This is a genomic window from Shinella sp. AETb1-6, from assembly GCF_009826875.1.
GTDB lineage: Bacteria > Pseudomonadota > Alphaproteobacteria > Rhizobiales > Rhizobiaceae > Shinella > Shinella sumterensis.
Map to the genome: position 1 here is coordinate 112,054 of NZ_WUMM01000010.1, position 55,616 is coordinate 167,669.

Genomic DNA, 55,616 nt, shown 5'->3' on the forward strand with positions numbered 1-55,616 from the left:
CCATCCAGGAGCTGCTCGGCCATGCCAGCCTCTCCACCACGCAGGTCTATACCGGTGTCGATTCCGCGCGGCTGCTCGAAATCTACGACCGCGCCCATCCGCGCGCCTGATCCGTTAAGAGATTCGTGAGAACCCCGGGACTAGGGTCGCCGCACAATGCAGGGAGTTCGACCATGACAGTCCTTCTTCACAAAAACCGCGTGGCGCTTGCCGACCGGGCGGCGGATGCCGGCCTGTGGCTGCTCGCCGCCGTCAACGTGCTGATCGCGCTCGCATTCCTGGTCGTGCTCGCATCCCTGTCGCCGGCGAACGCGCAGGACCTTCCAGCCTGCGGCGGCAACAACCTGCTGGCCAAGGTCGAAAAGAACGATCCTGCCGCCTTCGCCAAACTGCGCGCGGAGGCCGATGCCGTGCCGAACGGCAAGGCCATCTTCTGGAAGATCGAGAAGGACGGCAAGCCGGCCTCCTGGCTGCTCGGCACCATGCATGTGACCGATCCGCGCGTCGTCGCCATGCCGGACGGCGCACGCAAGGCCTTCGACGAGGCCGCGACGGTCGTCGTCGAATCCGACGAGATCGCCGACGAGAAGAAGGCCGGCGTCACCATTCTGGCGCGGCCGGACCTGACCATGTTCACCGACGGCAAGTCGATCACCGACTTCCTCGACAAGGACGATGCCGCGACGCTGGCCGAGGGGCTGAAAGGCCGTGGCCTGTCGCTGGCCGCCGTCGCGCGCATGAAACCGTGGATGATCGCAAGCTTCGTCGCGCTGCCCGCCTGCGAGATCACCCGAAAGACGGCCGGCGCCGCCTTCCTGGACCAGAAACTCGCCACGGATGCGCTGGCCGAAGGCAAGACCCTCAAGGGTCTCGAAACCCTGATCGAACAGATTTCCGCCCTCGATTCGCTGCCCATCGAACCGCAGATCCAAGGCCTTGTGCAGACCGTCGCGCTCGGCGACACGCTGCAGGACGTGATCGAGACGATGAGCCAGCTTTACCTCGCCGGCGATGTCGGCATGATCATGCCGATGATGCGCGCCGCAGCACCCCTGGAAGAGGGCGAGGTCGACAGCTATGCCGATTTCGAACAGCGCATCATCATCGACCGCAACCACACCATGGCGACCCGGGCTGCCCCGATCCTGGCGGACGGCAACGTCTTCATGGCCGTGGGCGCGCTGCATCTTCCCGGCGCGGAAGGCGTCGTGGAACTGCTGCGCAAGGAAGGCTTTACGGTTACGGCGGTGAACTGATCACGCGCGCACCGATCCCCGACAGCATGGTGCGGACGATCAGCTTGTGGAACGGCAGGACGGCGGCAAGGTAGAGCCGCCCGAGCAGGTTGTTGCGATGGACGAGGGTCATGATGGAGAGCGTCTGGCCGCAGGGCCGGTCGGACCGCACGTCGATGACGATGCGGAAGTCCAGGTGCCGGTCGTCGAAGCCCAGCACCACCCGGTCGTCGGTGACGCTCACCACGGGAAAGCCGCCGATCTCCCTGTCAGATGTCCGCACCTCGCCGGCCGCACCTTTCAGCCCGAACGGCGCGACCAGCGCGTTACGCAGCACCATCAGCCTGCGAACCCAGCGCGGCGGATGCTCCAGCGCCAGCCGCGCGGCCTCGCGCGCCGTGAGATGATCGACAGGCAGGCCGAGCGTGAACCGGTCCGCCCAGTCGGCAGCGGGAAGAACGGGATGGGGGAGCGAGACGGGTCTCGACACGGGCGACATGGCAGCCTCCTTCAAGACCGCCATGCTGCGCTTTAACGCCCGGAGATGACAGGCGGCCGGTTGTCGCAGCCGCCGTATCGGATCACATGTGGATGGGCTTGAAGAAGGTTGCGAGCGCGGCTTCCTTCACGGCTTCCGACATGGTCGGATGCGCGTGGCAGGTGCGGCCGAGATCTTCCGAAGAGCCGCCGAACTCCATCAGCACGGCCGCCTCGTGGATCATCTCGCCGGCACCGAAGCCGACGATATGCACGCCAAGCACGCGGTCCGTGTCCTTGTCGGCCAGAACCTTCACGAAACCGTCCGTCGCCAGCATGGCGCGGGCGCGGCCGTTGGCCGTGAACGGGAACTTGCCGACCTTGTAGGCGATGCCCGCAGCCTTCAACTCTTCCTCGGTCTTGCCGACGGAGGCGACTTCCGGCTGCGTGTAGACGACACCGGGGATGACGTCATAGTTCACATGACCCGCCTGTCCGGCGAGGATTTCGGCAACGGCGACACCCTCGTCTTCCGCCTTGTGGGCGAGCATCGGGCCGCGCACGACGTCGCCGAGTGCATAGATGCCGGGAACGTTCGTCTGGAAATGCTTGTCGATCTCGACGCGGCCGCGGCTGTCGAGCGCCACGCCGGCTTCCGCAAGGCCGAGGCCTTCGGTGTAGGGCTTGCGGCCGGTGGCGATCAGCACGACATCGGCGTCGATGGTGGTGGCCTCACCGCCCTTGACCGGCTCGAAGGTCACCTTGGCGCCTGCGCCCGTCTTCTCCACGCCCGTCACCTTGGCGCCGAGCTTGAAGTCGATGCCCTGCTTGGCCAGCATGCGCTGGAACTGCTTGGAGACCTCGCCGTCCATGCCGCCGAGGATCGTATCGAGATATTCCACGACCGTGACCTTGGCGCCGAGGCGCGCCCAGACCGAACCCAGCTCCAGCCCGATGACGCCGCCGCCGACGACGACCAGATGGCCGGGCACCTTGTCGAGCGCAATGCCGCCCGTCGAGGAGACGATGACCTTTTCATCGATCTCGACCGGGACGCCCGGAATGCCGGCGACGTCGGAACCCGTGGCGATCACGATGTTCTTCGTTTCGAGGACCTGCTCCTCGCCCTTGTCATTGGTGACGGAGACCTTGCCGGCGCCCAGCACCTTGCCGGTGCCCTGGATGCCGTCGATCTTGTTCTTCTTGAAGAGGAAGGCGACGCCGTCGACATTCGACTTCACCGTCGCATCCTTGTGCGCCATCATCTTCGGCAGATTGAGGGTCGGCTTCACGCCGTCGATGCCGAGCGCTTCCATGCCGTGGGCGGCATGGCTGTAGGTCTCCGACGCATGCAGCAGCGCCTTGGACGGGATGCAGCCGACATTGAGGCAGGTGCCGCCATAGGTGGCGCGCTTTTCGACGACCGCGACCTTCAGCCCGAGCTGGGCCGCCTTGATGGCGCAGACATAGCCGCCGGGGCCGGAACCGATAACGATGAGATCATATGCCATGACAAGTCCTTCCTGCGCAGGGCCTAGCGGCCGCCGCTGACGTTGAGGGCGGCACCCGTTACATAGGATGCCGCATCGGAGAGAAGATAGAGAATGGATTGGGCCACTTCATCGGCCGTGCCCGGCCGCTGCATCGGGATGAGCGACGCCATGTCGCGCGCCCGGTCCGGCAAGCCGCCGGAAGCGTGGATTTCGGTATCGATGATGCCGGGGCGCACGAGGTTCACGCGAACGCCTTCAGCTGCGACCTCACGGGCGAGGCCAATGGTGAAGCTCTCGATCGCGCCCTTGCTGGCGGCATAGTCGACATACTGCCCGGCAGCACCGAGCAGGGCCGCAACGGAGGAGAGGTTGACGATCGCCCCGCCCGCGCCGCCGTGACGGGTCGACATGCGACGTACGGCTTCCTGCGCGCAGCGGATGGAGCCCATGACGTTGACGGCGAACATGCGCTCCAGCCGCTCGGACGACATCTCGTCGACGCGCTGCGGCGTCGCCACGATGCCGGCATTGTTGACGAGGCCGTCGAGCCGGCCGAACGTGCCGTCGATGGTCGAGAAGATCGAGGCAAGGCCAAGCTCGGTGCCCACATCGCCCTGAACGGGGATCGCCGAACCGCCGGCCGCGCGGATATCCGCCACCACGGCTTCGGCAGCCTGGAGATTGGTGACATAGTTCACGGCAACCTGCCAGCCGGCCGCACCCGCCAGCCGGCAGACGCTGGCGCCGATGCCACGGCTGCCGCCGGTCACGAGAAGAACGGGAGCCTCGCTCACGCCGCGCACCCCTTGAGCTTGAGAAGATCCCACGGCACCACCTTTGCCTTGCCCTCGTCCCACAGCGTCGAATAGCGCAGCGACGGGCCGAAACCGGAGAGCAGCACGCCTGCCGCTGCCGTAGCACTCTCCTCAGGCAGGTCGGCCGCACCGCCCGCGCCGTCGAGCGCGTAGATCACGCCCTCCCAGACCGTGCAGGCGGCGATCTCCTCGCCGGTCACATCGCCCTCCGGGCACTTGTACATGACCACGCCGTTCGAGCGGGCGGGATCGCCCGGCATGACGATACCGTCCAGCACGGTGCCGCTTGAAAGGACCTTCAGCTTGAAATGGTGGCTCGTCGCGGCAGCGTCGGAGCCGATGGGTTCGAAGGTCAGTTCATAGCCGCCGTCGCGGTCTGCGTAGATCGCGCGGTCCTGCCGGCACTCCGCCGCGAAGGCGGAGGTTGCGGCAAGCAGACCGGCGAGAGCGAGGACGACGCGCATGGCTAGTGCGCCTTTTCCGTCGCGAGCTTGATGCCCAGCGCGATGAAGACGAGGCCGCTCGTGCGGTCGATCCACTGGCTGGCCCGTGAGAACGCCGCACGCATGCGCGGCGTCGTCATGAAGAGCGAGACGCCGACGAACCAGGCGATCAGGCAGGTTGCCATGACGAGGCCGTAGCCGAACTTCACGGCGATCGGCGTGTGCGCGCTGACGACGGTGGAGAAGATCGACAGGAAGAAGAACACCGCCTTGGGATTGAGCGCATTGGCAAGGAAGCCGAGCCCAAAGGCGCGCAGCGCCGACTGGTCGCTCTTTGCACCCTCGCGCCCCTCCACCGCCTCGAGCGAGAGATCGGCCTTGCCGGCGCGCAGCGCCTTGATGCCGATATAGATGAGATAGGCCACGCCGCACCACTTCACGATGTTGAAGAGATAGATCGACTGGGAAATGATCAGCCCGAGGCCGAGGATCGTGTAGGTGACGTGGAACATCAGCGACGCGCCGACGCCAAAGGACGTGACGATCGCCGCCCGGCGCCCGTGCACGAGCGACTGGCGCATGACCATGGCGAGATCGGCCCCCGGCGAAACGATGGCGAAGGAGAAGATGGCCATCAGCGAGGCGAGTTCGAGAAGATAGCTGCTCATCGCGCTCGTCCTCCTAGACGATGATGGCGCCCGCCATCACCGCCAGGCCCGCCAGCGAGGCAAGCCAGACCAGCGAGCGGATATAGGGAATGCCCGTCAGATAGAGCGGGATATAGACGAGGCGGGCAATGAACCACAGCCATGCGCCGATGAGACCCCAGCCCGAGGGGTCGCCGGCAATCGCAAGCGCCAGGGCAAGCGCGACGAAACCGGCATAGGTCTCGCGGAAGTTGGCGGACGCGCGCGCGGCGCGTCCGGCGAGGATGCCTTGCGGTTCGCGCGCGCCGTCACGCGGACCGGCATTCCACTGCGAACCGAGCTCGCGCGTGGCGAGCATGCCCTGCAGGAGGATATGGAAGACGAGCAGCGCCACACTCAGGACGATGAGCACGAGCATGGGGTAAGCCAACGCTGCCGTCTCCATGAAAGCCTCCTTAGAGATCCAGAACCAGACGCTCCGGATCTTCCAGGCTGTCCTTGACGCGAACGAGGAAGGTCACCGCTTCCTTGCCGTCGACGATACGGTGGTCATAGGACAGCGCGAGATACATCATCGGGCGGATGACGATCTGGCCACCGACGACGACCGGGCGCTCCTGGATCTTGTGCATGCCGAGGATGCCCGACTGCGGGGCGTTCAGGATCGGCGAGGACATCAGCGAGCCGTAGACGCCGCCGTTCGAGATGGTAAACGTGCCGCCCTGCATGTCGGCCATGGACAGCGCGCCGTCACGCGCGGCCTTGCCGAGACGGCCGATTTCCTTCTCGATGGCGGCAATGCCCATCTGGTCGGCATCGCGCACGACCGGAACCACCAGACCCTTGTCCGTGCCGACGGCGACGCCGACATGGCAGTAGTTCTTGTAGATGATGTCGGTGCCGTCGATTTCGGCATTGACGGCCGGCAGTTCCTTCAGCGCATGCGTCACGGCCTTGGTGAAGAAGCCCATGAAGCCGAGCTTCACGCCGTGCTTCTTCTCGAAGAGGTCCTTGTAGCGGTTGCGCAGGTCCATCACGGCCGACATGTCCACCTCGTTGTAGGTGGTCAGCATCGCTGCGGTGTTCTGCGCGTCCTTGAGGCGCTTGGCGATGGTCTGGCGCAGGCGCGTCATCTTCACGCGTTCTTCGCGCGGCGCATCGGCCTCGGAGGAGGCCGGACGGGCGGCAACCTTGGCAGGCTCGGCCGATGCAGCCGTCGATGCCGTGATGCCCTTGGCGACGGCAGCCAGCACGTCGCCCTTCAGCACCTGGCCGCGCTTGCCCGAACCATCGACCTGATCGGCCGAGAGGTTGTTTTCGGCAAGAAGCTTTGCGGCGGCAGGAGCCGCCGGCATGGTGGACGCGCCGCCGGCGGCGGGCTTGGCTTCGGCGACCGGAGCGGCGGCAGGGGCCTTCTCGACCTTTTCGGCAGCGGCGGGAGCGGCAGCGGCAGCACCGGCGGACGCGCCTTCGGTGATCTGGCCGAGCAGGCCGCCCGGCTCGACGGTCTCGCCGGCATTGGCGGTGATTTCGCCCAGCACGCCCGAGGCGGGCGCCGGCACTTCGATCGTCACCTTGTCGGTTTCGAGCTCACAGAGCGGCTCGTCGGCCTTGACGACGTCGCCCACCTTCTTGAACCAGGTGCCGACGGTCGCTTCGCTGACGGATTCGCCCAGGGTCGGGACGCGGATTTCGGTAGCCATGATTGTGTTCCGTTCGTTCGTGTCTTGTTGTCAGGGATACCGGGCGGATCAACCGCCCAGCGCGTCCTCGAGGAAGGCGGCGAGCTGCGCGAGGTGCTTCGACATCAGGCCCGTTGCCGGCGATGCGGCAGCCGGACGGCCGGTGTAGCGCACGCGCTGGTACTTGGCGTCGATATGGGCGAGCACCCATTCGAGATAGGGATCGATGAACGCCCAGGCGCCCATGTTCTTGGGCTCTTCCTGGCACCAGACCATCTCGGCGTTGCGGAAGCGCGAAAGCTCGTTGATCAGCGCCTTGGCCGGGAACGGATAGAGCTGTTCCAGGCGCAGCAGGTAGACATCGTCGATGCCGCGCTTTTCGCGCTCTTCCAGCAGGTCGTAGTAGACCTTGCCCGAGCACATCACGACACGGCGGATCTTGGCGTCCTTCTGGAGCTTGATCGGCCCGTCCTTGATCACCTCGGCGTCGTCCCACAGCAGGCGGTGGAACGAGGTTTCTCCCGCCATTTCCGACAGCGACGAGACGGCCCGCTTGTGGCGCAGCAGCGACTTCGGCGTCATCATGATGAGCGGCTTGCGGAAATCGCGCTTCACCTGGCGACGCAGGATGTGGAAATAGTTCGCCGGCGTCGTGACGTTGGCGACCTGCATGTTGTCTTCCGCGCAGAGCTGCAGGAAGCGCTCAAGACGGGCGGAGGAATGCTCCGGCCCCTGGCCCTCATAGCCATGCGGCAGAAGGCAGACGAGGCCCGACATGCGCAACCACTTGCGTTCGCCCGACGAGATGAACTGGTCGAAGATGACCTGTGCACCATTGGCGAAGTCGCCGAACTGGGCCTCCCAAAGGGTGAGCGCGTTCGGACGGGCCAGCGAATAGCCGTATTCGAAGCCGAGCACGGCTTCTTCCGAGAGCATCGAGTTGATGACCTCGTAGCGCGCCTGCGTGGGCGACAGGTTGGCGAGCGGAATGTAGCGGTCTTCGGTTTCCTGATCGTAGAGAACCGAGTGACGCTGCGAGAACGTGCCGCGCTCGCAATCCTGGCCGGACAGGCGGATCTTGGTGCCTTCCACGCACAGCGTGCCGAAAGCCAGAGCCTCGCCCATCGCCCAGTCGATGCCCTCGCCCGTCTCGATCATCTGCATGCGGTTATCCATGAACCGCTGGATGGTCTTGTGAGCCTTGAAGCCTTCCGGGATCGTCGCGATCTTGCGGCCGATTTCCTTGAGCTGCTTCATCGGCACCGAGGTTTTGCCGCGGCGCTGTTCGTCCTGGTTGTCGGCCGAGCGCAGGCCCGACCATGCACCGTCGAGCCAGTCGGCCTTGTTCGGCTTGTAGGATTGGCCGGCCTCGAACTCCTGTTCGAGATTGGCGCGCCAGTCGGCCTTCATCTTCTCGAATTCGCCTTCGGAGATGACGCCTTCGGCAATGAGCCGCGCGCCATAAAGGCTGACCACGGTCTTGTGGGCGCGGATCGCCTTGTACATCTTCGGCTGCGTGAACGCCGGCTCGTCGCCTTCGTTGTGGCCGAAGCGGCGGTAGCAGAAGATATCCAGCACGACCGGCTTGTGGAACTTCATGCGGAATTCGGTCGCGACCTTGGCGGCATAGGTCACCGCCTCCGGATCATCGCCGTTCACATGGAAGATCGGCGCCTCGATCATCTTGGCCACGTCAGACGGATAGGGCGAAGAGCGCGAGAAGGCCGGGTTCGTGGTGAAGCCGATCTGGTTGTTGATGATGACGTGGACCGTGCCGGCGACGCGATGGCCGCGCAGGCCGGACAGGCCGAGGATTTCGGCCACGACGCCCTGGCCTGCAAAGGCCGCATCGCCGTGCAGCAGGAGCGGCATCACCTTCGCGCGTTCGCGCAGCGGAATGATATCGCCTTCGAACACCGTCGCCATCTGGTCCTGCTTGGCGCGGGCCTTGCCCATCACGACAGGGTTGACGATCTCGAGATGCGAGGGGTTGGCCGTCAGCGACAGGTGCACCTTGTTGCCGTCGAACTCGCGGTCCGAGGAGGCGCCGAGATGGTACTTCACGTCGCCGGAACCTTCGACGTCGTCAGGCGCGTAGGAGCCGCCCTTGAACTCGTGGAACACGGCGCGGTGGGGCTTGGCCATCACGTTGGTGAGAACGTTCAGGCGGCCGCGGTGGGCCATGCCGAGCACGATTTCCTTGAGGCCCAGCTGGCCGCCGCGCTTGATGATCTGCTCCAGCGCCGGGATCAGCGCTTCGCCGCCATCCAGGCCGAAACGCTTGGTGCCCTTGTACTTGACGTCGATGAACTGCTCGAAACCCTCGGCCTCGATCAGCTTCTGGAGGATCGCCTTCTTGCCCTCGGGCGTGAAGTCGACGCCCTTGTCCGGGCCTTCGATGCGCTCCTGGATCCAGCCCTTTTCCTCCGGGTTGGAGATGTGCATGAATTCGACGCCGATCGTCGAGCAGTAGGTGCGCTCGAGGATTTCGACCATTTCGCGCACGGTGGCATATTCGAGGCCGAGCACGTTATCGATGAAGATCTTGCGGTCGAGGTCCTTCTCCTCGAACCCGTAATTCGAAGGCGAAAGCTCGTGATAGTCCTCGACGGGTGCCGCGATGGCGAGCGGGTCGAGCTTGGCGTGCAGGTGGCCGCGGGCGCGGTACGCGCGGATCATCATGATGGCGCGCACGCTGTCGCGCGTCGCCTGGTTGACGTCGGCCTGGTTGACGGGCGTGCCGGTCTGCGCGGCGGCGGCTTCAGCCTTCGCCTGCACCTTCTTTTCCAGGACCTTTTCGACCACGCCCCAATTGCCGTCGAGCGCGGAGACGAGTTCGCCATTGGCGGCGATCGGCCAGTTCGCGCGCTTCCACGAAGCACCCTTGGCGGCCTTCACGACATCGGAAGGCTGGTCTTCGAGTGCCTTGAAGAAGGCCTGCCATTCCTCGCCGACGGAGGCGGGGTTCGCCTCGTACTGGGCATAGAGCTGCTCGATATACGCCGCGTTCGCTCCGTCGAGGAAGGAAGTGGCCAGGAATTGTTCGTTGGCGTCTTGCCGTGCCATGGTCTTTCGCGGGCGCCGCGCCCGCCTCCCGAACGATCGTGTTGACCGGGCCTGCCCGGTTTTCCGCCCGCCCGGCTTTTAGCCGGCGACCGGTGAGATGGGCTGGCCGGCTTCGTCAGCCGGCCAGCCCGTTTCGTTGTCAGCCCTTCAGGACTTCCACCAGCGTCTTGCCGAGGCGCGCCGGAGAGGGCGAAACCGTGATGCCCGCCGCTTCCATGGCGGCGATCTTGGATTCCGCGTCGCCCTTGCCGCCCGAGACGACAGCGCCGGCATGGCCCATGGTGCGGCCCTTCGGCGCCGTGCGGCCCGCGATGAAGCCGGCCATCGGCTTCTTGCGGCCCTTCTTGGCTTCGTCGATGAGGAACTGCGCCGCATCTTCTTCAGCCGAACCGCCGATTTCGCCGATCATGATGATGGACGTCGTGGCGTCGTCGGCCAGGAACATCTCCAGCACGTCGATGAACTCGGTGCCCTTGACCGGGTCGCCGCCGATGCCGACGGCCGTGGTCTGGCCGAGGCCTTCGTTGGAGGTCTGGAACACCGCTTCATAGGTAAGCGTGCCGGAGCGCGAAACAATACCGACGGAGCCCTTGCGGAAGATCGAGCCCGGCATGATGCCGATCTTGCATTCTTCCGGCGTCAGGATGCCGGGGCAGTTCGGGCCGAGCAGGCGCGAGGAGGAGCGGTCGAGGCGCGCCTTGACGCGCACCATGTCCGCGACCGGGATGCCCTCGGTGATGCAGGTGATGAACGGGATTTCCGCATCGATCGCCTCGATGATCGCATCCGCGGCACCGGCCGGCGGAACGTAGATCACGGACGCATCCGCGCCGGTCTTTTCCTTGCCTTCGGCGACGGAGGCGAAGATCGGCAGGCTTTCGCCCTTGGAGCCGGTCCAGGTTTCGCCGCCCTTCTTCGGGTGGATGCCGCCGACCATCTGCGTGCCGTAGTAAGCGAGCGCCTGTTCGGTGTGGAAGGTCCCGGTCTTGCCGGTCAGGCCCTGAACGAGGACCTTGGTGTTCTTGTTGACGAGAATCGACATGAGGTCTGGTCCTTCCGTTAGCCGTTGATCGCGGCGACGATCTTCTTGGCAGCGTCGTCCAGATCGTCGGCGGCGGTGATCGCCAGGCCGGATTCGTTCAGGATCTTCTTGCCAAGCTCGACATTCGTGCCTTCGAGGCGAACGACCAGCGGAACCTTGAGGCCGACTTCCTGCACGGCAGCGACCACGCCTTCGGCGATGACGTCACACTTCATGATGCCGCCGAAGATGTTGACGAGGATGCCCTCGACCTTCGGGTCGGCGGTGATGATCTTGAAGGCAGCCGCCACCTTCTCCTTGCCGGCGCCGCCGCCGACGTCGCAGAAGTTCGCCGGCTCCTTGCCGTAGAGCTTGATGATGTCCATCGTCGCCATGGCGAGACCGGCGCCGTTGACCATGCAGCCGATGTTGCCGTCGAGCGCCACATAGGCGAGATCCCACTTGGAGGCCTCGATTTCCTTGGCGTCTTCCTCGGTCTCGTCGCGCAGCGCCTTGATGTCGTCGTGGCGGAACAGCGCGTTGCCGTCGAAGGAGACCTTGGCGTCGAGAACGCGCACGCGGCCGTTCTTCATGACGATCAGCGGGTTGATCTCGAGCAGGCTCATGTCCTTCTCGACGAAGGCCTTGTAGAGGATCGGGAACAGCTTCTCGCCGTCGGCCTTGGCTTCGCCTTCGAGCTTGAGGGCCGAGGTCAGCTTCGCCAGATCGTCGGCGGTGACGCCTTTCTCCGGGTTGATCGCGACGGTGACGATCTTCTCCGGCGTGTCATGCGCGACGGCCTCGATGTCCATGCCGCCTTCGGTGGAGACGACGAAGGCCACCTCGCCGACGGAACGGTCGACCAGCAGGGAGAGATAGAGTTCGCGGTCGATATCGGCGCCGTCCTCGATATAGAGGCGGTTCACCTGCTTGCCGGCAGGGCCGGTCTGGGCGGTGACGAGCGTATTGCCGAGCATTTCCTTGGCATGGGCCTTGGCTTCGTCGATAGAGAAGGCAAGGCGCACGCCGCCCTTCGCATCGGGACCGAGCTCCTTGAACTTGCCCTTGCCGCGGCCGCCGGCATGAATCTGGCTCTTGACCACGTAAAGCGGGCCGGGCAGCGACTTGGCAGCCGCCTCAGCCTCGTCGGCGGAGAAGATCGCCACGCCTTCGGCGACCGGCGCGCCATAGCTCTTCAGAAGAGCCTTGGCCTGATATTCATGAATGTTCATGGTGAAATCCTGTCTGGAGCATGTCCAGCAAAATGCCTTTGCCGGACATGCGTGAACAAAAGAACCGGAATTACTTCAGCACGGGTGCAATGTTGATGCAGGCTTCGCAAAGGCCTGCGACGGCCGCGACCGACTTCTCGAAGGCTTCCTGCTCGGCCTTGTTGAACTCGACCTCGATGATGCGCTCGACGCCACCCTCGCCGATGACGGTGGGAACGCCGACATACATGTCCTTCACACCGTACTGGCCCGACAGGTAAGCCGCGCAGGGCAGAACCCGCTTCTTGTCCTTCAGGTAGGACTCGGCCATTTCGATCGCGGACGCGGCCGGCGCATAGTAGGCCGAGCCCGTCTTGAGCAGGCCGACGATCTCCGCGCCGCCGTCACGGGTACGCTGGATGATTTCTTCCAGGCGCTCCTTGGTGACCCAGCCCATCTTGACGAGGTCGGTCAGCGGAATGCCGGCGACGGTGGAGTAACGGGCGAGCGGCACCATCGTGTCGCCGTGGCCGCCGAGAACGAAGGCGGTGACGTCCTGGACGGACACCTTGAATTCCTCGGAGAGGAAGAGGCGGAAGCGGGCCGAGTCCAGCACGCCGGCCATGCCGACGACCTTGTTCTTCGGCAGGCCGGAGAACTTCTGCAGCGCCCAGACCATCGCGTCGAGCGGGTTGGTGATGCAGATGACGAAGGCGTCGGGGGCGTATTTCTTGATGCCGGCGCCGACCTGTTCCATGACCTTGAGGTTGATGCCGAGCAGGTCGTCGCGGCTCATGCCGGGCTTGCGGGCAACGCCGGCGGTGACGATGCAGACATCGGCACCCTCGATCGCGGCATAGTCGCTGGCGCCCGTCAGCGAAGCATTGAAGCCTTCGACCGGCGAGGATTGGGCGATATCGAGGCCCTTGCCCTGCGGGATACCGTCGGCAATGTCGAAGAGGACGATGTCGCCCAGCTCCTTCAGGCCGGCGAGATGCGCCAGCGTACCACCGATCATGCCAGAACCAATAAGTGCGATCTTCTTGCGGGCCATGAAAGCTTCCTTTGCTTCGATCAACGGGCCCGGCAATGTCGCAACCGCAGGACCCTTCGGCGCAAGGGCTTACGCTTGTCAGGTTAAAAATTCAATACATACTTTTGGATCGAAGTATTTCAATCGGTTAGATGCAAATTTTCTTACGTAAACGTAAGAATTTCCGTCATGCTTTCGTCACGCCCGTGCTGTATCTGGCGTTGTGGTCCGCCAGATACTCGGTGCTGCGGATCTCGATGAGGCGCGAGACGGTGCGATCGAATTCGAAGCCTTCCGTGCCCTTGCGGGTGACCAGAAGATCTTCCGGCGCGGCGGCGGCGGACGCGAAAAGCCGCGCGCGGTGATCGTAGATCGTGTCCACGAGATTGATGAAGCGCTTGGTCTCGTTGCGCTTTTCCGCACCGAGCAGCGGGATGTGATCCACAAACAGCGTATCGTAATGCGCAAGGATCTCGAGATAATCGGCAGCACCCAGCGGCCTGGCGCACAGGTCGGCAAAGGAAAAGCGGGCAACGCGCCCGGCCGCCTGCGGCACGGCGATGGCTCGCCCGCGAAACGACAGCGTCGCCGGCGCGACCGTCGCGCCCGCCGTCTCGCGGCGCCAGGCGGCATCCATCGCCGCATCCGCCTCGCTGTCCAGCGGATGGCGGAAAACGGGCAGGCCGCTGTCCTTTTCCATGCGGTAGTCCGTCACGGAATCGAGCGGCACGATCTCGACATACTGTTTGAGAAGATCGACGAAGGGCAGGAAGAGGTCGCGGTTGAGCCCCTCGCGATAAAGATTGTCCGGCTCGACATTCGACGTCGCGACGAGGATGCAGCCACGCTGGAAAAGCTCGCCGAAGAGCCGCGACAGGATCATCGCATCCGCGATGTCGGTCACGGAGAATTCGTCAAAGCAGAGCAGGCGTGCTTCCTCGACGAGGCTGGCGGCCACCGGCGGCACGGGGTCGGCCTGCTTGGTCTCGCCCGCCTTCAGCTTCTGCCGGTGTTTGTGGATGCGGTCGTGCACATCCGCCATGAATTCGTGGAAATGCGCCCGCCGCTTGCGCTTCAGCGGCGCAAGCTCGAAGAACATGTCCATCAACATGGTCTTGCCCCGGCCGACGCCGCCATGGATGTAGAGCCCCTTCGGGGCCGCGACGCTTTCGGGCTTGCGGGAGGCGAAGAGCCAGCCGAGCGCGCTCGACTTGCGCGCCGGCCGCTGGACGTGGAGTTCACTCAGCAGCCTGTCGAAGCGCAGCGCCATCGCCTGCTGCGCCGCATCCGGCTTCAGCGTTCCGCTTGCCACGAGGGCCTTCAGCCTGCCTGAAACGCCATGTTCCGGATGTGTCGAAACACTGTCCCAGTGCTTGCCCATGGGCGATGCTTATCCGCGTCGGAAGAGAAAGGGATCAGCGCGACAGGCTAACCGGCTGGCCCGAATTGGTCGATCCGTCGAAGCGGGTATCGGCGGTCTTGTAGAGACGCGCGATGGGATTGCCCTCGCGGTCCTTCAGCACGACCTGCTTGCCGGCGACTTCCCAGGAGCCCATCGCCGTCAGCTCGCCCGCGCAACCGCGCGTGCCGCCGCGCGACCCGCCGCCGAGATTGGTGAGAGTCAGGAACATGTCGCAGGAAGACGGACCGTTCGCCACCCGCCAGTTGCCGACCATGGATTCCTTCTTGACGTCGAGCGCGCTCGCCGCGGCGGCGGCGTTGCCCGTGCCGGTCGCCATGGCCGTGTCGGTCGTCGGCTGGGCGGGGAACTGCGCGGTATCCGTGGTCGGATCGGGCAGTTGGCTGGACGAGACGCTGCCGACGGGCTGGCCCTGGAGCGGCGTGATGTTCGGCTGCGTATTCACGCTGTCCATCGGCGCGGTCCGCTGGCACCCCGCAAGAGCAAGCGCCATCATCAGTCCGCCTGCCACATGATGAATCCGCATGTCGATACTCCCGATATCTGCCCGATACTGCTGCCGTGCAGCAATTCTCGCCGAATTAACGTGAATCGCCCGCATGAATCAAGACGGAACGGCCCGAATGATCAGGCCGCCTCGTCACGTTTCGTGAACGCTGCTTATGTAGGTCAGAGACGGCGCTCGACCAGCATCTTCTTGATCTCGCCGATTGCCTTGGCCGGATTGAGGCCTTTCGGGCAAGCCTGGGCGCAATTCATGATCGTGTGGCAGCGATAGAGGCGGAAGGGATCTTCCAGATTGTCGAGGCGCTCGCCGGTCGCTTCGTCGCGGCTGTCGATCAGCCAGCGATAGGCCTGGAGCAGGACGGCCGGGCCGAGATAACGGTCGCCGTTCCACCAGTAGCTGGGACAGGAGGTCGAGCAGCAGGCGCAGAGAATGCACTCGTAGAGCCCGTCCAGCTTGAGACGGTCGTCATGGCTCTGCTTCCACTCCTTGGCCGGCGTCGGCGACACGGTCTTCAGCCAGGGCTCGATCGAGCGGTGCTGGGCGTAGAAGTTGGTGAGGTCAGGGATGAGATCCTTCACCACGGGCATATGCGGCAGCGGATAGACTTTCACCGCGCCCTTCACCTCGTCCATGCCCTTGGTGCAGGCGAGCGTGTTGGTGCCGTCGATGTTCATGGCGCAGGAGCCGCAGATGCCTTCGCGGCAGGAGCGGCGCAGCGTCAGCGTCGGATCGATCTTGTTCTTGATGTAGAGCAGCGCATCGAGAACCATCGGCCCGCAATCGTCGACATCGATGTAATAGGTGTCGATCGACGGGTTCTTGCCGTCGTCGGGGTTCCAGCGGTAAACGCGTAGCTCGCGCGTGTTGGTGGCGCCGGCCGGCTTCGGCCAGACCTTGCCTTCGCTGATCTGCGAGTTTTTCGGGAGAGCGAGTTCAACCATGTCCTGTTCTCCTCGATATCAGTAGACGCGCGCCTTGGGCGCGATCTTCTGGGGATCGATGCCGTCGGCGATGAGGTCGGTGTGCACGGGGCGATAGTCGAGCTTCACGTCGCCCGCCTCGTTGACCCATGCGAGCGTGTGCTTGCGCCAGTTGACGTCGTCGCGGCCGCCGAACGGACCGTCGACATAGTCCTCGCGGGCATGCGAGCCGCGGCTTTCCTTGCGCGCTTCGGCACCGTAGACCGTGGTGATGGCGTTGGCCATCAGGTTTTCCAGCTCCAGCGTCTCGACGAGGTCGGAATTCCAGATCATCGAGCGGTCGGTGACCTTGATGTCGGGCAGTTCCTTCCAGATTTCCGTGATGCGCTTGCAGCCGTTTTCCAGCGATTCCTGCGTACGGAACACGGCGGCGTCTTCCTGCATGGTGCGCTGCATCTTGTCGCGCAGCACGGCTGTCGGCGTGCTGCCATTGGCGTAGCGCAGGCGGTCGAAGCGATCCATGATCCTGTCGCAGGCGGCGATGTCGAGCGCCGGGACAGGCTCGTTGCGATCGATGACCTCGCCGGCGCGGATGGCCGCGGCACGGCCGAACACCACCAGGTCGATCAGCGAGTTGGAGCCGAGGCGGTTTGCGCCGTGCACCGAAGCGCAGCCGGCTTCGCCCACGGCCATGAGGCCGGGCGCGATGCGCTCCGGGTTCTGGCCGTCGGCATTGAGCACCTCGCCCCAGTAGTTCGTGGGAATGCCGCCCATATTGTAGTGCACGGTCGGCAGGACCGGGATCGGCTCACGCGTCACGTCCACGCCCGCGAAGATCTTCGCGCTCTCGGAAATGCCCGGCAGGCGCTCGTGCAGAACGGCCGGATCGAGATGGTCGAGATGCAGGAAGATGTGGTCCTTGTTCTTGCCGACGCCGCGGCCTTCGCGGATTTCCATCGTCATGCAGCGCGAGACGACGTCGCGCGAGGCGAGGTCCTTGGCGGACGGCGCATAACGCTCCATGAAGCGCTCGCCTTCGGAGTTGACGAGATAGCCGCCTTCGCCGCGCGCGCCCTCGGTGATGAGGCAGCCCGCGCCGTAGATGCCGGTCGGGTGGAACTGTACGAATTCCATGTCCTGCAAAGGCAGGCCGGCGCGCGCGATCATGCCGCCGCCGTCACCCGTGCAGGTATGGGCCGAGGTGGCCGAGAAGTAGGCACGGCCGTAGCCGCCGGTCGCCAGAACCACCATCTTGGCGGCGAAGCGATGGATCGTGCCGTCGTCGAGGTTCCAGGCCACGACGCCGGTGCAGCGGCCGTCGGCCGACATGATCAGGTCGAGCGCGAAATACTCGATGAAGAATTCCGCATTGTTGCGCAGCGACTGGCCATAGAGCGTGTGCAGGATGGCGTGGCCGGTACGGTCGGCGGCGGCACAGGTGCGCTGCACCGGCGGGCCCTCGCCATAGTTCTGCATGTGACCGCCGAACGGGCGCTGGTAGATCTTGCCTTCGGCATTGCGTGAGAAGGGCACGCCGTAATGCTCGAGCTCATAGACCGCCTTCGGCGCTTCCATGGCGAGATACTGCATGGCGTCGACGTCGCCGAGCCAGTCGGAGCCCTTGACGGTATCGTACAGGTGCCACTGCCAGCAGTCGGGCGTCATGTTGACGAGCGAGGCGGCGATGCCGCCCTGGGCGGCGACGGTGTGCGAACGCGTCGGGAAGACCTTGGTGATGCAGGCCGTCTTGAGACCCTGCTCGGCCATGCCGAGCGTGGCGCGCAGGCCCGCACCGCCGGCCCCGACGACGATCACGTCGAAGGAGTGGTCCACATAGGTATAGGCCTTGCCGTTGGCCGCCGGGGAGGAGTTCGCTGCCATGATGGATTATCCTGCGAAGGCGATCTTGAGGACGGCGAAAAGACAGAGAGCGCCGACCAGAAACGCGAAGAAGGTATTGAGCATGAGAAGGACGATCTTGATGCCTTCCGCATGCACGTAGTCCTCGATGATGACCTGCATGCCGAGCTTCATGTGCACGAGGCCGGAGATCACGACGAGGCCCATGATAACGGCCACGAACGGGTTCGATAGCGCTGCCGTCACCTCCGCATAGGAGGCGCCGTTGTAGCAGATGAGGAAGCCGACGAAGAACAGAATGAGCGGAACGTTCGACATGGCCGTCAGGCGCTGGCGCCAGAAATGCTCCGTGCCGTCCTTTGCCGAGCCGAGACCACGAACCTTGCCGAGGGGAGTGCGCATATCCATGACGGTGTCCTCAGCGGGCCAGATAGCCGGCGACCCAGATCAACACGGTGAGCGTGATCGAGACGACCGGAGTAAGAATGGCGATCCTGGTGGCGAAGTGCTTCTCGTAGCCGTGGCCCATGTCCCACATGAAGTGGCGGAGCCCGCCGAGCATGTGATGCATCAGCGCCCAGGTATAGCCGAAGAGCACGAGGCGGCCGATCAGCGTGCCGAAGAACCAGCTGACCCAGCTGAAATAGGCTTCGCCCGAAGCGGCGGCGATCAGCCACCAGGCGACCAGCACCGTGCCGAAGTAGAGCGCCGCACCGGTGATGCGGTGCACGATGGACATGACCATCGTCGGGATCGGCTTGTAGACTTGGAGATGCGGCGAGAGCGGCCGGCTTCGAGTGACATTCGCCATCTGAACCTCACGGAACCCCGGAGAGCCATAAACTGGACAAATTTTCTCCGGAATTGCAGTATGTTGTGCACAATGCAGTGATTGCGACGTTTAATCACCGGAAAGCGGAACCACAAGCCTCATTGCAGTGCAAAATGAATTTAATCGATTAGAGATCGCGCCTGCGGCCGCCCCGTTTTGAGACATCGCCGCGCCGTTAACGATATCTGCAAATTCTTCAAGCGTGTCAGTGACTTTCCGCGGCCAGGGGGCCATTCTGCCCGTTAACGATTTGTTAACCACCCACGGAAGGCAGGACAGAATGACTCTGTTATCGGCACTCCGCGCGACGAAAGTCCTCGTGCTTGCGGCCGCGCTCGTGACAGGCGGCATGACGGCCGCCCATGCCGGCGACGGCCTGCGCCATCGCCATCACCACAATCATGGCGGCCATGGCGGCCTGAAGACGATTTCGCGTCTCGATACCGATGCCAGCCGCGGCGGCTTCAGCACCCGGCTGCGCTATCACGGCGACGGCGGCAGGCGCGCCGATCCGGATTTCTACGCCGGCGGCATCGTCGCCTATCGTGACGGCGGCAGCGGTCTTTATTTCTATGTCGAGGACGACGGCGGCTATCGCTGGTCCGCCCGGCCGGCGGAGCGCCGTGCAAGCGGGCCGAAGATCATAACGCTCAGCCCGGGTCACAACGACTGTGCATGGGAAGCGGGCGTCTGCGTCATCCGGCCGGGCCGGTGAAACGCCAGACCGTGGTCTTCTTGACCTCGCTGTCCTCCAGCGCCCGCGTCACCGGCACGGTATAGGTGGCGAGCGCTTCCATGCGCTCGCGCGGGCAATAGGCGCGGCCGGGATCGCCGACCAGCACCGTGGCGCCGCGCGCGGCAAGCGCGGCAAACCAGGGAATGAGCGCTTCGGCGAAGGCGCGGTCGTAAAATACGTCGCCGGCAAGAACGACGTCCCAGCCTTCGTCGCGTCCAAGCATATCCTCGCTCGTGCTGTCGAGCGACACGTCGTTCAACGCCGCGTTCAGGCAAATCGCCGTTCCGCTCCAGGGATCGATATCCGCCGCCAGCACCGAGGCAGCGCCTGAAAGCAGCGCCGCGATGCCGACGAGGCCGGAGCCGCTGGCGAAATCGAGCACCGATTTGCCGGCTACCAGCGCCGGGTGATCCAGCACATGGCGCGCAAGCCCCTGGCCGCCCGCCCAGGCAAAAGCCCAGAAGGGCGGCGGCAGGCCGATCTCCTCCAGCTCCGCCTCGGTCTTCAGCCACAGGTCATGCGCCTCGGAGGCGAGCCTGAGCTGCACCTCCGGCACATGCGGCGGCGCCAGCACGTCCGTATTTTCGATGATGAAGACCTGCGGGGCCGTCCTCACGAGCAGGTCAGCGCGGCGGGTTGTCGAGACCGCCCATGCGGCAGACCTCGATCCACTCCTCCTCCGTGACCGGCTGCACCGAAAGGCGCATGGAGGTGACGAGCGCCATCTTGGCAAGCTTCGGGTTGGCCTTCACGTCCTTGAGCGAGACGGGCTTCGGCATGTCGCACACCGCGCGGATATCGACGCAGTCCCAGCGCGGATCGTCGCCCGCGGTCGAATCGGGGTGCGACAGGGCGCAGACCTCGGTGATGCCGACGACCTCCAGCCCCTCGTTGGAGTGGTAGAAGAAGCCCTTGTCGCCGATCTTCATGGCCCGCATGTTGTTGCGCGCCAGGTAGTTGCGCACGCCGTCCCATTCCTCGCCGGCCTCGCCTTTCGACTTCAGCTTGTCCCAGGAGAACTTGAAGGGTTCGGATTTGTAGAGCCAGTACGCCATCGACTCAGGCCTCCGGGTTGTTGAAGACCCAGTTCCAGGCCTTCACCTCGACGGACGCGAACAGGCCGGCCTTGGCATAGGGATCGTTGGCGGCGATTTCGCGCGCGGCCTCGATCGTCTCGGCCTTGACCACGACGAGGCTGCCCGTCGGCTTGCCGTCCTCGCCGAGGAAGGGGCCGGCAAAGGCAAGCGTGCCTTCCGTGTTGAGCGCGTTCAGATAGGCGACGTGTTCGGGACGGGTGTCGAGGCGCACCTGCAGCGCGCCGGGCTTGTCCTGGCAGACGAATGCGAAAAGCATGGACGATCCTTCTCTGGCTTCTGGCCGTTCTGTCATTCCTGGGTGATGGGGCGCGTCATCAGCTGCCCGATGGCCGTCTTCACGTCGAGCGTGCCGTCGATGATGCGTGCCACCGCATCGGTGATCGGCATGTCGATGCCCATTTTGGCCGCGACGCCGGAGGCGACGGAGGCGGCGAACGCCCCCTCGACGAGGTCGCCCGACCAGCCGGCCGCGTTGCCCTCGCGCCCCAGCGCGATGCCGAAGCGCAGGTTGCGCGACTGGTGGCTGGTGCCGGTCAGCACGAGATCGCCGAGCCCGGACAGGCCCATGACGGTCACACCCTCGCCGCCGTGGCCTTCGACGAAGCGCGACAGCTCCGCAAGCCCGCGCGAAATCAGCGCCGCCCGGGCCGAATCGCCGAGCTGCGCGCCCTCGATGATGCCGCAGGCGATCGCCAGCACGTTCTTGAGCGCCCCGCCGAGCTGCACGCCGATCCGGTCCGTCGACGGATAGAGCCGGAAGGTCGGCCCGGAAAGCGCCTTTGCCAGCACCGCGCCGATCTCGATCGTGCGCGCGGCGATCACCATGGCCGTTGGCAGGCCCTTGGCGATATCGGCCGCGAAGCCCGGACCGGACAGCACCGCGATCTCGCGGCCCGGAAGCTCCTCTTCCAGCACGTCCGTCAGCAGGCGGCCCGTGTCCTTTTCCATGCCCTTGGCGCAGACCACGACGGCCGTGCCGGGCGCGAGCAGCGGCGCGAGCGTGCGCGCGGCTTCACGTTGCGCCTGCGATGGCATGGCGAAAAGCACGATGCCGGCCCCTCGCACCGCCTCGATATCGGCACTGTAGGTCAGCGCATGCGGCAGGTCGATGCCCGGCAGCGCCTTCTCGTGACGGCGTGAAAGCCGCATCGTCTCGACAATGTCGGCAGAGCGGCCGATGAGAACGACGTCCCCGCCGCTTGCCGCCGCAACGCTTGCAAGCGCGGTCCCGAAGGCACCCGCGCCGACCACGGCGATCCTGCCCGAGATGCTCATGCCTTGGCTCCCCGTTTGCCGGATCCCAGAAGCGTCGCGGCCGCCTTGTCGAGCGGCCAGCGCGAGCGCGGCGCGACGGAGAGGTCATCCGCCGAAAGCCCCGCGGCCATGCGCTCCAGCCCCGCCCAGGCGATCATCGCCGCATTGTCCGTGCAGAGCGCCAGCGGCGGCGCGATGAACCGGAACCGGTTCTTGTCGCACAGCGCCTGAAGGGTCGCGCGCAGTTCGGCATTCGCCGCAACGCCGCCGGCCACCACCAGCGCCGGTGTCGCGACATCGGGATAGAGCGTACGGAACCGCTCCAGCCCGCGGCCGATGCGATCCTTCAGCGTGCGCGAGACGGCGCGCTGGAAGGAGGCGCAGATGTCAGCGATATCCTGCTCGGTGACGGGCTCGATCGATTGCGCGGCTTGCCGCACGGCCGTCTTGAGCCCCGAAAAGGAGAAATCGAGCCGCGCTTCGCCGACGAGCGGGCGGGGAAAGGTGAAACGTTCGGCATTGCCGCGCTTCGCCATGCGCTCGACGGCCGGGCCGCCGGGATAGGGCAGGCCGAGCAGCTTGGCCGTCTTGTCGAAGGCCTCGCCGAGCGCGTCGTCGATGGTCGTGCCCCAGCGCTCGTAATCATCGACGCCGCGCACCAGCACGAGCTGGGTATGGCCGCCGGACACCAGCAGCATCAGATAGGGAAAGGCGATGCCATCGGTCAGCCGGGCCGTCAGCGCATGTCCTTCGAGATGGTTGACGGCGTAGAGCGGCTTGCCGGTCGCCCGCGCAATGGCCTTGCCCGTCATCAGCCCGACGATCAGGCCGCCGATCAGCCCCGGACCGCTGGTCGCGGCAATGGCATCGACATCCGCGAGCGTGCGTCCGGACCGCAGGAGCGCTTCGGAAATCAGGCTGTCCAGCGCCTCCACATGGGCGCGCGCCGCGATCTCCGGCACCACGCCGCCATAGGCGCTGTGCTCCTCGAGCTGGCTCAGCACCACCTCGCCCAGGATCTCGCCATGCCCGTCCGCCGCGCGTGTGACGACGGCCGCGGCGGTCTCGTCGCAGCTCGTTTCGATGCCGAGAATGGTCAGTTGGGACGACATGAAGCACTTGGGATTGATTGCGATGGGCGGTAAACCCGTTTACGAGACATCCCGGTAACAATGGATCAAGGCGGATGCAAACAAAACCTTTCCGGATCGGCACGCGCGGCAGCCCGCTGGCGCTCGCCCAGGCCCACGAGACCCGTTCGCGCCTGATGGCGGCCCATGGCCTGGCCGAAGACATGTTCGAGATCGTCGTGCTCTCCACGAAGGGCGACCGCATCACCGACCGTTCGCTGGCGCTGATCGGCGGCAAGGGCCTGTTCACCGAGGAGATCGAGGCACAGCTGGTCTCCGGCGAGCTCGATTTCGCCGTGCATTCCTCCAAGGACATGCCGACGAAACTGCCGGAAGGGCTGCATCTCTCCGCCTTCCTGCCGCGCGAGGATATCCGCGACGCCTTCATCGGCCGCGCCGCAAAGCGCCTGCTCGACCTGCCGCAGGGCGCAACGGTCGGCTCGGCCTCGCTGCGCCGGCAGGCGCTCATCCGGCGCCTGCGGCCGGACCTCAACGTCATCGTCTTCCGTGGCCAGGTCGATACCCGTCTCGGCAAGCTCGCTGCCGGCGAGGCCGATGCCACGCTGCTCGCCTATGCCGGGCTGAAGCGCCTCGGCAAGACAGATGTGCCAACCGAACTGCTCGACCCCGTTTCCTTCCCGCCGGCGCCGGCGCAGGGCGCTATCTGCATCGAAAGCCGCATCGGCGACGATCGCATCAGCGGCCTGCTTTGCGCCATCGACGACCGCACGACCCACGCCGCCGTCGCCTGCGAGCGCGCATTTCTCGCCACGCTCGACGGCTCCTGTCGCACGCCCATCGCCGGTTACGCGAGCGTCGAGGGCGACCACATCCGGTTTCGCGGCATGATCCTGACGCCGGACGGCAGCCAGTTCCACGAAATCGAGACGAGCGGCCCGGTAAGCGATGCCGCAAGCCTCGGCGCCGATGCCGGCGAGGCGATCCGCGCGAAGGCGGGAGCTGGTTTCTTCGACAGCTGGGCCTGAGCCGTGCGCGTGCTCGTGCTTCGCCCCGAGCCGGCCGCGGCCCGCACCGCCCGAACACTCTCGGCGCGAGGCCATGACGCGGTGCTGCTGCCGCTCTCGAAAGCCAAACACGATATCGAGGCCGTCAGGAAAGCGCTCGCAACGCCGCACGCGGCCATCGCCGTGACCAGCGCGGAAATCGCACGGCTGTTTTCGACGATCGGCACCAATCTTGCCCCGCATCTTTCGACACGCGTCTTCGCCGTGGGACAGGCCTCCGCCGACGCGATGAAGGCGGTCGGTTTCCATGACGTCCACGCGGCCGGCGGCGACGGCGCGGCGCTGGCCGAAAGCATCATCGCGCATGTTCGCGTTTCCGGTGCGCCGGAGAGCCCCATCCTCTATCTCGCCGGCAAGCCGCGTGCATCCGGCTTCGAGAACAGGCTGCGAGCGGGAGGCATCCCGTTCCGGACGGTCGAAAGCTACCGCATGGTGGCGCTCACCTACCCCCCGGCCGCCGTCGCATCTGCACTGCTGGAACCGGTGCCCGACGCGGTGCTTCTTTATTCACCGGAAAGTGCGCGTGCCTTCTTCGGCCTCGCGCCGCTCCTGGAAATGCCGGATCGGTTTGCGGCGCTGCGTCTTCTCTGCATGAGCCCGAATGTCGCGGCGATCGTGCCGGAACGCTTTGCCGCACAGGCCGAAACCGCCACGACGCCCGATGAGGCGAGCCTGCTCGCGCTGCTCTGACCGCAGGGCCGCGGCGGATGAATTTGCCGGCGGGGTCTTTCCCTCCCCGCCATCCCTGTCTACCTTTAGTGCAGTGCACATGAATGCAAGGAGGTCGCCATGGAACCGGAAAACCCGTCCCGTCGCAAGAAGAGCGGCGACGAACCCGTGACGATCGATCTCGAAGCCGTCCCGGCCAGCGGCGAGGAGACGCGGCAGGCTGCTGAAGAACCTGTGGCGGAAGAGACGACGCCGGCAGCAGAAACGGCCTCCGAGACGACCCCCGAGCAGGAAGACCTGAAGGACGAACCGGTCGAGCCTGCCCGCCCCACCTATGAGGAGCCCGTGCGCGCAGAGACGCCGCCGCCTTCGCAGCGCGGCAATGCCGGCACGCTGGCGGCCGGCATTCTCGGCGGCCTTATCGCGCTCGTCGGCGCCGGCAGCCTGCAATATGGCGGCTATCTGCCCGCCCCCGGCCCCGAACGCGCCGGTGACGATGCCGCCCTTTCGAGCCTGGCGAACGAGGTCGAGGCGCTGAAGGCCCGGTTGGCGGAAGCCCCGTCGGCTGCCCCGGTCGATCTCCAGCCGCTCGAAACCCGCCTTGCGGCCCTGGAAAAATCCACCGCTGACGGTGGTGGCGCATCCGGCGCGAACCCGGAAAGCGTGACGAAGCTCGAAGGCGACGTGACGCGGCTGAACAGCGAGCTTGCCGGCCTGCGTGACCAGATCGCCCGTACCAGCGAGGCGGTGGGCACCACTGAAAGCCAGCTGACCGAACGCATCGCCGCCGCCGAACAGAAACTCGACGCGCCGCGCAGCGATATCGAAATGGCCAAGGCCGTGGCCGCGAGTGCGCTCAAGACCGCCATCGATCGCGGCGGCCCGTATCTCGCGGAGCTGGAAGCCTTTGCCAGCGTCGCACCGGACGATCCGTCCATCGCGGGCCTGCGCGCCCATGCCGCCGTGGGCGTCGCGTCGCGCGCCGACCTCGCCGCCGATTTCCAGAAGACGGCCGACGCCATTCTCGACGCGGTGCACCAGCCGGACGGCGAGCAGGGCATCATGAGCCGCCTGATGGCGAGCGCCGCTTCGGCCATCCGCGTTCGCCCGGTCGGCAGCATCGAGGGCGACAGCCCCGAGGCCGTCGTCGCCCGCATCGAGAACAAGCTGCAGAACGGCGATTTCAAGGGCGCGCAGATCGAATGGCAGACCCTGCCCGAAAAAGGCCAGGCTGCCGGCGCGGATTACAAGCGCAAGCTCGACGAGCGCGTCGCGGTGGAGGAGCTGATCGGCAACGTCGTGTCCGGCGCGCTCAACGCCACGGCGAAACAGGGCTGACGGGAGAAGCTTCATGATCCGCATACTCGTTTTCGCTCTCTTCGTCCTCGCCCTTGCTGCCGGCTTTGCCTGGCTCGCCGATCGTCCGGGCGAACTCTCCATCATCTGGCAGGGCCAGCGCGCCGATATGAGCCTGATGGTGGCGGCGACGCTCGTCGTCTCATTGATCGCGGCCGTGATGTTCTGCTGGTGGCTGGTGCGGGTCGTCTGGACCTCGCCGCACTCCATCCAGCGCTATTTCCGCGCCCGCAAGCGCGACCGCGGCTATCAGGCGCTGTCGACCGGCCTGATCGCCGCCGGCGCCGGCGATGCCGCCGGTGCCCGCAAGATGCTGTCGCGCACCAGGGGCCTGCTCAGCGCCGACCAGGAACCGCTCATCCACCTGCTCGAAGCGCAGGCCGCGATGATCGAGGGCCGCTACGACGACGCGCGCAAGAAGTTCGAACTCATGGCCGATGACCCGGAAACGCGCGAACTCGGCCTGCGCGGCCTCTATCTCGAAGCCCGGCGGCTCGGCGCCAACGAGGCGGCGCGGCAATATGCCGAGCGTGCCGCCGAAAAGGCGCCCCAGCTTCCCTGGGCGACGGAAGCCGCGCTGGAATATCGCTCGGAAGCAGGCGATTGGGACGAGGCGCTGAAACTGCTCGGCGATGGCCGCTCCGGCTCGCCGGAGGACAAGAAGACCTTCGCCCGCCGCAAGGCCGTGCTGCTCACCGCTCGCGCCGCCGACAAGCTGGATGCCGACCCGAAGGGTGCGCGCGAGGATGCCCACCAGGCGCTGAAGCTGGACGAGACCTTCGTTCCCGCCGGCCTGATCGAGGCCAAGGCCTATCTGCGCGAAGATAACCTGCGCAAGGCGGCCGGCATCCTCGAAAAGCTCTGGAAGGCGACGGCGCATGCCGACGTGGCCAAGCTCTATGTCCGCGCCCGCAGCGGCGATTCGGCCACCGATCGCCTCAAGCGCGCGGAAAAGCTGGAGGCGCTGCGGCCCAACAACGCCGAGGCGCTCTATGTCGTGGCCGAGGCCGCGCTGGAAACGCGCAACTTCCCGCTTGCCCGCGCCAAGGCCGAAGCGTCCGCACGGCTTTCGCCGCGCGAAAGCGTCTTCCTTCTCCTGGCCGATATCGAGGATGCCGAGACCGGCGATCAGGGCCGTATCCGCCACTGGATGAACCAGGCGCTGAAGGCGCCGCGCGATCCGGCCTGGACTGCCGATGGCATCACATCGCCGGAATGGCGCGCCGTCTCGCCCGTCACGGGCCGCCTGGATGCCTTCGAATGGAAGACACCGGTCAGCGAATTGCAGGCGCCCGTCGAAGACGGCGCCGCAAATTCCGTCGAGGAGGCGATCCGCACCCTTCCTCCGCTCGCAATCGAGACGAAACCCGTCGCGGTCGTCGAGAACGTCGTGACCGTCGCCAAGGCCGAGCCCGAGAAACCCGTCGTTGTCGCTGAAACGGCGGTCGAGCCTGTCACGGTGAAGAGCACCAGAACGGAGACCGCCCCTGAAAAGGCTAAGCCGGCACCGGTCGAGCAGGAAGAACGTCCCTTCTATGGCCTGCCGGATGATCCGGGCGTCAAGGAAGGTCCACTCAAGCGTGACGGCACGAGCGGGTTCAGGCTGTTCTAGAAGGCGAAGTCTGCCGCGTCGAGGGGCGGCCGACGGACATGACAACAGATGGGCGCCTGCCGCAAGAAGCCGGCAGTGCCTTGCGACAATGGGGCTGATAGCAGATGTTCGAACGCCTGCAGCACTTTCTGGCGAGCCTTTCCGGCGGAGACGACAGACGGGCCTTTGCCGTCGATGACCCGCGCGTGGCGGTCATGGCACTCTGCATCCAGGTGATGGAAGCCGACGGCAAGGTGCTGGATGTCGAGAAGGCCGCACTGCGCGCCCGCTTCAAGGACTATTACGACATCGATGAAAAGGAACTGGATGCGCTTGTCGCCGCCGGCGCCGACGCCGAAAGCGAGGCCATCGATTTCTTCCACTTCACCTCGGAATTGAAGCGCCAGCTTTCGGAAGAACAGCGCATCGGGTTGATCGGCCTGCTGTGGGAAATCGTCTATGCGGATGGCGAGCGCAGCGAGATGGAGGATCACGCCATCTGGCGCATCGCCGACCTGCTCGGTGTCTCCGGCCGCGAACGCATCATGAAGCGGCAGGAAGCGGCCCAGCGCGCCGGCGCACAAGCGGCGCACGAGGAGACCGGCGAAACCTGAACCATGCCTGATCTGTCCAATTTCCCACCGCGCAAGCGCCCGGTTCTCGTGGTGCTGCACCAGGAGAGATCGAGCCCCGGCCGTGTCGGGCAGATCCTGGAAAGCATGGGCCACGCGCTGGATATCCGCCGCCCGGTGCTCGGCGATCCGCTGCCGGCAACGCTTGCCCATCATGCCGGCGCCGTCGTCTTCGGCGGGCCGATGAGCGCCAATGACGACGAGCCCTATATCCGTGACGAGGTCGACTGGCTCGCCGTTCCGCTGCGCGAGAACCGTCCCTTCCTCGGCATCTGCCTTGGCGCGCAGATGCTCGTGCGCCAGCTCGGCGGCAGGGTTTTCGGCCATAGCGAGGGCTGGACGGAAATCGGCTGGTATCCGCTGAATGCCACGCAGGCCGGCACCGCCCTGATGCCCTGGCCCGACATGGTCTACCAGTTTCACCGCGAGGGCTTCGATCTGCCGTCCGGCGCCACCCTGCTTGCCACGGGCCATCACTACGAGAACCAGGCCTTCCGTTACGCCGACAATGCCTGGGGCATCCAGTTCCACGGCGAGCTGACGCTGGCCATGATGCACCGCTGGGTCGTGCACGGCGCGCATCGTTTCGAGCTGCCAGGCGCGCAGGTGGGCAGCCTCCATCTCCATGGCCGCCTGCTGCACGACGCCGCCCTGCGGCTCTGGATGACCGCCTTCCTGGAGAGGGTCTTCCACGAGGATTGAGCGTCCGCGTTAAACATGTTGCCGCGGCGTCCGGCGCCGGCCTTGCTGGCTGCGCCCGCAATGGCTACATGTCAGCACGAAAACCATTTGGAGACATCAATGATAGCGGTCATCAACACCCTATTGTTCATCATCAATATCGCCTGGTTCCTGGTGATCGCCTCGGCGATCTTCTCCTGGCTCTATGCGTTCAACGTGATCAACACGAACAATCAGGTCATCGCCACCATCGGCCGCTCGCTCTACCAGCTGACCGAACCGATCTACCGGCCCATCCGCCGCGTGCTGCCCAATTTCGGCGGCGTGGATCTGTCGCCGCTCGTCGTGCTCGTCATCCTGTTCTTCCTGGAGCAGGTGATCCGCACGGTCCTGGCCCCGGCTCTCCTCTCCTGACCCCGTGACGACCGCGCCGGACGCCGCGATCCGGCGCCGTGACGACCATGTGCGCCTGTCGGTGCGGCTGACGCCGAACGGCGGGCGCGATGCCGTCGACGGCTGGGAAACCGGCGCCGACGGCGAAAGCCACCTCAAGGCCCGGGTCAGCGACCCGCCCGACAAGGGCAGGGCCAACAAGGCTTTGATCGCTCTTGTCGCCAAGGCCGCGGGCGTGGCGAAATCCGCCGTCAGCCTGGTGAGCGGCGATACCCAGAGAAAGAAAATCCTCCGGATCGAGGGCGACCCGGAGGATATCGTCTTGAGGCTGGACGCCGCCGTGCGGCGCTGAGCTTACTTCTGCGCGTTGTAGCGCTCGACGGCTTCGAGGATCAGCTTCTTGGCCACGGTCACGTCCTGCCAGCCGCCGATCTTCACCCACTTGCCGGGCTCCAGATCCTTGTAGTGCTCGAAGAAGTGCTCGATCTGCTTCAGCGTGATTTCCGGCAGGTCGGTATAGTTCTCGACCTTGTCGTAGCGGCGCGTCAGCTTCGGCACCGGAACGGCGATGATCTTCTCGTCCTGGCCGCCATCGTCTTCCATGACCATGACGCCGATCGGGCGCACGTTGATGACGCAGCCGGGGATGAGCGGACGCGTGTTGCAGATGAGAACGTCGATCGGGTCGCCGTCTTCGGACAGCGTGTGCGGTACGAAGCCGTAATTGCCCGGATAGGTCATCGGCGTATAAAGGAAGCGGTCGACGACAAGCGCGCCGGCGTCCTTGTCCATTTCGTACTTGATCGGATGACCGCCGACCGGCACCTCGACAATCACGTTCACGTCATCAGGCGGGTTCTTGCCAACGGAAATCGCATCGATACGCATGGGGGCTCCCTCGATTGGAAAAGCAATGATTTGCGGGCTTCCTAATGCGAATCCCGCTGCGGCGCAACATGACTTTCGCCCAAGCCGAATAGACCGGGTCCAAGCCCCGTCTTCCCCATGACCGGAGGATCCCCATGCGCCTGACGCCCCTTCTCCTTTCCGCCGCTTTCGTCTTCGGCCATGCCGCTGGCGCGAGCGCCAACGAAAGCACCTATACGGACCGCAATCTCGACGCCTGCAAGACGATTGCGCAGGAGGATGAAGGGCCGAGCGTCACGCTGCAATGCGCCGGCTACAAGGACCTCTCCGTCTATTTCAAGGAGGGGGACCTGCGCCAGAGCCAGGCCTATGGACCGGTCGGAAAGCCCTATCTCGACCAGGCCTTCGAGACTTTCGGACCGTTCAACCATACCGGTGCCAAGATCGAGTGGCGGCTTGGCGCCGACGGCACGCCGATCGCCGCCATCGCGCGCTGGTTCGTGGCCGACCCGGAGCAGACCGACAGCACCGATACCCGCTACGGCCAGATCCTCGTCGTCTCCACGATTGCGACGGCAAAGAACCCGACAAGCTGCGTCGTGGGCTATGTCGATGCGCTCGAAAACAAGGACGCCAACGCGCTGGCCCGCGAAATCGCGGACGAAAAGGCCGCCGGTTTCATTTGCGGAACGTCGCAGCCGCAATGGCGCGGCAAACAGGGAAAGTTTTCAGAACAGCCGATGCGCTATCTGCCCGACGCGGTGCAATAGGCACCGCCTAGGGCCAGACGAAGCCGACCTTCTTGAGGTCCTTCTCGCCGAAATTCTCCATGCCCTCGGCGATATCGCGACCGCCGGAGGAGCGGAAGAAGCGATAGGCGTGCTCGCTGTCCTCCAGGCACCAGACGATGAGGCCCTTGCAGCCCAGCGACTTCAGCAACAGTTTCGCCTCGCCGAAAAGCTGCCGGCCAAGGCCGATGCCCTGATATTCCGGCCGCAGGTAGATTTCGTAGATTTCCCCTTCCTGGGGGAGCGCACGGGCGCGGTTCAGGCCGAGCGTGGCATAGCCCGCGACCGTTCCGGCGACATCCAACACGAGCAGCGTGGCCGGGCCGCGGGTCGCCTTGCGCCACCACGTCTCGCCGCGGCGGTCGACCATCTGGATCAGCGGCTTGTGCGGGATGAGGCCGGCATAGGCTTGCAGCCACGAGATCCGGTGCGTTTCGGATATCGCGCGTGCGTCCTGCGGCTCGGCGCGCCGCACGTCGATCGACAGTGTCTTCATAACACCACTCATATTCCTGCACCGACTCCACCGGAATCCCGCAGGACCTGAAGGCATGCATTGCCCACAGCCGAGTTCCGGACGGCGCATGGAAAAGTTAACGCATTTTTAACAAGCGTCACAAGCCGTAAAAAGACGGCACACACATGAAAAACCCCGGCACGAAGGCCGGGGTCCAATGTGTTCCGATACGGGAATGGGCGGTTCAGGCGGCGCCGGCGGCACGCTGCTTGTCGAATCGCTTGCGGTCGTTGGCGTCGAGGAACATCTTGCGCAGACGGATCGACTTCGGCGTCACTTCCATCAGCTCGTCGTCCTGGATCCACGACAGTGCGCGGTCGAGCGTCATGCGGATCGGCGGGGTCAGCTTCACGGCTTCATCCTTGCCGGCAGCGCGGATGTTGGTGAGCTGCTTGCCCTTCAGCACGTTGACCTCGAGGTCATTATCACGGGTGTGGATGCCGATGATCATGCCCGCATAGACCTTTTCGCCCGGCTCGATGATCATCGGGCCGCGGTCTTCGAGGTTGAACATGGCATAGGCGACGGCTTCGCCCGAACCGTTCGACAGCAGCACGCCATTGACGCGGCCACCGATGGCGCCCTTGTAGGGCTGGTAGTCGTGGAAAAGGCGGTTCATGACGGCCGTGCCGCGCGTGTCCGTGAGCAGTTCCGACTGGTAGCCGATCAGGCCGCGGGTCGGTGCCAGGAACTTCAGGCGAACGCGATTGCCGCCCGACGGACGAAGCTCGGTCATCTCGGCCTTGCGCTCGGACATCTTCTGCACGACGATGCCCGAATGCTCCTCGTCAACGTCGATGACGACTTCTTCGATCGGCTCGATAGTCGTGCCGTTCTCGTCTTTTTGCATCACGACGCGCGGGCGCGATACGGCCAGTTCGAAACCTTCGCGGCGCATGGTTTCGATGAGAACCGCGAGCTGAAGTTCACCGCGACCGGAAACGTAGAACGAATCCTTGCCTTCGGCTTCTTCGATCTTGAGCGCGACGTTGCCTTCGGCTTCCTTGAACAGGCGGTCGCGGATGACGCGGCTCGTCACCTTGTCGCCTTCGGTGCCGGCAAGCGGGCTGTCGTTGACGATGAAGGACATGGTGACGGTCGGCGGGTCGATCGGCTGCGCAGTCAGCGCTTCGGAGACCGATGGGTCACAGAACGTGTCGGCGACCGTGCCCTTGGAGAGACCGGCAATCGCGACGATGTCGCCTGCATGGGCTTCGTCGATGGCCGTGCGTTCGATGCCGCGGAAGGCGAGGATTTTGGAGATACGGCCGGTTTCGATGAGCTTGCCGTCCTGGCCGAGAACCTTGACGGCCTGGTTCGGCTTGATCGAGCCGGAATGGACGCGGCCGGTGATGATGCGACCGAGGAAAGGGTTGGCCTCGAGGATCGTACCGATCATGCGGAACGGGCCTTCGGCGACCGTCGGCTCGGGAACGTGCTTGAGCACGAGGTCGAGCAGCGGTGCCATGCCTTCGTCCTGCGGTCCCTCGGGGTTGACGTTCATCCAGCCGTTACGGCCCGAACCGTAGAGGATCGGGAAGTCGAGCTGCTCATCGGTGGCGTCGAGATTGGCGAAAAGGTCGAAGACCTCGTTCAGCACTTCCTCGTGACGGCCGTCCGGACGGTCGATCTTGTTGATGGCGACGATCGGCTTGAGGCCGACCTTGAGCGCCTTGCCGACCACGAACTTGGTCTGTGGCATCGGGCCTTCCGACGAGTCGACGAGAACGATCGCGCCGTCCACCATCGAGAGGATGCGCTCGACTTCGCCGCCGAAGTCGGCGTGGCCGGGCGTGTCGACGATATTGATGCGAACACCCTTCCACTCGACCGAGGTGGCCTTGGCGAGAATGGTGATGCCGCGTTCCTTTTCGAGATCGTTCGAGTCCATCACGCGTTCGGCGACGCGCTGGTTTTCACGGAACGAGCCGGACTGCTTCAGAAGTTCGTCAACGAGCGTGGTCTTGCCATGGTCGACGTGCGCGATGATCGCGATATTGCGGATGGACATGGTTTAATCTCTGAGGTTAAGGGGCGCGCGCAAAACGAGGGCACCATCTTCAATGGCCGGGCTCTTACATGTTTTTCCGCAATTGCGAAAGGGGCGGTCGGCAACTCCGTTGCATTTCCGGCATTCGCGCGCCCTCAGGAGGAGAGCACGGGCGGCAGCGTGATGCGCCAGAGCTCCTGATCTTCCCTGTCCATGAGGCGCACCGTCATCTCGCGGCTCGCGCCGTGAATGTCGACGAGGCCGAAGAACTGGAGGCCCGCCGACGGCGGAAGGTTGCTGTCGATCCCGCCTTTCGAGGACTTGATGAACCGCACCTCCGGCCCGAAGGTCCGGTCGAGCGGCTTCGGCCCGTAGGTACCGGAATGCAGCGGCCCCGACACGAACTCCCAGAACGGCAGGAAGTCCTTGAAGACCGCGCGTGACGGATCGTAATGGTGGGCGGCGGTATAATGCACGTCCGCCGTCAGCCACACGACATTGTGGATCGCATTGTCCCGCATGAAGGCGAGAAGATCGGCGATGTCACGCTCGCGGCCCGCCGGCGGGCCGTTCAGCCCGTCCGCCACGCCCTCGAATCCCAGGCTGTTGGTATAGTCGTCCCAGATGACGAGGCCGAGCGGCATGTCGCAGGCGATGACCTTCCACGTCGCGCGCGACGCCGCCAGTTCCCGGCGCAGCCAGGCCGCCTGCCGGGGACCGAAGAGATCGTGATCGGTCGCGGAGCGGTTGGCGCTGCGATAGGAGCGCAGGTCGACGAAGAACACGTCGAGCAGCGGTCCGTAGGCGACCTTGCGGAAGATGCGGCCGGGCTCGTCCGCGCAGTAGCGGATCGTCGTCATTTCCTGGAACGCCTGCCTGGCGCGCGCCTCGTAGACGTGGATGTCCTTGTCCGGGTAGCGCCGGTCGCCGGTCAGGTCGCTGGAGGCCGACCAGTTGTTCAGCACCTCATGATCGTCCCACTGGAAGAAAGTCGGGCACTGCGCGTTGAAGGCGAGCAGGTGATCGTCGAGCAGATTGTATTTCCACTGGCCGCGGAATTCGTCCAGCGTGCGCGCCACATCGCGCTTCTCGTCGGTGACGATGCGGTTCTTCCACACGCCGCCGTCCCGCAGCGTGATCTCGTCGGGCATCGGTCCGTCGGCATAGATCGTGTCGCCGGAATGGATGAAGAAGTCCGGCTCATGGCGCAGCATGGTCGAATAGGTCTTCATGCCCACATCGTCGATGCCCCAGCCCTGCCCCGCCGTATCGCCCGACCAGACGAAGCGCACCGAGCGGTTGCGCATCGGCGCGGTGCGGAAGCGCCCGACGATCGGCTCCGAGACGAGATGGCTGGACGTGGGGTCGCTCGCCGTGAACCGGTAGAAGATATCCTGGTCCGGCAACAGGCCCTGCAACAGCGCCTTCACCGTGTGGTCGGACGAACCGGTCGCCTTGAGCAGCGGCATGCGCGCCGCATCGGTGAAGCTCTCGGTCGTCGAATACTCCAGCAAGACCTCGGCCGGGCGATCCGTGCGCGTCCACACGACGCCCGATGCTGAGTCCACGTCGCCGGACTGTACGCCATGCGAGAAGGACGGGCTGCCATGCCGGCGCGCGTAGAAGGGGACGGCGAGCGCCGAGGAGGTTGCAAGCGCACCGGCGCCGGCGGTCAGAAGAAACGACCGCCGCGTCAGCGTTTCCGGAACAATCGCCATGCCACCTCCGGCCATACCCGCGAATCGACGGGCAGACCTTCGGTCCTCGGCATGTCAGTCCGGTAACGGCACGATGACGGTTCGCCGAAAGTTCGGTAACGGGATGATGACGGCAGCAATCTCGCAGCCCCCTCATCCGCCTGCCGGCACCTTCTCCCCGCTGGGGAGAAGGGGGTTCAACCGCGACGCCTCCTTTCCCTTCTCCCCTCGCGGAGAAGGTGGCCCGATAGGGCCGGATGAGGGGGCCGCCCGCCCAAACGACAGCGCGCCCTAAGCGGCCAGCCCCTTCTTCTCCAGCATGGCCTCCGGGCTCGGCAGCTTGCCGCGGAAGGCCTTGTAGGCGTCTTCCGGGTCCACCGAACCGCCGACGGAGTAGATATAGGTCTTCAACCGTGCCGCCATCTGCGGGTTGAAGGCATCTCCCGTCTCGGTGAAGGCGGAGAAGGCATCGGCGTCCAGCACCTCCGACCACATGTAGGAATAGTAGCCGGCCGAATAACCGTCGCCGGAGAAGACGTGCTGGAAGTGCGGCGTGGCGTGGCGCATGACGATGGACTTCGGCAGGCCGATCCTGTCCAGCACCTCCGCCTGCACCGCCATCGGATCCTCTACCGGTCCACGGGTGTGGAACGCCATGTCCACCAGCGCCGAGGAGGTGAACTCCACCGTCGCGAAACCGGAATTGAAGGTGCGCGCGGCAAGAACCTTGTCGAGCAGCGCCTGCGGCATCGGCTCGCCCGTCTGGTCGTGCACGGCATAGCGCGTCAGGATTTCCGGCACCGTCAGCCAGTGTTCGTAAAGCTGCGAGGGCAGTTCCACGAAATCACGCGAAACGCCGGTGCCGGAGACCGAGGGATAGGTGACATCGGACAGCATGCCGTGCAACGCATGGCCGAATTCGTGGAACAGCGTGCGCGCATCGTCGAGCGACAGGAGCGCCGGCTTGCCCTCGGCAGGTTTCGCGAAATTGCAGACATTGTAGATGATCGGGATCTCGCCGACCGAACCGTTCGGCAGCGGCAGACGGTGCTGGCTCTGGTAGGAGCTCATCCAGGCGCCCGACCGCTTCGAGGAGCGGGCGAAATAGTCGCCGAGGAACATGGCGACCAGCCTGTCGTCCCGGTCGCGGATCTCGAAGACGCGCACATCGGGATGATAGACCGGCACGCCCTTCTTCTCGACGGCGCGAATGCCGAACAGGCGCTCTGCGACGTCGAAGCAGGCGTCGATGATCTTCTCCAGCTGGAGATAGGGCTTCAGCTCGGCCTCCGAGAAATTGAATTTCTTGGCGCGCAGCTTTTCGGCGTAGTAGCGCCAGTCCCACGGCATGACCTCGTGGTTGCGCCCCTCCTCCGCGATGAGGTCGGCCAGTTCCGCTTCTTCCTCGCGCGCCCGCGCCACGGCCTTTTCCCAGACCTGCATGAGCAGGCCGTTTACCGCCTCGGGCGTCTTGGCCATGGTGTTGTCGAGCTTCAGGGCGGCAAAGTTTTCGTAGCCGAGCAGCCCCGCCTTTTCGGAACGAAGCGCCAGCGTTTCCTTCACGATGCCGCGATTGTCCGTGTCGCCAGCATTCTCGCCGCGCGCCACCCAGGCCCGGAACGCCTGCTCGCGCAGCTCCCGGCGGGCAGAGAATGTCAGGAACGGCTCGATGATCGAGCGCGACAACGTGACGGCATAGCGCCCCTCCGCGCCGCGTTCGCGGGCCGCAGCAGCCATCGCGTCCTTCAGGAAGTCCGGCAGGCCGTCGAGCGCCTCGCCTTCGTCGAGGAACAGCACCCAGTTCTTTTCGTCTGCAAGCACGTTCTGGCCGAATTTCGCGCCGAGCCCCGCCAGCGTCTCGTTGATCGCCGAAAGCCGGTCCTGATCGGCCTTCTCCAGCTTGGCGCCCGATTTCACGAAGCCTTTCCAGTGCCGCTCCAGCACGCGCAGCTGCTCGAGCGAGAGATTGAGGCCGGCGCGCCCTTCCCACAGCGCATCGATGCGCCTGAAGAGGGCGGCATTGGTACCGATCTTCGAATAGTGGCGCGACATCTTCGGCGCGATCTCGCGTTCCAGGGCCTGGATCGTGTCATTGGTGTTGGCGCCCGCACGACTCCAGAACAGCGCGGAAACGCGCGAAAGCGCGTCGCCGGCGATCTCCAGCGCCACGACCGTGTTCTCGAAGGTCGGCACGTCGGGATTGTTGGCGATCGCGTCGATTTCCGCTTCATGGGCAGCAAGTGCTGCATCGAAGCTTGCGGCGAAGGCCTCGTCCTTGACCAGATCGAACCGCGGCAGGCCGTTGAGGCCGGTCCACTCGACGAGGGCGGGATCGATCGACGTTTCGGTCATGGAAGTTCCTTTCTGGCAAATCAGCGTGCGGCGAATATAGGAATGGACAGGGGCGTTGGTACAGGGTGCCGATGCAAAATCGGGGAACGAAAGCCGCGGCAACGCGTTTGTCGCCTGCGGCACGCTGCATCTTGACGCGGAGGGCAACTTCGGTGAAAACAGCCTTACCCGCGGCCCTTTGACATCGTTTGCCGCGGCGAACCCTGGTGCCGGGCCCCTCTGGCGAGAGTTTTTACGGCGCTCTCGTGATGTCGGTACCGCCAGCAATCAGCCGGCGGATTCATACGCACATGACTATTTTCACCATGCCTCACCCGCATGCCCGTCGTGGTATGCGCAACGTCACTTCGTCTACCTCCATGAAGATGGAGGCGCTGTCATGATCGGCACCGGCGAAGGCAAGACCACACTTTCCTATCTCAAATGGGCTCTGATATCGACCGTCATCGGCCTCGCGCTCGGCGCGTGGCTGGGCTGGCAGACCGAAGGCACGCTCGCCGGCATGGCGACCGTCTTCTTCATCTGCGCCGTCCTGGCGGTGCTCGAAATCTCGCTCTCCTTCGACAATGCCATCGTGAATGCCAACAAGCTCAAGGACATGACGCCGGTCTGGCAACGCCGGTTCCTGACCTGGGGCATTCTCATCGCCGTCTTCGGCATGCGCATCGTCTTCCCGCTCCTGATCGTCGTCATCGCGGCCGGTATCGGCCCGATCGACGCGCTCATCCTTGCTGCCCGCGAGCCGGCGGAATATGCCCGCATCATGCACGACGCGCACCTGCCCATCGCGGCATTCGGCGGCACCTTCCTGATGATGGTCGGCCTCACCTACTTCTTCAACCATGAGAAGGACGTGCACTGGATCGGCTTCATCGAGAAGCACATGGCCCGCTCGGCGACCGTCAAGGGCATCGAGATCGCCTTCGTGCTGCTGCTCATCGTGCTGTTCTCACGGCTGCTCGATGGCGAGGATGCCAACACCTTCGTCTTTTCCGCCATCTACGGTCTTCTGACCTTCCTGGCGGTGGAAGTCATCGGCGGCCTGCTCGATGCCTCGCAGAAGGCGATGTCGGAAGCCGCCAAGGGCGGTCTGGGCGCGTTCATCTACCTGGAAGTGCTGGATGCCAGCTTCTCCTTCGACGGCGTCATCGGCGCCTTCGCGCTGACGCAGAACCTGTTCATCATCGCCATCGGTCTCGGCATCGGCGCCATGTATGTGCGCTCGATGACCATCATGCTGGTGGAGAAGGGCACGCTTGCGGAATACCGCTACCTGGAGCACGGCGCGTTCTACGCGATCCTGATCCTGTCGGTGGTCATGTACTGCCAGACGCTGGTGCACATTCCCGAGGTCATCACGGGCCTGGGCGGCGCGACGCTGATCGGCATCTCGCTCTGGTCCTCGATCCGCTACAACAGGCGCGAACAGGCGCTGGGCCACCATGCCGAAGCCCCCGCCTCCGACCGCGTGGCGACCCAGCTCGGCGAGAACGCCTGACGACGGCGGCCGGCCTTCTCTCAAGTAGAGACAAAAGAAACGCCAAATACAGAAGGCCCGCCGGTCTTGCGACCAGCGGGCCTTTTCATTCGGGATTTGTTTCTGCGTTAAACGCGGGGGAAGTCGACGGGATTGATGCCCAGCGTCTTCAGGTCGCGTTCCTTCGGGCGGCGGTGCCCTTCCACGGCCGCAGCAGCTGCGTTGGCAGCGCTCAGCACGGCGAAGGCCCGGCCGAAAAAGCCCTGGGCGAAGGAATTGCGGAGGGAAGTCATTGTATTGCTCGCTTTCTGTTTTAGCTTACGTGCAATAGATGATGCTTTTCGCGCGAAAGTACAACAGACGCTTTCTCAGCCCAGCCATGCAACGGACGCAGGCCGGAAACGCGGTTCCCGGCCTGCATTGTTTTCAACGATGGACGAAAGACTTCAGTCTTCGTTGGCGGCAAACTGCGAGAGAACTTCCCCCTTGCCGCGCGCCCGCAGAACGAGCGGCACGAGCACCGCAAGCAGGGCGAGCCCGAACAGCACGGCGGCGATTGGCGACATGAAGAGCGCCGTCACGTCGCCCTGGCTGATCGCCAGCGCGCGGCGCAGCTGCTGCTCGGCCATCGGACCCAGGATCAGGCCGACGACGACGGGCGCGATCGGATAACCGAAGATGCGCATGGCGAAGCCCAGCAGGCCGAACACCAGGAGCATGCCGAGTTCGAAGACCGATGGATTGGCGCCGATGGTGCCGAGCGTCGCAAACAGCAGGATGCCGGCATAGAGCCACGGCTTGGGAATGGTCAGCAGCTTCACCCACAGGCCGATCAGCGGCAGGTTCAGCACCAGCAGCATGAAATTGGCGATGAGCAGGCTGGCGATCAGGCCCCAGACCAGCTGCGGGTTGGTCGCAAACAGCAGCGGGCCGGGTTGAAGGCCGTATTGCTGGAAGCCGGCGAGCATGATGGCCGCCGTCGCCGTCGTGGGCAGGCCGAGCGACAGGAGCGGCACCAGCGTTCCGGCGGCCGAGGCGTTGTTGGCCGCTTCCGGCCCCGCCACGCCCTCGATCGCCCCCTTGCCGAACTCGTCCTTGTGCTTGGAGAACTGCCTTTCCGTGGAATAGGACAGGAAGCTTGCAATATCCGCCCCGCCGGCCGGCATCGCGCCGATGGGAAAGCCGATGGCGGTGCCGCGCAGCCAGGGCTTCCAGGAGCGTGCCCAGTCCTGCGCGTTCATCCAGACAGAGCCTTTCACCGCCTCCACCTTTTCGGGGATGCGGTTGCCCTGACAGGCGACGAAGAGCGTCTCGCCGATGGCGAACATCGCCACGGCCAGCGTCGTCACCTCGATACCGTCGAGCAGGTCGGGAACGCCGAAGGAAAGACGCGCCTGCCCGGTCTGCTGGTCGATGCCGATCACGGCAAGGCCGAGCCCGACGAAAAGCGCCGTCAGCCCGCGCAGGGTGGAATCGCCGAACGCTGCCGACACCGTCACGAAGGCGAGCACCATCAGCGCGAAATATTCGCGCGGCCCGAAGGAGAGCGCGAACTTCACGACGAAGGGCGCGATGAAGGCAAGGCCGAGCGTGGCGATGAGGCCTGCGACGAAGGAGCCGATGGCTGCCGTCGCCAGCGCCGGGCCGCCGCGCCCCGCCCGTGCCATCTTGTTGCCTTCGAGCGCGGTGACGACGGAAGCGCTTTCCCCCGGCGTGTTGAGCAGGATCGACGTCGTCGATCCCCCATACATGCCGCCGTAATAGATGCCGGCGAACATGATGAGCGAACCGGCCGGATCGAGCTTGTAGGTGACGGGAAGAAGCAGGGCGACCGTCAGCGCCGGGCCGATGCCGGGCAGAACGCCGACGGCGGTGCCGAGCGTCACGCCGATCAGCGCATAGAGCAGGTTCATCGGCTGGGCGGCGATGACGAGCCCTTGCAGGAGGAATTCGAATGTATTCATCGCCAGGCCCTCAGAAGAACAGGTGCTCGAGCGGCCCGGTGGGCAGCGAGAGTTGCAGGAAGCGGCCGAAGATCACATAGATGACGAAGCTCAGCGCAATGCCGATCGGCAGGGAGATCCAGAGCTTGCGCCGGCCGAAACCGAACGCCGTCAGCGCGAAGAGCACGCCCGTCGCGATGGAGAAGCCGGCGGTCTTCAAAAGCAGCATCTGTCCGGCAAGGCCCGCGACGATCATCACGACCGGCTGCACCTCGACGGGTTCGCGCTCGGGAAAATCGCCGCGCCAGGCCTCGAAGGCCGTCCATACGGCAAGCAGCGCCAGCCCGACGGCGACGACATGCGGCACGGTTGCAGGGCCGATGCGCGAATAGTTGGTCACTTCCGCAAGCCGGCCGGCATCCCACCAGATGACGCAGGCAAGCAGGAACAGGACCGGCGCGATGAACAGCGCCGCCCGGTCGGGGCGGCGCTTTGCGTGAGAGGACGGGACCTCGCTCATTTGACGAGCCCGATGTCCTTGAGGATGCTTTCGGTCGCGGCCACATCCTTGTCGAGCTGTTCCTTGAAGGCGTCGCCGGCCAGATAGGTATCCTGCCAGCCCTTGGTCTTCAGCGTGTCCTTCCAGGCGGCGGACTTCACCATCTTCTCGATGTCGCCGTTGATGGTCGCGACCTGCTCGTCCGAAAGGCCGGGAGCAGCGGCGACCATGCGCCAGTTTTCCACGACGACGTCGAGGCCGCCTTCCTTGAGGGTCGGCCCGTCGATGCCTTCGATGCGCTCGGCGCTGGAAATGGCGATCAGCCGCAGCGTGCCGGCCTTCACCTGGGCCTCAAACTCGCCATAGCCGGAAATACCTGCCGTCACCTGGTTGCCGAGGATCGCGGCAAGGGCTTCGCCGCCGCCGGCATAGGCGACATAGTTGATCTTGGTCGGATCGACGCCGGCCGCCTTGGCGATCAGGCCTGCCGTGATGTGGTCCGTACCGCCGGCCGAGCCGCCCGCCCAGGACACCGCGCCCGGATCGGCCTTCAGCGCCTTCACGAGGTCTTCCAGGTTCTGGATCGGCGAGGCGGCGGGAACGACGATCGCCTCATATTCGCCGGTCAGGCGGGCGATCGGCGTCACGTCCTTGAGCGTCACCGGCGACTGGTTGGTGAGGATGGCGCCGACCATGACGTAACCGCCGACGATGAGCGCGTTCGGATTGCCGTTGTTCTGGCTGGCGAACTGGGCAAGGCCGATCGTGCCGCCGGCGCCCGGAACGTTCACCACCTGCACGCTGCCGGAAATCTTCTCGTCCTGCAGCACGGTCTGGATCGAGCGGGCCGTCTGGTCCCAGCCGCCGCCCGGGCCGGCCGGCGCGATGATCGTGTAATCGGCGGCCGCAGCCGGAAGCGCGAGGGCGCCGGCGATAAGGGATGCCAGGAAGAAATGTTTCAAGGGTCTGTCCTCCGTCAGGCGCGGATTTCGCGCATATCGTTGCTTGGCGAGAGGACACGCGCAGCCACGAACGGCATACGCCCGTTGACGGGCGCGTTGCGACGGAATTCTCCTCCCGGTCTTCCCTCCGCCTCCACGGACGAGAAGGCCCCTAAGCCAACACAGGAAGCTGACATCTACCTGACATGGCGGCGCCGTCTTTCGGCGCGCTACTGCATGCGCAGAACGTCGTTCCATCGGGCAATGAGCCGCGCCCGCTTCACCTGGTCGAGATAAACCATCAGGCCGGGACTGACCGGCACGGGCTTGAGCTGCGCGCCGAGCAGCGCCCGCATGGTGCGCGCGGTGTTGGAACCGGAAACCTCCGGGCTGACGGCCGCGATCTGCAATTCGCGCGACAGGATTTCCTGCCCCTCCTTCGACATGAAGAAGGCAAGGTAGCGCCGGCCGAGTTCCGGAGACGCCGCCGCCTGCGGCACGAGGCCGATGCGCGACATGACGACGGTATAGTCCTTCGGCAGCACGATACCGACATTGGGATTGCGCGAGGCCCAGTCCGCCGCATAGGAGCCCAGAATGTTGTAGCCGAGCACGAACCGCCCGTCCGCCACACGTTCGAGAATGGCCGAGCTGGTGGAGTAGAGCTTGACGCCGGCCGCGCCCATCGCCCGGATGACCGTCCAGATATCGCCGAACTGCTCCTGGTCGCGTGCCATGAAGAGAAAGCCCACGCCCGAGCGCTCGATATCGTAGGTGCCGATCCGGCCATAGACCGCTTCGCCTTCGCTCTTCAGGTATGCGACGAACTCAGCACGCGAGGCGGGCGGCTTGCGGCCCTTGAAGCTCGGCTTGTGGTAGACGAAGACGGCCGGCTCGAAGGTCAAGGCATAGGCCGTGTTGCGCCAGTTCGCCCATTGCGGCCATTGCTCGCTCATCGGCAGGTAGCTGCGCTGGGCATAGCCGTCATTGCTCAGCTTCACCTGCAGGTCCATGGCCGAGGAGAAGGCAAAGTCGGCGGTCTTCCGGCCGGCATCGGTCTCATGCACGATGCGGTCATGCACCTCGCCGGTCAGCATTTCCTCATAGCGCACCGCCACATCCGGATTGGCCGCCTGGAAGCCCTCGATCATCGGCCGGGCGAGCGGCTCGTCGAGCGAGGAATAGACGACGAGAACCGGGGCATCCGCATTGCCGTCCCGGGCCGGAAACACCGTGCCCTCCGCGAAGGCGCGCGGCATCATGGCAAGCAGCATCAGGAAGGCGAGGACAAGGCGCATCGCGAGACCTTGCCAAAGCGCAAGGCCGTTCACAAGTCCGCCGCCGCCCGCTACGTTGGCCGCGGGAGGACAAAACGTGCGTATTCTGCTGGTCGAGGACAACGAAGCCCTGGCGGACGGCCTGTCCGCGATCCTCAAGGGCACCGGTCATGCCGTGGATGTGGTGCGCGACGGTGCATCCGCCGATGCGGCCATCGCAACGGAAAACTTCGATCTCGTCGTGCTCGACCTGACCCTGCCGGAAATGGACGGGCTCGACGTTCTCCGCTCCATGCGCGCGCGCCAGAACAAGGCGGCCGTGATGATCCTCACCGCCCGCGGCGCGCCGGAGGAACGGGTGCGCGGGCTCGATCTCGGCGCCGACGACTACATGATCAAGCCTTTCGACATCTCGGAATTCGAGGCGCGCGTGCGCATGCTGCTGCGCCGCCAGGCCGGGCTGCGGTCCGCCGCCGTCACCTATGGCGGCGTGGCGTTCGACCTCAATTCCCGCACCTTTTCCGCCGATGGCGCACCGCTCGACATTCCCGCCCGTGAGCTCGGGCTGCTCGAAATCCTCTTCCTGCGCGCCGGCAAGGTGGTCGCCAAGGAGGCGATCATGCAGTCGCTTGCCGCCTTCGACGACGATCTCTCGGCCAATGCCATCGAGCAATATGTTAGCCGGCTCAGGAAACGGCTCGCACCGCATGGCCTGACGGTGCGCACGGCCCGCGGCATCGGCTACTATCTCGACAAGGCGACGGTCGCTTGACGCTCCTGCCCCCCTCCTCACTGCGCCGCCGCCTGCTGGCCTGGCTGCTCGTTTCGACGGCGGTGATCGGCGTCATCGCCCTGGTCGACACCTACCGCGAGGCGGTGAAAACGGCGAATTCCGTCTCCGACCGCGTGCTCGCCGGCTCCGCGCTTGCCATCGCCGAACGTGTCGTGGTGACGGAAAACGGCGCGCTGGAGGTGGACATTCCCTATGTCGCGCTGGAAATGCTCACCTCGGCGGCGCAGGACCGCGTCTTCTACCGCGTGGACGGGCCGCCCGGCCAGTTCATCACCGGCTACCAGAACCTGCCGACCATTCCCCAGGCGGAAGGCCAGTCGATAGGCTTTGCGGATGCCACCTTCCGCGGCGAGCCGATCCGCATCGCCGTGCTTCACCGATCGGCCTCGACAGGCATCAATTCCGTGCCCTTCGCGGTCACTGTCGCCGAAACCACCATCGCGCGCCGGCAACTGACGCAGGCCATCCTCATCCGCTCGGCGCTGCGTCTTGCCATGATGATCGCAGGCGCGGCGGCCATCGTGTGGATTGCGGTCACCGTGTCGCTGCGGCCGCTCTATCGCCTGAGCGATGCCATCGCCGAGCGCAGCCCCGATGATCTCCACCCCATCGAGCAGCGCGTGCCGAGCGAGGTGCAGGGGCTGGTCGACACGGTCAATTCCTTCATGGTGCGCCTGCAATCCGCGCTCGATGCGCTGCGCCATTTTTCCGGCAATGCCAGCCACCAGCTGCGTACGCCGCTCGCCATCATCCGCACCCAGCTCGCGCTGGCGAGCCGTGCCGCGACGCTGGAGGAGGCCCAGGAGGCCGCGCGCAAGGGCGATGCCGCCGTCGCCCATGCCGAACGCATCCTCGCCCAGCTTCTCCTGATGGCCAAGGTCGACGCCGCCGGTTCGAACGAGCCGCGCCGCCCCGCGCCGATCGATATCGCCGCCCTCGCCCAGCAACTCACCGCCGACCGCGTGCCCTCGGCGGCCGAAGCCGGCATCGATCTCGGCTATGAGGGTGACGGTCCCGTTCTCGCCCGCGCCGAGCCGTTGCTGTTCGGCGAACTGCTGCGCAACCTCGTGGAAAACGCCATCGCCTATGCCGGGCGCGGCGCGGAGGTCACGGTCAGCGTTCGCCAGGTGGCGGATACGGCGCTTCTTGCCGTGGAGGACAACGGCCCCGGCATTCCGCCCGAACGCCGTCCGCTGGTGCGCCAGCGGTTCTCGCGCGGCGAACACCGCGATGCGCCGGGCATGGGGCTCGGCCTGCCGATCGTCGAGGAGATCGCGGCACTGTTCGACGCGGCGGTTACGCTGGAAAGCGGCGAAAACGATCGCGGGCTGCGGGTGACGGTGCGCTTCCCGGTGGCAGCCGGCTAGGCCTTGCGCCAGCCGAAGAGGCCGGGCGCCGCGTGCCAGACGGCCTGGACGGCAAAGCCCATGAAGAGCAGGCCCGACAGGCGCACGATGGCGAGTTCATGGCGGCGATAGAAGCGCCGCACCAGGCCCGCGCCGATGATCCCGATCAGAATGACATCGGCGAAGAGGAAGCCGAAGAAGGACACGCCGAGCAAAGCCGGCAGCGCGGAAAAATCGAGCGCGTTGGAGGACCCCGCCAGCAGCGCCGTGAACGTGGCCAGCGCGACCGGATAGCCCTTCGGATTGGTGAGCCCGAAGACGAGCCCGCGCCGCAGCGGCCGCTCCACCGTCATCACGGCACTGCCGTCCTGCCTTGGCTTCGCCCGCAGAGCCGACCAGCCGATCCATGCCAGATAGAAGCCGCACAGAAGACCGAGCACGTCGAACACCGTCGTGCCGATCGTTCTGGCGCCCACGATGGCCACCAGCGCCAGCGCCGACCAGAGCAGGTCGCCCGCCAGATGCCCTCCCATGAAGAGCGCGCCCGCCTTGCGCCCCTGCCCCGCGCCGATACCGAGAAGCGCGAGGAAAGCCGGTCCGGGAATGAGCACGTAGAGAAGGGCGGCCATAAAGGCGCCGAAGAACATCGTGGCTGTCATGGTTGCCCCCAAAGAGATGGTCCAATCTCCGGGCATTCAGGGGATTCGTCAAGATGGGCGCGAAACGCCTCGCCTTCGCGCTGCAAGGCAGCCATGCAAAGGAAAACCGGCTTTCCCGGTTGCGGCAAACCCTGTGAAATCGTAAGCAAGGCTTACAATATACATTGGAAAGCGGTCATGTCGTCCCGTCCCGATCCCGATGCGCTCGGCTTCGTCCTCATCGATGTCGCGCGCATGTTGAGAAGTGCCTTCGAGCGGCGCATCGCCTCCGCCGGTCTCGGCCTCACGCCGGGCGAGGCCCGCACGCTCGTCCGCATCGCCTCGCTCGAAGGCAGCCGCCAGTTCGATATCGCCCGGCGCATGGGCATCGAACCGATGACGCTCTCCACCTATCTGGACCGCCTCCAGAGCCTCGGCCTCATCGAACGGCGGCCCGATCCGGCCGACCGGCGCGCCAAGCTGATCTTCACCACCCCCGCCGCCAGCGCCCTGATAACGGGCATCCGCACGGAACAGCTCGATCTTATGCAGCAGGTGACGAGCGGCATCGGCGCAGACGAGCTGGCGCAGATCCATGGCCGCCTGAAGCTTCTGCGCGCCAACCTCTCGGCTCTGGAAGAAGACGACGCCGCCCTGACGCTTGCCCGGGAGACCGGACGATGACCCGGGCCCGCATGAGCGAGCGCCGCACCTCCATCATCAGCGCCTTCCTGGTCGCCATCGGCCCCGTCTCCATGGCGCTCTATACGCCCGCCATGCCGGAGCTGGTGCACGCCTTTGCCTCGACCGAATCGGCGATCAAGCTGACGCTCTCCTTCTATTTCGCGGGCTTCGCGCTCTCGCAGCTGGTGTCCGGCACCATGTCCGACGTGCTCGGACGGCGAAAGACGACGCTGATCTTCCTGTCCGTCTACCTCATCGGCAGCCTGATGGCGGCTTTCGCGCCGACGGTGGACGTGCTGCTGGCCGGCCGCCTCGTGCAGGGCATCGGCGTTTCGGTCGGCACGACCGTCTCGCGCGCCATCGTGCGCGACCAGTTCACCGGCAGCGAGGCCGCCCGCATCATGAACATGGTGGGCATGATGCTGGCCATCGGCCCGGCCGTGTCGCCGACGCTCGGCGGTTTCGCGCTCGGCCTGTTCGGCTGGCAGTCGATCTTCTTCCTGATGGTGGGCTTCGCGCTGTCGGCCTGCGGCATCGTCTATTTCTGCATGGCCGAGACGACGACGCCCGATCCCGCCCGGGGCCATATCCGGCCGATCCTGAGCGCCTACCGCACCATCGCCACCAGCCCGCGCTTTCTGTCGGCGACATTGGTGATAGCGGGCGCGCTGGGCGCCCTTTACGGCCAGGCGACCATGCTGCCCTTCATTCTCATCGGTCGCGTCGGGCTGACACCCACCCAGTTCGGCGTCGGCATGCTCATGCAATCCGGCTTCTTCTTCCTCGGCACCGTCGCCGTGCGGCTCCTGATGCGCCGCCTCACGCCGAACCGGATCGTCATCGCAGGCCTCTGTTCCATCGGCACCGCGAGCATCCTCATCGTGCTGGCATCACATGCGCTGTCGCAACCGACCTTTCTCAGCGTCATGGGCCCGGTCGGCCTCTATGCCTTCGGCATCGCCTTCGTCATGCCCTACATGATGACCGCCGCCATGGAGCCCTTCCCCCATATTGCCGGCTCCGCGTCCGCCGCGATGGGCTTTATCCAGATGGGCTCCGGCTTCCTCGCCGGCGTGATCGCCGCCGCCATCGGCAAACCGCTCTTCGCCTTCGGCATCATCATCCCGTCCATGGGTCTCATGGCGGTTCTGGCCTATGCCTGGCATCGCGCGGTCTGCGCGCGCGAGCGGAGCCTTGCGGGCAAAACCGCAGCCGTAAAACCCGCGGAATGAAAAAGCCCGCCGCCGTTTCCGGCAGCGGGCCTTGTCTTCAATGCCTGAAAATCAGCCGCGCTTGTTGCGGGCGGCGAGCGTGCGCAGGCGCAGCGCATTCAGCTTGATGAAGCCGGCGGCGTCCTTCTGGTCGTAGGCGCCCTGGTCGTCCTCGAAGGTGACGAGCTTGTCGGAATAGAGCGACTTGTCCGATTCACGGCCGATCACCATGACGTTGCCCTTGTAGAGCTTCAGCGTCACTTCGCCCTCGACATGGGTCTGGCTCTTGTCGATCAGCGCCTGCAGCATCTCGCGCTCCGGCGAGAACCAGAAGCCGTAATAGATGAGTTCCGCATAGCGCGGCATCAGCTCGTCCTTGAGATGCGCGGCGCCGCGGTCGAGCGTGATGCTCTCGATGGCGCGGTGCGCGGCAAGCAGGATCGTGCCGCCGGGCGTCTCGTAGACACCGCGCGACTTCATGCCGACGAAGCGGTTCTCGACGAGGTCGAGACGGCCGATGCCGTTGTCGCGGCCATAGGTGTTGAGTGCGGCCAGCAGCGTGGCCGGCGACATGCGCACGCCGTTGATGGAGACGGCATCGCCGCGCTCGAAGCCGACCTTGATGATGGTCGCCTTGTCGGGTGCGGCTTCCGGCGAAATGGTGCGCATATGCACATATTCGGGGGCTTCGATGGCCGGATCTTCCAGAACCTTGCCCTCGGAGGAGGAGTGCAGGAGGTTGGCGTCGACGGAGAACGGCGCTTCGCCCTTCTTGTCCTTGGCGACGGGGATCTGATGCTGCTCGGCGAATTCGAGCAGGTGCGTGCGGCTCTTGAACGACCAGTCGCGCCAGGGGGCGATAATCTTGATGTCGGGGTTCAGCGCATAGGCCGAAAGCTCGAAGCGGACCTGGTCGTTGCCCTTGCCGGTCGCGCCATGCGCGATGGCGTCGGCGCCGGTCTTTGCGGCGATCTCGATCAGGTGCTTGGAGATCAGAGGGCGGGCGATCGACGTGCCGAGCAGGTAGACGCCTTCATAGACCGCATTGGCACGGAACATCGGGAAGACGAAATCGCGCACGAATTCCTCGCGCACGTCCTCGATGAAGATCTCCTTGATGCCGAGCATCTCCGCCTTCTTGCGCGCCGGCTCCAGCTCTTCGCCCTGGCCGAGGTCGGCCGTGAACGTCACGACTTCCGCGTTGAGTTCGGTCTGAAGCCACTTCAGGATGATCGAGGTATCGAGGCCGCCGGAATAGGCCAGCACGACTTTCTTTACGTCTTTATGTGATGCCATGATGATGAGGTCCGTTGCATGAGGGACGCCGCAAACCCGCGAAGGCCCGGTTTCGCGGGCACTTTTAGCGAGATTGGCGCGTGACGCAAGGGCGATGCCCGCCGCATCCTGCCGCAAGCAGGGTTTGACGCCGCCGCGGGCGACCCCATATTGCGCAGACAGGACCATGGAAGGGGATGAACCCATGACCGACCTCAAGGACATCATCAAGGAAGCCAATGTCGCCGTCATCACCGGCGGCGCCTCCGGGATCGGCCTTGCCGCCGCGCGGCGCTTTGCCGAGGCCGGCATGTTCGTGACGATCGCCGACCGCAATGCCGGCCAGCTTGCCGAAGCGCGTGCCGAACTCGAAGCCATTGCCGGCGAAGCCAACATCATGGCGGTGGAGACCGACGTCGCCCACCGCCACGAGCTGGAAGCGCTGGAACGCGCCGTCCAGCAGCGTTTCGCCCGCGTTCATGTGCTGATGAACAATGCCGGCATCCAGCCGGACACATCGATCTTCAGCGCCGAAGCCAACTGGGACCACATCCTCGCCGTCAACCTGATGGGCGTCATCCACGGCACGCAGGTCTTCGGGCCCAACATGCTGGCCCATGGCGAGCCCGGGCTGATCATCAACACCGGTTCCAAGCAGGGCATCACCACGCCGCCCGGCAATCCCGCGTATAATGTCTCCAAATCCGGCGTGAAGGTCTTCACCGAGGCGCTGCAGCACGAGCTGCGCAACACCGAGGGTGTGAGGCTTTCCGCCCATCTCCTCATCCCCGGCTTCGTCTATACCGCGCTCACGAAGGGCGACCGCACGGAAAAGCCGGATGCCGCCTGGACACCGGCGCAGACCGTCGATTTCATGATGGAAAGCCTCGAACGCGGCGATTTCTATATCCTCTGCCCCGATAACGACGTGCCGCGCGCGCTCGACGAACGTCGCATGGCATGGGCGATCGGCGACGTCATCGAAAACCGCCCGCCGCTGTCGCGCTGGCACCCCGACTACGCGGAGAAATTTCGCGCCTTCGTGGAAGAAACGTAACGGGCCATAACAAGCTTTGATTGGTAATCGGCGGAAAGCCGGATAAGAGTTTTCGACCTTTCCGGCTTTCGAGACCCTTGCCATGGACTTCCTGCCCACGCTCCCGACACTGCTCGCCTTTTCCGCGGCAAGCCTGCTGCTCGCCGCCACGCCCGGCCCCGACATGACATTGTCGATCAGCCGGGCGCTGTCGCAGGGCCGCGGCGCCGCGCTGTTCGTCGTTCTGGGCACGGGGCTCGGCATCTGCGTGCACACGCTGCTCGTGGCTTTCGGCATCGCGGCCCTCATCACCGCCTCGCCCACCGCCTTCATGATCCTCAAGACCGGCGGCGCGGCCTACCTGCTGTGGCTTGCCGTGCAGGCCATCCGCCACGGTTCGAACTTCACGGTGAAGGCCACGACGGGCCCGCGCGGCACCGCACTCGCCAACATCTCGACGGGCTTCTGGGTGAACCTGCTCAATCCCAAGGTCATCATCTTCTTCATGACCTTCCTGCCGCAGTTCGTCTCGGCGGGCGACCCGCACGTCACCGGCAAGCTCATCTTCTTCGGCGTCTTCTTCATCCTGATCGGCATGCCGGTCAACGCCATGGTCGTGCTGGCCGCAGACAAGCTCGCCGCCTGGCTTCAGCAAAACCCGAAGGTGCTGCGCGGCATCGACTACACCTTCGCCGGCGTCTTCTCGGTCTTCGCGATGAAGATCTTCCTCACGCAGGCGCGCTGACGCGAAGGGCGAACCGCCTGTTGCAGATCCCTCAGCCGATCAGCAGGGCGTCGTCATCCAGCGTCTGGCCGCGCATCTTGCGGAACATCGCGATGAGATCCTCGACCTGCAGCGTCTTGCGGCTGTCGCCGGCCACATCCAGCACGATCTCGCCGCCGTGCAGCATCACCGTGCGGTGGCCGTAGTCGAGGGCCTGGCGCATGGAATGCGTCACCATCAGCGTCGTCAGCTTGCGCTCGGAAACGATCTTCTGCGTGAGGGTCATGATGAACTCGGCCATGCCCGGATCGAGCGCCGCCGTATGTTCGTCGAGCAGCAGCACGTCGGAACCGGCAAGCGTGGCCATGACGAGCGAGACCGCCTGACGCTGGCCGCCGGAGAGCAGGTCCATGCGGTCGCGCATGCGGTTCTCAAGCCCGAGATTGAGCTCGGCGATGCGGTCGCGGAAGAGTGCGCGCCGCTGCGGGCCAAGCGCGGAGGCAAGCCCGCGCCGTTCGCCGCGACGGGCGGCCAGCGCCAGGTTCTCCTCGATCGAGAGCGCGCCGCAGCTTCCCGTCAGCGGATCCTGGAAGACGCGCGCGACGCGGCCCGCACGGGCGGCCGTGCCCTGCCGCGTGACATCGGCCGTGCCGATCGTCACCTTGCCTTCGGTCGCGATCACGTCGCCGGCGAGAACGCCGAGCAGGGTGGACTTGCCCGCACCGTTGGAGCCGATCACGGTAACGAACTGCCCCTCCTCGATGGTGAGGCTGACGCCGTTCAGCGCCTGCTTCTGCAGCGGCGTGCCCTTGCCGAAGGTGACCTTGATATCGGAAACGGAAATCATCAGGCGGCTCCTCCGCGGCGAAGGCGCGGCAGAACGAGCGCCACGGTGACGAGCAGCGCCGTCACGAAGTTGAGGTCCGAGGCCTGGAGGCCCAGAATATCGGACGACAGCGCGAGCTGGATGGCGATGCGGTAGAGGATCGAGCCGACGACGCAGCCGATCAGCGCGATCAGGATGCCGCGCGCACCGAACAGCGTCTCGCCGATGATGACGGCGGCAAGGCCGACGACGATCGTGCCCACACCCGACGTCACGTCGGCAAAGCCGTTGGTCTGGGCAAACAGCGCGCCGCCGAGCGCGACCAGCGCGTTGGAAAGCGCAATCCCGAGATAGATCTGCTTGTTGGTGTTGACGCCCTGCGCGCGGGCCATGCGGGCGTTAGCCCCGGTCGCGCGCATCGAAAGGCCGGCATCGCTTTCAAGGAAGCGCCAGACGACGATGACCGCGATGACGACGAGGACGCCGACGAACAGCGGGCGGACATAGAAATCCCGCAGGCCATGGCCGAAGAACGGGCTGATCATCGTCTCGGCATTGATCAGCGCGACATTCGGCTTGCCCATCACACGCAGGTTGACGGAGAAGAGCGCGATCATCGTCAGGATCGAGGCGAGCAGGTTGAGAATGCGGAACCGCACGTTCAGCACAGCCGTCACCAGTCCGGCGAGCGCGCCCGCCACCATGGCGACCGCGGCGGCCAGCCACGGATTGACGCCCGCGATGATCAGCACGGCGGCCACGGCGGCCCCCAGCGGAAACGAACCGTCGACCGTCAGGTCGGGAAAGTCCAGCACGCGGAAGGCAAGGTAAACGCCGATCGCGACGAAGGCATAGACCAGCCCCAGTTCGACGGCACCCCAGAAGGCAATCAGGCTCACGGTTCTCGGCTTTCTCTTGGGTCACCTCCCGCACGCATGCGGGTCGGTCCTCTTAACAGATCAACCGCTGCCGGGCGATCCGGCAGCGGTTGATTCCGATTGGCGATGCGCGGGGGGACCCGCGTTTAGTCGATCACGCGGGTCGCGCGGCCGACGACGGCTTCGGGAAGCGTGACGCCCATCTTGGTCGCCGCGCCCTTGTTGACGACGAGATCCGTGCCGGCGGCAACCTTCACGGCGATATCGCCCGGCTGCTCGCCCTTGAGGATGCGCACGACGATGTCGCCCGTCTGCTTGCCCACGTCCTTGTAGTTGAAGCCGAGAGCCGCGATGGCGCCACGCGAGACGGAATCCGTGTCGGCGGTGAAGAGCGGCAGCTTGGCTTCCTCGGCAACGGCGACCGCGCCTTCCAGCGCGGAGATGATCGTATTGTCCGTCGGGATGTAGATCGCGTCGGCACGGCCGACCAGCGCGCGGGCAGCGCCCTGCACTTCGGCGGACTTGGTGGCGGCGGATTCGACGACGGTGAGGCCGGCCTTTTCAGCTTCGGCCTTCAGCACGGCAAGCAGCGAAACCGAGTTCGCCTCACCGGAATTGTAGAGATAGCCGATGGTCTTCGCCTCCGGCAGGATTTCCTTGATCAGCGCCAGATGTTCGGCGACCGGCGACATGTCGGACAGACCCGTCACGTTGCCGCCCGGCTTGTCCATGTCGGTGACGAGCTGTGCGCCGAGCGGATCCGAAACGGCCGTGAAGACCACGGGAATGTCCTTCGTCGCGGACACGACGGCCTGGGCCGACGGCGTGGAAATCGGCACGATCACCGTCGGGTCCTCACCGACGAACTGGCGGGCGATCTGCGCCGCCGTCGCGGGGTTGCCCTGCGCCGACTCGTAGAGGAACTTCAGGTTCTCGCCGTCCTTGTAGCCTGCCGCTTCCAGCGTTTCCTTCACGCCGTCGCGCACCGCATCCAGCGCCGGATGTTCGACGATGGCCGTTACGGCAACAGTGACGTTTTCGGCTTTCGCAGGCAGCGAAAGGGCAAGCGTTGCCGCACAGGCGAGCAAAAGGTGGCGCATGAAGTCTCTCCCTTGAACGAATTTTGGCCTTTCTAGGCAAATCGCCCGGCCAGATCAATTGTCGGACTTCGGTCGTTCAATCACATTTTCTGATGGAATCCTTGGGCCCGCGCAAACCTCAGGACACCTTGCCCTCTTCCGGCTGGTCGGCGGAGTAGCGCATGATGAGCGGCATCTGGGCGAGCGTGAAGACGATGGTGATGGGCATGGTGCCCCAGACCTTGAACGCCACCCAGAAATCGGTCGAGAACGACCGCCAGACGACCTCGTTCAGCACGGCCAGGAAGAGGAAGAACAGGCCCCAGCGCAGCGTCAGCTTGCGCCAGCCCTCGTCGGTGAGCTTGAAGGCGGCATGGAAGACGTAGCCGAGCAGCGACTTGCCGAACAGAAGTCCGCCGAGCAGGATCGCGCCGAACAGCGTGTTGACGATGGTGGGTTTCATCTTGATGAACGTGTCGTTCTGCAGCCAGAGCGTCAGCGCGCCGAAAACGAAGACCACGATGCCCGAGATCAGCGGCATCATCGGCAGCGTGCGCGTCAGGATCCAGGAGACGATGAGCGCGATCGCCGTCGCGGCCATGAAAAGCCCGGTGGCGATGAAGATCGGGCCGCCCATTTCGGCCAGCACGGGAAAGTGCGAGGCCAGCCATTCGCCGCGCGAATTGGCGAAGAAGAACACGACGAGCGGGCCGAGTTCCAGCACCATCTTGAGGAGCGGGCTGACCTTCTCCTCCGTCTTCGCCGGGGCGTCCATCGTTGCCTTGCTCATGCCTGTACTCCTGCAATCGCTTCCGCGAAATCCTTGGCCTCGAAGGGTTCGAGATCGTCGATCCCTTCGCCGACACCGATGAAATAGACAGGCAGCTTGTGTTTGGCGGCAATCGCCACAAGAATGCCGCCGCGGGCCGTACCGTCCAATTTTGTCATGATCAGGCCCGAAACGCCCGCGACGTTGCGGAAAATCTCGACCTGGTTCATGGCGTTCTGGCCGGTCGTGGCATCGAGCGTCTGGAGCACGGTGTGCGGTGCGTCCGGATCGAGCTTGCCGAGCACGCGCACGATCTTCTCCAGTTCCGCCATCAGCTCCGTCTTGTTCTGGAGCCGCCCGGCCGTGTCGATGATCAGCACGTCGCTCTTGCTTTCCTTCGCCCGCTCATAGGCCTCGTAGGCGAGGCCCGCCGCATCGGCGCCGAGCTTGGAGGAAACGATGTCCGAGCCGGTACGCTCCGCCCATATCTTCAGCTGCTCGATGGCCGCCGCACGGAACGTATCACCGGCGGCGAGCATCACCTTGAGGCCCGCGCCGGAGAGTTTTGCGGCAAGCTTGCCGATGGTCGTGGTCTTGCCCGTGCCGTTCACGCCGACGACGAGAATGACATGCGGCTTGTGATTGAGGTCGAGTTCCAGCGGCCTTGCGACCGGCGCGAGCACCTTGGTGATCTCGCTTGCCATGATGCGCGACACGTCGGCGCCCGTCACATCTTTGCCGTAGCGCTCGGATGCCAGCGTATCGGTGATGCGTAGCGCCGT

Annotated in this window: 58 protein-coding genes (2 of these 58 only partly in view); 19 read left to right on the forward strand and 39 right to left on the reverse strand. The window is 65.1% G+C overall.

The features are described from left to right. Together GR158_RS18100 and GR158_RS18105 are read left to right on the forward strand one after the other, a co-directional pair. Positions 1-110, forward strand: the final stretch of a protein-coding gene (locus GR158_RS18100; RefSeq protein ID WP_134649339.1) for a tyrosine recombinase XerC. It extends 826 nt beyond the left edge of the window; the window shows 110 of its 936 coding nt (coding positions 827-936); its start codon lies off the left edge, out of view; the stop codon is at positions 108-110. 63 nt (positions 111-173) lie between these two features. Continuing rightward, a complete protein-coding gene (locus tag GR158_RS18105; RefSeq protein WP_160872065.1) occupies positions 174-1,256 on the forward strand; it encodes a TraB/GumN family protein in 1,083 nt (360 codons plus the stop codon). Here the strand turns inward: GR158_RS18105 and GR158_RS18110 are convergent. From GR158_RS18110 to sdhC, 17 genes are all read right to left on the reverse strand, one after another. Next, positions 1,240-1,734 carry a DUF2867 domain-containing protein gene (locus GR158_RS18110; protein ID WP_246665710.1) on the reverse strand — a complete coding sequence of 165 codons (495 nt, stop codon included), beginning with the start codon at positions 1,732-1,734 and terminating at the stop codon, positions 1,240-1,242. The two genes, GR158_RS18105 and GR158_RS18110, sit on opposite strands and share 17 nt — an antisense overlap. An 82-nt stretch (positions 1,735-1,816) precedes the next feature. Next, complete coding sequence (gene lpdA, locus GR158_RS18115) at positions 1,817-3,223, reverse strand: dihydrolipoyl dehydrogenase (protein WP_134649336.1); 1,407 nt, start codon at positions 3,221-3,223, stop codon at positions 1,817-1,819. Between the two features lie 23 nt (positions 3,224-3,246). Further along, the gene (locus tag GR158_RS18120; protein ID WP_134649335.1) at positions 3,247-3,999 is read right to left on the reverse strand and encodes an SDR family oxidoreductase; all 753 of its coding nucleotides are present in this window, start codon (positions 3,997-3,999) and stop codon (positions 3,247-3,249) included. After that, positions 3,996-4,484, reverse strand: coding sequence for a hypothetical protein (locus GR158_RS18125; RefSeq protein ID WP_160872067.1), 489 nt, complete (start codon positions 4,482-4,484; stop codon positions 3,996-3,998). The genes GR158_RS18120 and GR158_RS18125 overlap by 4 nt, the downstream gene beginning before the upstream one ends. A 2-nt stretch (positions 4,485-4,486) precedes the next feature. After that, positions 4,487-5,131 (reverse strand): LysE family translocator, encoded by a 645-nt coding sequence (locus GR158_RS18130; protein WP_134649333.1) that lies wholly within the window; start codon positions 5,129-5,131, stop codon positions 4,487-4,489. A 13-nt stretch (positions 5,132-5,144) separates the two neighbouring features. Then, a complete protein-coding gene (locus GR158_RS18135; RefSeq protein ID WP_160872068.1) occupies positions 5,145-5,555 on the reverse strand; it encodes an MAPEG family protein in 411 nt (136 codons plus the stop codon). Positions 5,556-5,565: 10 nt separating this feature from the next. Next, positions 5,566-6,813 carry a 2-oxoglutarate dehydrogenase complex dihydrolipoyllysine-residue succinyltransferase gene (gene odhB / locus GR158_RS18140; protein ID WP_160872069.1) on the reverse strand — a complete coding sequence of 416 codons (1,248 nt, stop codon included), beginning with the start codon at positions 6,811-6,813 and terminating at the stop codon, positions 5,566-5,568. Positions 6,814-6,861: 48 nt separating this feature from the next. Continuing rightward, positions 6,862-9,858 carry a 2-oxoglutarate dehydrogenase E1 component gene (locus tag GR158_RS18145; protein WP_134649330.1) on the reverse strand — a complete coding sequence of 999 codons (2,997 nt, stop codon included), beginning with the start codon at positions 9,856-9,858 and terminating at the stop codon, positions 6,862-6,864. 139 nt (positions 9,859-9,997) lie between these two features. Further along, on the reverse strand, positions 9,998-10,900 hold the full coding sequence (sucD, locus tag GR158_RS18150; RefSeq protein ID WP_160872070.1) for a succinate--CoA ligase subunit alpha: 903 nt from the start codon (positions 10,898-10,900) through the stop codon (positions 9,998-10,000). A gap of 17 nt (positions 10,901-10,917) precedes the next feature. Then, a complete protein-coding gene (sucC, locus tag GR158_RS18155) occupies positions 10,918-12,111 on the reverse strand; it encodes an ADP-forming succinate--CoA ligase subunit beta (RefSeq protein ID WP_160872071.1) in 1,194 nt (397 codons plus the stop codon). Positions 12,112-12,181: 70 nt separating this feature from the next. Beyond that, positions 12,182-13,144 (reverse strand): malate dehydrogenase, encoded by a 963-nt coding sequence (gene mdh, locus GR158_RS18160; protein ID WP_160872072.1) that lies wholly within the window; start codon positions 13,142-13,144, stop codon positions 12,182-12,184. A gap of 166 nt (positions 13,145-13,310) precedes the next feature. Next, a complete protein-coding gene (gene zapE, locus GR158_RS18165) occupies positions 13,311-14,504 on the reverse strand; it encodes a cell division protein ZapE (protein WP_160872073.1) in 1,194 nt (397 codons plus the stop codon). A 34-nt stretch (positions 14,505-14,538) separates the two neighbouring features. Beyond that, positions 14,539-15,069 carry a protease inhibitor Inh/omp19 family protein gene (locus GR158_RS18170; protein ID WP_160872074.1) on the reverse strand — a complete coding sequence of 177 codons (531 nt, stop codon included), beginning with the start codon at positions 15,067-15,069 and terminating at the stop codon, positions 14,539-14,541. Between the two features lie 143 nt (positions 15,070-15,212). Next, positions 15,213-15,992 (reverse strand): succinate dehydrogenase iron-sulfur subunit, encoded by a 780-nt coding sequence (locus tag GR158_RS18175; RefSeq protein ID WP_134649324.1) that lies wholly within the window; start codon positions 15,990-15,992, stop codon positions 15,213-15,215. 18 nt (positions 15,993-16,010) lie between these two features. Beyond that, entirely contained in the window at positions 16,011-17,852 is a 1,842-nt protein-coding gene (gene sdhA, locus GR158_RS18180; RefSeq protein ID WP_134649323.1) for a succinate dehydrogenase flavoprotein subunit, read from the reverse strand. 6 nt (positions 17,853-17,858) lie between these two features. Then, positions 17,859-18,239, reverse strand: coding sequence for a succinate dehydrogenase, hydrophobic membrane anchor protein (gene sdhD, locus GR158_RS18185; protein ID WP_160872075.1), 381 nt, complete (start codon positions 18,237-18,239; stop codon positions 17,859-17,861). A 10-nt stretch (positions 18,240-18,249) separates the two neighbouring features. Beyond that, positions 18,250-18,642, reverse strand: a complete 393-nt coding sequence (gene sdhC / locus GR158_RS18190; protein WP_160872076.1) for a succinate dehydrogenase, cytochrome b556 subunit — start codon at positions 18,640-18,642, stop codon at positions 18,250-18,252. Between the two features lie 301 nt (positions 18,643-18,943). Between sdhC and GR158_RS18195 the strand changes: the two genes are divergently transcribed. Next, positions 18,944-19,378, forward strand: coding sequence for a hypothetical protein (locus tag GR158_RS18195; protein ID WP_160872077.1), 435 nt, complete (start codon positions 18,944-18,946; stop codon positions 19,376-19,378). Here GR158_RS18195 and GR158_RS18200 read toward each other — a convergent pair. Genes GR158_RS18200 through tsaD form a run of 5 tightly spaced genes read right to left on the reverse strand, consistent with a single transcriptional unit; the run spans position 19,359 to position 22,862 of the window. Continuing rightward, positions 19,359-20,015, reverse strand: a complete 657-nt coding sequence (locus tag GR158_RS18200; RefSeq protein WP_160872078.1) for a methyltransferase — start codon at positions 20,013-20,015, stop codon at positions 19,359-19,361. The genes GR158_RS18195 and GR158_RS18200 overlap by 20 nt on opposite strands. 7 nt (positions 20,016-20,022) lie before the next feature. Beyond that, positions 20,023-20,454 carry an EVE domain-containing protein gene (locus GR158_RS18205; protein ID WP_134649318.1) on the reverse strand — a complete coding sequence of 144 codons (432 nt, stop codon included), beginning with the start codon at positions 20,452-20,454 and terminating at the stop codon, positions 20,023-20,025. Between the two features lie 4 nt (positions 20,455-20,458). Further along, positions 20,459-20,752 carry a YciI-like protein gene (locus tag GR158_RS18210; protein ID WP_134649317.1) on the reverse strand — a complete coding sequence of 98 codons (294 nt, stop codon included), beginning with the start codon at positions 20,750-20,752 and terminating at the stop codon, positions 20,459-20,461. 32 nt (positions 20,753-20,784) lie between these two features. Next, a complete protein-coding gene (locus tag GR158_RS18215; RefSeq protein WP_371731751.1) occupies positions 20,785-21,765 on the reverse strand; it encodes an NAD(P)H-dependent glycerol-3-phosphate dehydrogenase in 981 nt (326 codons plus the stop codon). A gap of 2 nt (positions 21,766-21,767) precedes the next feature. Further along, positions 21,768-22,862: a tRNA (adenosine(37)-N6)-threonylcarbamoyltransferase complex transferase subunit TsaD gene (gene tsaD, locus GR158_RS18220; protein ID WP_160872080.1), complete on the reverse strand. Its 1,095-nt coding sequence runs from the start codon at positions 22,860-22,862 to the stop codon at positions 21,768-21,770. Between the two features lie 74 nt (positions 22,863-22,936). Here tsaD and hemC point away from each other — a divergent pair, with 74 nt between their 5' ends. The 8 genes from hemC to GR158_RS18260 all read left to right on the forward strand — a co-directional run bounded on the left by hemC (position 22,937) and on the right by GR158_RS18260 (position 29,579). Next, positions 22,937-23,866: a hydroxymethylbilane synthase gene (hemC, locus tag GR158_RS18225; protein ID WP_160872081.1), complete on the forward strand. Its 930-nt coding sequence runs from the start codon at positions 22,937-22,939 to the stop codon at positions 23,864-23,866. A gap of 9 nt (positions 23,867-23,875) precedes the next feature. After that, entirely contained in the window at positions 23,876-24,595 is a 720-nt protein-coding gene (locus GR158_RS18230; RefSeq protein ID WP_160872082.1) for a uroporphyrinogen-III synthase, read from the forward strand. A 99-nt stretch (positions 24,596-24,694) separates the two neighbouring features. Continuing rightward, the gene (locus GR158_RS18235; protein ID WP_134649312.1) at positions 24,695-25,912 is read left to right on the forward strand and encodes a COG4223 family protein; all 1,218 of its coding nucleotides are present in this window, start codon (positions 24,695-24,697) and stop codon (positions 25,910-25,912) included. A gap of 13 nt (positions 25,913-25,925) precedes the next feature. Continuing rightward, positions 25,926-27,542: a heme biosynthesis protein HemY gene (locus GR158_RS18240; RefSeq protein WP_160872083.1), complete on the forward strand. Its 1,617-nt coding sequence runs from the start codon at positions 25,926-25,928 to the stop codon at positions 27,540-27,542. A gap of 104 nt (positions 27,543-27,646) precedes the next feature. Further along, positions 27,647-28,135 carry a TerB family tellurite resistance protein gene (locus GR158_RS18245; RefSeq protein ID WP_134649310.1) on the forward strand — a complete coding sequence of 163 codons (489 nt, stop codon included), beginning with the start codon at positions 27,647-27,649 and terminating at the stop codon, positions 28,133-28,135. A gap of 3 nt (positions 28,136-28,138) precedes the next feature. Next, positions 28,139-28,855 carry a glutamine amidotransferase gene (locus GR158_RS18250; RefSeq protein ID WP_134649309.1) on the forward strand — a complete coding sequence of 239 codons (717 nt, stop codon included), beginning with the start codon at positions 28,139-28,141 and terminating at the stop codon, positions 28,853-28,855. 99 nt (positions 28,856-28,954) lie between these two features. Then, positions 28,955-29,248 carry a YggT family protein gene (locus tag GR158_RS18255; RefSeq protein WP_134649308.1) on the forward strand — a complete coding sequence of 98 codons (294 nt, stop codon included), beginning with the start codon at positions 28,955-28,957 and terminating at the stop codon, positions 29,246-29,248. 4 nt (positions 29,249-29,252) lie between these two features. Beyond that, complete coding sequence (locus tag GR158_RS18260; protein ID WP_371731745.1) at positions 29,253-29,579, forward strand: DUF167 domain-containing protein; 327 nt, start codon at positions 29,253-29,255, stop codon at positions 29,577-29,579. A 2-nt stretch (positions 29,580-29,581) separates the two neighbouring features. On the opposite strand, the gene ppa is transcribed toward GR158_RS18260, so the two are convergent. Next, the gene (gene ppa, locus GR158_RS18265) at positions 29,582-30,115 is read right to left on the reverse strand and encodes an inorganic diphosphatase (RefSeq protein ID WP_134649307.1); all 534 of its coding nucleotides are present in this window, start codon (positions 30,113-30,115) and stop codon (positions 29,582-29,584) included. A gap of 134 nt (positions 30,116-30,249) precedes the next feature. Here ppa and GR158_RS18270 point away from each other — a divergent pair, with 134 nt between their 5' ends. Further along, on the forward strand, positions 30,250-30,864 hold the full coding sequence (locus tag GR158_RS18270) for a hypothetical protein (protein ID WP_160872084.1): 615 nt from the start codon (positions 30,250-30,252) through the stop codon (positions 30,862-30,864). Positions 30,865-30,871: 7 nt separating this feature from the next. Here the strand turns inward: GR158_RS18270 and GR158_RS18275 are convergent, their stop codons facing one another. The 4 genes from GR158_RS18275 to GR158_RS18290 form a co-directional block, all read right to left on the reverse strand. Further along, positions 30,872-31,378 (reverse strand): GNAT family N-acetyltransferase, encoded by a 507-nt coding sequence (locus GR158_RS18275; RefSeq protein WP_134649305.1) that lies wholly within the window; start codon positions 31,376-31,378, stop codon positions 30,872-30,874. Between the two features lie 205 nt (positions 31,379-31,583). Further along, positions 31,584-33,410 carry a translational GTPase TypA gene (gene typA / locus GR158_RS18280; protein ID WP_134649304.1) on the reverse strand — a complete coding sequence of 609 codons (1,827 nt, stop codon included), beginning with the start codon at positions 33,408-33,410 and terminating at the stop codon, positions 31,584-31,586. 134 nt (positions 33,411-33,544) lie between these two features. Beyond that, complete coding sequence (locus GR158_RS18285) at positions 33,545-35,107, reverse strand: alkaline phosphatase (RefSeq protein WP_160872085.1); 1,563 nt, start codon at positions 35,105-35,107, stop codon at positions 33,545-33,547. 270 nt (positions 35,108-35,377) lie between these two features. After that, entirely contained in the window at positions 35,378-37,438 is a 2,061-nt protein-coding gene (locus GR158_RS18290) for a M3 family metallopeptidase (protein WP_160872086.1), read from the reverse strand. A gap of 379 nt (positions 37,439-37,817) precedes the next feature. Here GR158_RS18290 and GR158_RS18295 point away from each other — a divergent pair, with 379 nt between their 5' ends. Continuing rightward, the gene (locus tag GR158_RS18295; protein ID WP_160872087.1) at positions 37,818-38,936 is read left to right on the forward strand and encodes a DUF475 domain-containing protein; all 1,119 of its coding nucleotides are present in this window, start codon (positions 37,818-37,820) and stop codon (positions 38,934-38,936) included. Positions 38,937-39,043: 107 nt separating this feature from the next. On the opposite strand, the gene GR158_RS25195 is transcribed toward GR158_RS18295, so the two are convergent. From GR158_RS25195 to GR158_RS18315, 5 genes are all read right to left on the reverse strand, one after another. Further along, a complete protein-coding gene (locus GR158_RS25195) occupies positions 39,044-39,208 on the reverse strand; it encodes a hypothetical protein (RefSeq protein ID WP_167719080.1) in 165 nt (54 codons plus the stop codon). 153 nt (positions 39,209-39,361) lie between these two features. After that, positions 39,362-40,879, reverse strand: a complete 1,518-nt coding sequence (locus GR158_RS18300; protein WP_134649300.1) for a tripartite tricarboxylate transporter permease — start codon at positions 40,877-40,879, stop codon at positions 39,362-39,364. Between the two features lie 10 nt (positions 40,880-40,889). After that, entirely contained in the window at positions 40,890-41,378 is a 489-nt protein-coding gene (locus tag GR158_RS18305) for a tripartite tricarboxylate transporter TctB family protein (RefSeq protein WP_160872088.1), read from the reverse strand. After that, positions 41,375-42,319 carry a tripartite tricarboxylate transporter substrate binding protein gene (locus GR158_RS18310; RefSeq protein WP_134649298.1) on the reverse strand — a complete coding sequence of 315 codons (945 nt, stop codon included), beginning with the start codon at positions 42,317-42,319 and terminating at the stop codon, positions 41,375-41,377. Before GR158_RS18310 ends, GR158_RS18305 begins: the two co-directional genes overlap by 4 nt. Before the next feature lie 209 nt (positions 42,320-42,528). Then, the gene (locus tag GR158_RS18315; RefSeq protein ID WP_160872124.1) at positions 42,529-43,572 is read right to left on the reverse strand and encodes an ABC transporter substrate-binding protein; all 1,044 of its coding nucleotides are present in this window, start codon (positions 43,570-43,572) and stop codon (positions 42,529-42,531) included. A 100-nt stretch (positions 43,573-43,672) separates the two neighbouring features. On the opposite strand from GR158_RS18315, the gene GR158_RS18320 reads away from it, so the two are divergent. Both GR158_RS18320 and GR158_RS18325 read left to right on the forward strand, forming a co-directional pair. Continuing rightward, positions 43,673-44,347, forward strand: coding sequence for a response regulator transcription factor (locus GR158_RS18320; protein ID WP_134649296.1), 675 nt, complete (start codon positions 43,673-43,675; stop codon positions 44,345-44,347). Positions 44,348-44,352: 5 nt separating this feature from the next. Continuing rightward, positions 44,353-45,735 (forward strand): sensor histidine kinase, encoded by a 1,383-nt coding sequence (locus tag GR158_RS18325; protein ID WP_160872125.1) that lies wholly within the window; start codon positions 44,353-44,355, stop codon positions 45,733-45,735. On the opposite strand, the gene GR158_RS18330 is transcribed toward GR158_RS18325, so the two are convergent. Further along, positions 45,732-46,373 carry a LysE family translocator gene (locus GR158_RS18330; protein ID WP_160872089.1) on the reverse strand — a complete coding sequence of 214 codons (642 nt, stop codon included), beginning with the start codon at positions 46,371-46,373 and terminating at the stop codon, positions 45,732-45,734. The genes GR158_RS18325 and GR158_RS18330 overlap by 4 nt on opposite strands. Positions 46,374-46,550: 177 nt before the next feature. Between GR158_RS18330 and GR158_RS18335 the strand changes: the two genes are divergently transcribed. Together GR158_RS18335 and GR158_RS18340 are read left to right on the forward strand one after the other, a co-directional pair. Continuing rightward, the gene (locus tag GR158_RS18335) at positions 46,551-47,036 is read left to right on the forward strand and encodes a MarR family winged helix-turn-helix transcriptional regulator (protein WP_134649293.1); all 486 of its coding nucleotides are present in this window, start codon (positions 46,551-46,553) and stop codon (positions 47,034-47,036) included. Continuing rightward, the gene (locus tag GR158_RS18340; RefSeq protein ID WP_160872090.1) at positions 47,033-48,268 is read left to right on the forward strand and encodes a multidrug effflux MFS transporter; all 1,236 of its coding nucleotides are present in this window, start codon (positions 47,033-47,035) and stop codon (positions 48,266-48,268) included. The genes GR158_RS18335 and GR158_RS18340 overlap by 4 nt, the downstream gene beginning before the upstream one ends. A gap of 51 nt (positions 48,269-48,319) precedes the next feature. Here GR158_RS18340 and GR158_RS18345 read toward each other — a convergent pair whose 3' ends face one another. Continuing rightward, a complete protein-coding gene (locus GR158_RS18345; protein ID WP_160872091.1) occupies positions 48,320-49,543 on the reverse strand; it encodes an argininosuccinate synthase in 1,224 nt (407 codons plus the stop codon). A gap of 184 nt (positions 49,544-49,727) precedes the next feature. Between GR158_RS18345 and GR158_RS18350 the strand changes: the two genes are divergently transcribed. Beyond that, positions 49,728-50,579, forward strand: a complete 852-nt coding sequence (locus tag GR158_RS18350; RefSeq protein WP_134649290.1) for an SDR family NAD(P)-dependent oxidoreductase — start codon at positions 49,728-49,730, stop codon at positions 50,577-50,579. A gap of 82 nt (positions 50,580-50,661) precedes the next feature. After that, on the forward strand, positions 50,662-51,303 hold the full coding sequence (locus GR158_RS18355) for a LysE family translocator (protein ID WP_134649289.1): 642 nt from the start codon (positions 50,662-50,664) through the stop codon (positions 51,301-51,303). A 31-nt stretch (positions 51,304-51,334) separates the two neighbouring features. Here GR158_RS18355 and GR158_RS18360 read toward each other — a convergent pair whose 3' ends face one another. From GR158_RS18360 to ftsY, 5 genes are all read right to left on the reverse strand, one after another. Next, a complete protein-coding gene (locus tag GR158_RS18360) occupies positions 51,335-52,129 on the reverse strand; it encodes an ABC transporter ATP-binding protein (protein ID WP_134649288.1) in 795 nt (264 codons plus the stop codon). After that, the gene (locus GR158_RS18365) at positions 52,129-53,007 is read right to left on the reverse strand and encodes an ABC transporter permease (protein WP_134649287.1); all 879 of its coding nucleotides are present in this window, start codon (positions 53,005-53,007) and stop codon (positions 52,129-52,131) included. The genes GR158_RS18360 and GR158_RS18365 overlap by 1 nt, the downstream gene beginning before the upstream one ends. A 125-nt stretch (positions 53,008-53,132) precedes the next feature. Next, positions 53,133-54,086, reverse strand: a complete 954-nt coding sequence (locus tag GR158_RS18370) for an ABC transporter substrate-binding protein (protein ID WP_160872092.1) — start codon at positions 54,084-54,086, stop codon at positions 53,133-53,135. Between the two features lie 118 nt (positions 54,087-54,204). Beyond that, positions 54,205-54,855 (reverse strand): septation protein A, encoded by a 651-nt coding sequence (locus GR158_RS18375; protein ID WP_371731746.1) that lies wholly within the window; start codon positions 54,853-54,855, stop codon positions 54,205-54,207. Then, a protein-coding gene (gene ftsY, locus GR158_RS18380) for a signal recognition particle-docking protein FtsY (RefSeq protein WP_160872093.1) crosses the window boundary here: on the reverse strand, positions 54,852-55,616 show its 3' portion. It continues 747 nt past the right edge of the window; only the last 765 of its 1,512 coding nucleotides appear in the window; its start codon lies off the right edge, out of view; the stop codon is at positions 54,852-54,854. The genes GR158_RS18375 and ftsY overlap by 4 nt, the downstream gene beginning before the upstream one ends.

Bases quoted from the DNA above. Each gene is read 5' to 3' on its own strand.
- GR158_RS18105 (WP_160872065.1), top strand. From the start codon at position 174: ATGACAGTCCTTCTTCACAAAAACCGCGTGGCGCTTGCCGACCGGGCG.
- sucC (WP_160872071.1), bottom strand. From the start codon at position 12,111: ATGAACATTCATGAATATCAGGCCAAGGCTCTTCTGAAGAGCTATGGC.
- GR158_RS18370 (WP_160872092.1), bottom strand. From the start codon at position 54,086: ATGCGCCACCTTTTGCTCGCCTGTGCGGCAACGCTTGCCCTTTCGCTG.
- GR158_RS18275 (WP_134649305.1), bottom strand. From the start codon at position 31,378: ATGAAGACACTGTCGATCGACGTGCGGCGCGCCGAGCCGCAGGACGCA.
- GR158_RS18205 (WP_134649318.1), bottom strand. From the start codon at position 20,454: ATGGCGTACTGGCTCTACAAATCCGAACCCTTCAAGTTCTCCTGGGAC.
- ppa (WP_134649307.1), bottom strand. From the start codon at position 30,115: ATGCGTATCGATGCGATTTCCGTTGGCAAGAACCCGCCTGATGACGTG.
- GR158_RS18250 (WP_134649309.1), top strand. From the start codon at position 28,139: ATGCCTGATCTGTCCAATTTCCCACCGCGCAAGCGCCCGGTTCTCGTG.
- GR158_RS18235 (WP_134649312.1), top strand. From the start codon at position 24,695: ATGGAACCGGAAAACCCGTCCCGTCGCAAGAAGAGCGGCGACGAACCC.
- GR158_RS18210 (WP_134649317.1), bottom strand. From the start codon at position 20,752: ATGCTTTTCGCATTCGTCTGCCAGGACAAGCCCGGCGCGCTGCAGGTG.
- GR158_RS18125 (WP_160872067.1), bottom strand. From the start codon at position 4,484: ATGCGCGTCGTCCTCGCTCTCGCCGGTCTGCTTGCCGCAACCTCCGCC.
- tsaD (WP_160872080.1), bottom strand. From the start codon at position 22,862: ATGTCGTCCCAACTGACCATTCTCGGCATCGAAACGAGCTGCGACGAG.
- GR158_RS18360 (WP_134649288.1), bottom strand. From the start codon at position 52,129: ATGATTTCCGTTTCCGATATCAAGGTCACCTTCGGCAAGGGCACGCCG.
- GR158_RS18130 (WP_134649333.1), bottom strand. From the start codon at position 5,131: ATGAGCAGCTATCTTCTCGAACTCGCCTCGCTGATGGCCATCTTCTCC.
- odhB (WP_160872069.1), bottom strand. From the start codon at position 6,813: ATGGCTACCGAAATCCGCGTCCCGACCCTGGGCGAATCCGTCAGCGAA.
- GR158_RS18195 (WP_160872077.1), top strand. From the start codon at position 18,944: ATGACTCTGTTATCGGCACTCCGCGCGACGAAAGTCCTCGTGCTTGCG.
- GR158_RS18110 (WP_246665710.1), bottom strand. From the start codon at position 1,734: ATGTCGCCCGTGTCGAGACCCGTCTCGCTCCCCCATCCCGTTCTTCCC.
- GR158_RS25195 (WP_167719080.1), bottom strand. From the start codon at position 39,208: ATGACTTCCCTCCGCAATTCCTTCGCCCAGGGCTTTTTCGGCCGGGCC.
- GR158_RS18340 (WP_160872090.1), top strand. From the start codon at position 47,033: ATGACCCGGGCCCGCATGAGCGAGCGCCGCACCTCCATCATCAGCGCC.
- sdhC (WP_160872076.1), bottom strand. From the start codon at position 18,642: ATGGCGAATGTCACTCGAAGCCGGCCGCTCTCGCCGCATCTCCAAGTC.
- GR158_RS18315 (WP_160872124.1), bottom strand. From the start codon at position 43,572: ATGCTGCTTGCCATGATGCCGCGCGCCTTCGCGGAGGGCACGGTGTTT.
- GR158_RS18175 (WP_134649324.1), bottom strand. From the start codon at position 15,992: ATGGTTGAACTCGCTCTCCCGAAAAACTCGCAGATCAGCGAAGGCAAG.
- GR158_RS18290 (WP_160872086.1), bottom strand. From the start codon at position 37,438: ATGACCGAAACGTCGATCGATCCCGCCCTCGTCGAGTGGACCGGCCTC.
- typA (WP_134649304.1), bottom strand. From the start codon at position 33,410: ATGTCCATCCGCAATATCGCGATCATCGCGCACGTCGACCATGGCAAG.
- GR158_RS18300 (WP_134649300.1), bottom strand. From the start codon at position 40,879: ATGAATACATTCGAATTCCTCCTGCAAGGGCTCGTCATCGCCGCCCAG.
- GR158_RS18270 (WP_160872084.1), top strand. From the start codon at position 30,250: ATGCGCCTGACGCCCCTTCTCCTTTCCGCCGCTTTCGTCTTCGGCCAT.
- GR158_RS18170 (WP_160872074.1), bottom strand. From the start codon at position 15,069: ATGCGGATTCATCATGTGGCAGGCGGACTGATGATGGCGCTTGCTCTT.
- GR158_RS18135 (WP_160872068.1), bottom strand. From the start codon at position 5,555: ATGGAGACGGCAGCGTTGGCTTACCCCATGCTCGTGCTCATCGTCCTG.
- sdhD (WP_160872075.1), bottom strand. From the start codon at position 18,239: ATGGATATGCGCACTCCCCTCGGCAAGGTTCGTGGTCTCGGCTCGGCA.
- lpdA (WP_134649336.1), bottom strand. From the start codon at position 3,223: ATGGCATATGATCTCATCGTTATCGGTTCCGGCCCCGGCGGCTATGTC.
- GR158_RS18350 (WP_134649290.1), top strand. From the start codon at position 49,728: ATGACCGACCTCAAGGACATCATCAAGGAAGCCAATGTCGCCGTCATC.
- GR158_RS18305 (WP_160872088.1), bottom strand. From the start codon at position 41,378: ATGAGCGAGGTCCCGTCCTCTCACGCAAAGCGCCGCCCCGACCGGGCG.
- GR158_RS18330 (WP_160872089.1), bottom strand. From the start codon at position 46,373: ATGACAGCCACGATGTTCTTCGGCGCCTTTATGGCCGCCCTTCTCTAC.
- hemC (WP_160872081.1), top strand. From the start codon at position 22,937: ATGCAAACAAAACCTTTCCGGATCGGCACGCGCGGCAGCCCGCTGGCG.
- GR158_RS18285 (WP_160872085.1), bottom strand. From the start codon at position 35,107: ATGGCGATTGTTCCGGAAACGCTGACGCGGCGGTCGTTTCTTCTGACC.
- zapE (WP_160872073.1), bottom strand. From the start codon at position 14,504: ATGGGCAAGCACTGGGACAGTGTTTCGACACATCCGGAACATGGCGTT.
- GR158_RS18145 (WP_134649330.1), bottom strand. From the start codon at position 9,858: ATGGCACGGCAAGACGCCAACGAACAATTCCTGGCCACTTCCTTCCTC.
- GR158_RS18255 (WP_134649308.1), top strand. From the start codon at position 28,955: ATGATAGCGGTCATCAACACCCTATTGTTCATCATCAATATCGCCTGG.
- GR158_RS18240 (WP_160872083.1), top strand. From the start codon at position 25,926: ATGATCCGCATACTCGTTTTCGCTCTCTTCGTCCTCGCCCTTGCTGCC.
- GR158_RS18345 (WP_160872091.1), bottom strand. From the start codon at position 49,543: ATGGCATCACATAAAGACGTAAAGAAAGTCGTGCTGGCCTATTCCGGC.
- mdh (WP_160872072.1), bottom strand. From the start codon at position 13,144: ATGGCCCGCAAGAAGATCGCACTTATTGGTTCTGGCATGATCGGTGGT.
- sucD (WP_160872070.1), bottom strand. From the start codon at position 10,900: ATGTCGATTCTCGTCAACAAGAACACCAAGGTCCTCGTTCAGGGCCTG.
- GR158_RS18295 (WP_160872087.1), top strand. From the start codon at position 37,818: ATGATCGGCACCGGCGAAGGCAAGACCACACTTTCCTATCTCAAATGG.
- sdhA (WP_134649323.1), bottom strand. From the start codon at position 17,852: ATGGCAGCGAACTCCTCCCCGGCGGCCAACGGCAAGGCCTATACCTAT.
- GR158_RS18355 (WP_134649289.1), top strand. From the start codon at position 50,662: ATGGACTTCCTGCCCACGCTCCCGACACTGCTCGCCTTTTCCGCGGCA.
- GR158_RS18375 (WP_371731746.1), bottom strand. From the start codon at position 54,855: ATGAGCAAGGCAACGATGGACGCCCCGGCGAAGACGGAGGAGAAGGTC.
- GR158_RS18245 (WP_134649310.1), top strand. From the start codon at position 27,647: ATGTTCGAACGCCTGCAGCACTTTCTGGCGAGCCTTTCCGGCGGAGAC.
- GR158_RS18335 (WP_134649293.1), top strand. From the start codon at position 46,551: ATGTCGTCCCGTCCCGATCCCGATGCGCTCGGCTTCGTCCTCATCGAT.